The following is a 56582-nucleotide window of genomic DNA, read 5'->3' as shown; positions in this document are numbered from 1 at the left end:
CATGATCCGCCTCGGCGAGTAATCCGTATGCCATCTCCCGGAAAAGTCTACCTGATCGGCGCCGGCCCCGGCGCCCAGGACCTGATCACGCTGCGCGGCGCGCGCCTGCTGGCGCAAGCCGACGTGGTGCTGCACGACGCGCTCGTGACCGCGGAGATGCTGGAGCTGTGCCCTCAGGCCGAAAAAATCCTGGTCGGTAAACGCTACGGCCAGCTGTCGACCGCGCAGCAGTTCATCAACAAGCAGATGGTGGATTACGCGCACAAGTTCCCGCTGGTGGTGCGCCTCAAGGGCGGCGACCCGATGCTGTTCGGCCGCGCCGACGAGGAATTGCGCGCGCTGGAAGAAGCCGGCATCGAGGTCGAAGTCGTCCCCGGCATCACCACCGCGCTGGCTGCTGCTGCGGCCAGCAAGCAGCCGCTGACCAAGCGCGGCGTGGCGCGCAGCGTCGCCTTCTTCACCTCCTCCACCGCGCCGGAGCACTCCACGCACGACGCCATCCCGGACACCGACACGCTGGTGCAGTACATGGGCGGCCGCGAAGCCATCGCCACGGCGGAACGCCTGCTGGCGCAGGGCCGCCGTCCCGACACGCCGGTGGTCGTCATCGAAAACTGCAGCCGGCCGGACCAGCAAATCCGCCGCCTGACCATCGCCTCGCTGGCGCAGGGCCTGGGCGCCGCCCACGGTCCGGTGCTGGTGATGCTGGGCGAAGCGATGACACCCCGCTCCCATCAGAACATCGAACACCCCCAACTCCCTTCATCTGCAGAGCAACTGCGCGCCTGATCCGTAATAGAATGTCCATACAAACCAACCGAGGTAGCAATGGACACTGTTCAAGAAGTGCTGGAACGCGCGTGGAAAGCCCACTCCGAGGGCGCCTTCGATAGCGCGCTGGCCGACTATATCTGGCTGTTCGACGCCAGCGCGGCCGATGCCGACAGCGCGTCGCTGCGCCTTTCCTACATCCTGAGCGCCTGGGCCAAGCTGGCGGAAGAGCACCTGCCGGCGCGCCACGCGCTGGTCGAGCTGCGCGACCGCGACAGCCGGCGCCTGCTGGCGCAAGCCGGCGACGCCAACGCCGCAGTGCTGTTCAACGACATCCGCGCCATCAACGACAAACTGGGCGACCTGCAAAACACCTGGCACCTGTTCCAGCAGCTGCCGGAAGCGCTGGCCGCGCAATGCGCCCGCTCGGCGCTGCCGTCGTTGATGGTGTGCGGCGACTACGCGCTGGCCAGGCGCCACTTTCCGCACCCGGAGCAGCACCTGGCGCAGGCCGCCGCCCTGCTCAACGAACGGCGCGCCGGCCTGAATGTGCTCACCACCGCCGGCATGTCCGCGCTGCTGGCCGAGGTGTACAACTACGTCACCGAACTGGCGCTGGTACTGGACTTGCTGGCCGGCTGCGGCGATACTGCTGCGGCGGAAGCGGCGCGTGCACAGGCGGTGACGCTGGTGCAGTCGCCCGAAGCGCGCGCCTGCGTCCAGGCGGAACTCGACGCCCCAGGCACGACGCTCGACGCCATGATCGAACTCGAAAACTCCTCAGCGACCGAATAGTGAAAACAAACTGCGCCAAGACCCTGCTCCTCCTCGCACTGATGCCGGCCGCCGCCGGCGCCTTCGCAGCCATCCCGACCTACGACTTCAAGATCGTCCACACCTATCCGCACGATCCGCAAGCCTTCACCGAAGGCCTGCTGTACCGCGACGGCTTCCTGTACGAGAGCACCGGCCTGAATGGCAAATCGTCGATCCGCAAGGTGAACCTGGAGACCGGCAAGGTCCTGCAAACCAAGGATATCCCGCCGCAGTACTTCGGCGAGGGGCTGACGGTCTGGAAGGACACCCTGATCGGCCTGACCTGGCAAACGCAGACCGGCTTCGTGTTCGACCTCGCCACCTTCGAGATGCGCGGCCAGTTCGCCTACCCCGGCGAGGGCTGGGGCCTGACGCAGAACGGCAAGGAGCTGATCATGAGCGACGGCACGGCCACGCTGCGCTTCCTCGATCCCAAGACCTTTCTTGAAGTGCGCCGCGTGAAGGTGACGGCGGACGGCATCCCGGTCGACCAGGTCAACGAGCTGGAAGCGGTGGGCGACGAAATCTACGCCAACCTGTGGCACACCAACACCATCGCGCGCATCGACCCGGCCAACGGCAAGATCACCGGCTGGATAGACCTGGGCAAGCTGTATCCGGCCGCCGGCAAAGGCCTCAACGGCGAGAACGTCATGAACGGCATCGCCTGGGACGCGGAGAAAAAGCGCCTGTTCGTCACCGGCAAGCTGTGGCCCAAGCTGTACGAGATCAAAATCGTGCCTAGGAAGTAAACAGCGCAATCAGCTCGTCCGCCACGGCGCGCACCGGCGCAGCGCGGCGCACATCCTCGTGCATGACGATCCATAGCTTGCGTTTGACCGGACAGGCCGGCGAGTCGATGGCGACCAGGCCGCCGCGCGGCATCCCGGACAAATATTCAGGCAGCACCGCCACGCCGCAGCCGGCCAGCGTCGCCTGGTACAAGGCGCCCAGGTCGTTGGAACGCAAGCAGTAGCGGCGCCCGTTGCGTATCTTTTCCAGCCATTGCTGCTGCGGCGTGTCCTGCATCAGCTCATCATAGCCGGCGAACTCCCATTGTTCCGGGGCGCGCTCCGCCAGATAGTCCGGGCTCGCGTACAGGCGATAGGCCACCGTTGTCAGCGCCCGCACAGCCAGCCCCGGTGCTTCGGGGCGCCGGAAGCGCAGCGCGATGTCCGATTCGCGCCGCATCAGGTCCGTCTCGCGCGACTCGCCGCGCAAATCCAGCTCGATGCCCGGCAGGCGCACCGACGCAGGCTTCAGGCGCGGCGCCAGCAGGTAGGCCGCCAGCGCGGGCGGCGCCGATACCCGCACCTTGCCGTTCAACTGGGCGGCGCCGCTGGCCGCCCGCATCAGGCCATGCAGGCTCTCTTCCATCATGCGCGCGTGCGGCACCAGCGCCCTGCCGGCCGCCGTCAGCGACCAGCCCCTGGGAAAACGGTCGAACAGCGTCACCGCCAACGCCGCTTCCAGCGCGTCGATGCGCCGCGTGACGGTGGTGTGCTCGACGCCGGCCGCACGCGCGGCGCCGGTCAGCGTGCCGGCGTCGTGCAAAGCCAGGAAGTAGCGGAGGTGGTCCCAGTCTGGTTGGTTCATTGTGCAATTATGCACAGATATTGGGCTGAATTCGCCAATTTCGCTCAGGCGAATTTGCCGCTATCGTGACCGTATCGCCACCAGGGAGACCGCCATGAAACTGCTGAACCGATTATTTTGCCTCGTCATGTGGGTGCCGGCCACACAGGCCGCCGGCGCCGCGCCGGACTGTCCGCTGGCCGGCGCCTGGACGCTGGTCGCCGCCGACCAACTGCTGCCCGACGGCACGCGCGTGCGCGACTACGGCGAAGCGCCCGCCGGCCTGATGATGATCGACCGGCAGGGCCGCTACAGCGTGCAGATCTACCGCTCCGACCGGCCGCGCTTCGCCGGTGGCGACAAGAAGAGCGGCACGCCGGCCGAATTCGAGGCCGCCGTGTTCGGGTCGAGCACGCACTTCGGCACCGTCGCCGTCGACAGCGATGCGCGCACGCTGACCTTCAGTATCGCCAGCGCGGCCTTTTCGAATTGGGAGGGGACGCAGCAGAAACGCAGCTACGAATTGAACGGGGATGAACTCAGCTATCGCGTGCCGGCCAGGCCGGACGGGCATATTCCGCTGTCAGTCTGGCGCCGCCTGCGCTGACAGCGAGGCCACGCAATAATCGGCCAGCGCATTGAGCACGGCCGCGTTCTCGCCGGCCGCCTCCACCACGTCGATGCCGACTTGCGGATGATCGACGCGCAGCTGGTCGATCATCAGCGGCAGGTCGCGCAGCACATGGCCGCCCTGCCCCAGGAACACCGGCACCACGGTGATCTGCGTGACGCCGTCCGCGGTCAGCTCGGCCACCAGCGCCGGCAGCTGCGGCGTCATCAGCTCAAGAAAGGCCAGCGACACGCGTACCCCGGGCGTGCGCGCCTGCGTCAGCTCGCGCAGCCGCTCGAACGGCGCCGCCCAGGACGCGGCGCGGGCGCCGTGCGCGAAAAGGATCAGGGCTTGCTTGGTCATTGCTAATGCCGCTCCACCCACCACAAGGCCCCAAGGGCCAGCAGCAGGAATAATATACTTGGCGCGATCGCCGTGACGATCGCCGGGAAGGCGCTCAGCATGCCCAGGTGGGAGAACAGGGAGTTCACCAGCTGGAAGCTGACACCGATCATGATACCGACAAAGATCTTCAGGCTCACGCCACCGCTGCGCGTGTGCAGGTAGCCGAACGGCAGCGCCAGCGCCATCAGCACGAAGATGGCCAGCGGGTCGAACAGCTTTTTCCAGAACGCGATCTTGAAGCGCTCCGTCTCCTGCTTGTTCTCCTGCAGGTGGCGGGTGTAGACGGCCAGCTCGCTGGCCGACATGCGCTCCGGGTCCGAGCCGGCCACCGCCAGGATCTTCGGCGTGACCTCGGACAGCAAGTCCTTGGTGGCGCTATGGCGGGTTTCGATCAGGCTGGTGTCCTGCGCGAAGTTGTTGGCCAGGTTGGCCTCGCTGCCCGGCTTGAGCAGCGCCGGATTGGTAAAGATATTTTCCGTGACGTCCGACAGCTGCCAGCTGTTGTTGCCCTTGAAGGTACCCATCTTGGCCAGCGTGATGGAGCGCAGGCGGAAGCTGGTGTCGAATTCGTAGAGCTTGACGTCGACCAGCGTGCCGTCCGGCTGCACCTGCCGCACGTTGAAGAAGCGCGAGCCGGTCACGGTCCCGCTCATGCCGTCCGACTTGACGATATCCTTGGTCCACAGCCCGGAGCGGAACTCCGACGAGATCGCGGCGCCGCGCGCGCTCAACTTGATTTTCTCCGCCAGCGGCGCGGTGCGCGGCGACACCAGCTCACCGAAGATGAAGGTGACGATCACCAGCACGAAGCCGATCTTGGCCAGCATCCACCCAACCATCCCGGTCGACATGCTGGCAGCGCGCATGATGGTGAACTCGGACGTCGCCGCGAACTGCGCCATGGTGTAGATGGTGCCGATCAGCGCCGCCAGCGGCATCACCTCGTACACGTGGGCCGGCAGGCGCACCAGCACATACAGGAAGGCGTACTGGATGGTGTAGCCGTTCTTGCCGACCGACGGCAGCTCGCCCGTCAGGTCGAAGAACGCCTGCAGCGCCAGGAGGGCGACCACCAGGAATGCCACCGCCTGGAAAATCGTGACGGCGAAATAGCGTTGCAGGATCTTCATGGCGATACGGCTTTCTTGTCAGCGGCGCGCGAGCGCTTCAGCGCCGCCAGCAACGCCAGCGGATGGTAACGATGGTTGAGATTGAGGCGCCACGCGAACAACGCGACCACCAGCAGCATGACGATCAGGTGCAGCGGCCACCAGGACAGCGCGAACACCGATTTGCCCTGCTTGACGTTGGCCTCCACCAGCTTGACCAGATTGCTGTAGCTGAAGAAGATCAGCACCGCGATGATCAGGTTGGCCGAGCTGCCCGCGCGCGGATTGACAAAGCCCAGCGGAATCGCCAGCAATATCAGCACCAGGCAGGTAACCGGCGAGGCGATGCGCCACAACAGTTCCGCGCGGCCGGCCGGCGTGACGTCGTACAGCAGCTCCATGATCGGCACGGCGGCGACATTGCGCTCGGACTCCAGGTCCTGGGTCTGGTTGGTCACGCGCATGCTGTAGCTTTCGAACTCCATGGTCTGGAAGTCCGACTGGCCGGGCGTGCCCTGGTAGCGGCGGCCGTTCTTGAGCACCAGATAGCGTTCACCCTTGGCGCCGGTGTTGACCACGCCCTCGCGCGCGACGATGACGGCGGTGCCGTGTTCGTCGATCGTGTTGACGAACACGTTCTGCACCACGGCGCTCTTGCCGGCAACGCCTTCAACGAAGAAGATGCGGTTGGCCGACGCCGATTCCTTGAACTGGCCCGGCGAAACCTTCTGCAGGTCCTCGCGCTTTTCGAAGCGCTCCACGTACTCCGAGCTTTTCTGCTTGGCCCATGGCGTGGCGATGAAGCTCAGGGCCGCGGTGGCCAGCACCAGCGGCAGGCCGAAGACCAGCACCGGCGCGATCCACCGGGTCAGGCTCAGGCCGGAGGCGAACCACACCACCATCTCGGAATCGCGATAGGTGCGCGTGACGACCATCAGCACCGAAATAAAGCTGGTGAGGATCACAAGAGTTGGCAGATAATTCAAGGCTGCGAAAGCGATCAGCGCGAGCACGTCGCCGGAGGCCACCTTGCCGCCGGCGGCCATGCCGAGGACAGTGATCAGGGTCCAGGTGACGCAGATGCTGAACAATACGGTGAAGGTGGCGCCGGCGGCACTTGCCATTTCACGTCTCAAGGCGCGTTGAAAGATCATTCGAAAGTTATAATTCGGTAGTTAAGGGCCTCACTGGGCCACAAGTTTAAATAACAGCCTGACAAACAGGCTGGCAATTCGTACACGACACGGAGAATCAAATGGACTTTAGCATAAAAGCATTCGACACAAAAAACACCATCGCTTCGGCCAAAGCCGGCGTTGTCGCCGTCGCGGTCTTTGAGAACAAGAAGCTGTCGCAGGCCGCCAAGGCGCTGGACGGCTCAGGTGAAATCACGGCTGCGCTGAAGTCCGGCGACATCTCCGGCAAGGCCGGCACCACCCTGCTGCTGCGCGGCGCGAAAGGCGCGAGCGCCGAGCGCGTGCTGCTGGTGGGCCTGGGTAGCGACGATGCCGTCAGCGAGAAGAATTTCGCCAGCGGCGTGACCGCGGCGCTGAAGGCTTTCTCCGCGCTGGGCGCGAGCGACGCTATTATCGCACTGCCGATGACCGAAGTGAAAGAGCGCGATGTGAATTGGGCGATCCGCTGCGTGGTGCAAAGCGCGCACGAAAGCGTGTTCCGCACCGATGGCCAGAAGAGCAAGAAGGATCCTGCGCCGACCGGCGTGAAGAAAATCGCGCTGGCGGTCCCGAACACCGCCGCCACCAAGCTGGCGCTGGCCCAGGCCGTGGCGATCGCCAACGGCATGGACCTGACCAAGGAACTGGGCAACCTGTCGGCCAATGTCTGCACCCCGACCTACCTGGCCAACACCGCCAAAAAACTCGGCAAGGACTACAAGTTCGACATCGAAGTGCTGGACCGAAAACAGCTCGAAGCGCTGAAGATGAACAGCTTCCTGTCGGTGACCAACGGCAGCGAGCAGCCGCCGAAGTTCATCATCCTCAAGCACATGGGCGGCAAACCGAAGGATGCGCCGGTGGTGCTGGTCGGTAAAGGCATCACCTTCGACACCGGCGGCATCTCGCTGAAAGCCGGTCCGGGCATGGACGAGATGAAGTACGACATGGGCGGCGCCGCTTCGGTGCTGGGCACCTTCCGCGCCATCGGCGAGATGAACCTGAAGCTGAACGTGATCGGCGTGATCGCCGCCTGCGAGAACATGCCTTCCGGCCGCGCCACCAAGCCGGGCGACATCGTCACCTCGATGAACGGCCTGACCATCGAGATCCTCAACACCGACGCCGAAGGCCGCCTGGTGCTGTGCGACGCGCTGGCCTACGCCGAGCGCTTCAACCCGGCCGCGGTGATCGACATCGCCACGCTGACCGGCGCCTGCATCGTCGCCCTGGGCCACCACAAGAGCGGCCTGTTCACGCGCGACGACGAAGTGCACAACAAGCTGGCCGACGAGATCATGGCGGCCGGCAAAGCCGCAGGCGACACCGCATGGCGCCTGCCGATCGGCGAAGAGTACAACGAGCAGCTCAAGTCCAACTTCGCCGACCTGGCCAACATCGGCACGCCGGGCGGCGCCTCGTGCACCGCCGCGGCCTTCCTGGAGAACTTCACCCGCAAGTACACCTGGGCGCACCTGGACATCGCCGGCACCGCATGGAAATCGGGCGGCGCGAAAGGCGCCACCGGCCGCCCTGTGCCGCTGCTGTCGAACTTCCTGATCAACCGCGCGTAAGCACGGTTAGCACAGTCAGAACTCCTCCCACCCTTCGGCGCCGGCCGCCAATGCGGCCGCCGCGCCGACTAATCCCGGCGCCGGCAGCCTGGCCGGCACTTGGCCGGCTTGGCCCGCCTTGCGGACCAGGGGCAGCACCGCCGTCGGCGCGCCGGCGCGTCCGCCTTCCAGCTTGAACACACCGACCATCTGCACCAGTCCCGCCGCCTGATCCTGCAAGGACGCGGCGGCGGCGCTGGCCTCTTCCACCAGCGCGGCGTTTTGCTGCGTCACCTGATCCATCTGCGTAATGGCCTGGCTGACCTGGTCGATGCCGGCGCTCTGTTCCTGCGTGGCCGTGGTGATGCCGCCCATGATGTCGGTGACCCGGTGGATGCTGTCGACAATGTCGCCCATCGTGGCGCCGGCCTGGTCGACCAGCTTCGATCCCGCCTCCACCTTCTCCACCGAATCACCGATCAGCACTTTGATTTCCTGGGCGGCGGCCGCGCTGCGCTGCGCCAGGTTGCGCACCTCGGTGGCGACGACGGCGAAGCCGCGTCCCTGCTCGCCGGCGCGCGCCGCCTCCACCGCCGCGTTCAGCGCCAGGATGTTGGTCTGGAAGGCGATGCCGTCGATGACGCCGATGATGTTGCTAATCTTGCCGGCCGATTCGTTGATCGAGCCCATGGTGCCGACCACCTGCGCCACCACGCTGCCGCCCTTGAGCGCGATGGCCGACGCCGACATGGCCAGCTCATTGGCAAGGCGCGCGCTGTCGGCGTTCTGCTTGACGGTCGACGCCAATTCGTCCATCGATGACGCGGTTTCCTCCAGCGCGGCGGCCTGCTGCTCGGTGCGCGAAGACAGATCGAGGTTGCCGGCCGCGATCTGCACCGACGCCGATTCGATCGCGCCTGAACGGTCGTGCACCTGGCCGACGATGCCGGCCAGGCTGTCGCGCATGGTCTTCATCGCGAACACCAGGCTGGAACGGTCGTGCGGCGCGGTGTCGATGGCCACGCTCAGGTCGCCGGCCGCGATGCGCGTGGCGATACCGGCCGCGTAGGCCGGTTCGCCGCCCAGTTGCCGCAGCAGGCTGCGCGTGATCAGCACCGCCGCGACAACGCTGCACAGCAGCGCCAACGCGCCGAGCACCAGCATCAGCGAGCGGGTTTCCTGGTAGGCTTGCTTGATGGCGGCCGCGCCTTCGACGTTTTGCTTCTCCTCGATGACGGCCAGTTCGCGCAGCAATTCCCACCACTTCTTCTGCACCGGACGGAACTCGAAGCGCAGCAGATGATAGGCCTCGCTGTTTTTCTTTTCCTGGATCAGCTCCTTCGCCTTGGCGATGAAGGGTGCGGCCAGCAAGGCCTGCGCCCGGATCTTGGCGTACAGCGCGGCCTCCTCGGGCGTGGCGCTGTTATGGTCGGAGAACATCTCGCCCAGCTTGTTCTGGACTTCGTCGTATTTATCGCTCTGCGCCGCGATGCGCTTGAGTTCGATCTGGATCTCGTCGCGCTGATCCTCGGGCAGCAGGATCAGGTTGCGCAGCGCCAGCGCGCGCTCGGTCACCGTCAAATCCATTTTCGCCACCAGCTTGGACTCCACGCTGTTGACGTCGACGATCTCGTCCACCCGCTCCTGCATGCGCCCCATGCGCAGGATGCCGAACATCGTCACGATGACCAGCAACAGCGCCACCAAACCAAACCCCATGCCCAACCGTGTTACCACCCTCATGCCCGAATTACGCATACACCGCCTCATATCTGTAACAATTAATAATATTTACATATTCAACATTACTAATAGTAACAAATATTGCCGCTCGGCAAATATAGGAATTATCCTATTCAGGTGTAGGAATCGGATTAGCGTGGTAGGAATAATCCTACACGCAAGGCATGGCCGCTGCCTAGTACAGCGTCACCCCGGGGGCCGGCGGAGGCAAGCCATCGCGCTGGGCGTCCGCGTGCATCACCACCGTCAGCGTGGCCGGATAGTCGTAGCCGGCGCCGGTGTTCTTGTCGATGAAGTAGCCCACGCCGGCGGTCAGCACCACATTGCCCCACAGGTTGCCGTCCGCCTTGGAGTCGACCTTTTCGTAGGCCCAGCCGGCCCCCTCCTTCTGGCAATCGATGCGCAGCGGGCCGGAGCTCTTGCGCAGGGTGACGCGCGCGGGCGTGGTCACAAACCATTTGCCGACGTCGTTGTACAGCACGCAGCCGACGCCGGCGATTTCGCGGTGGTCGAGCACGGTTTGCACCAGCACGTTTTGTTGGGTGGATTCAGTCAGGGAAGCGCAGCCGGATAGCAAGGCCAGCAGCGCGGAGACGCCGGCAACGGGGCGGAAATACATGGTCTGCCTCAGGGTTAGTGGGTCAGACCAGTGTAGCAGCCCGCAAGCGGATCTATATGGTCAATCAAGGGGCGTAAAGCGTTGCACTTTTACGCCATCGACTTCCAGGATTTCAAAAAACACGTCTTTCGGCCGGGTCCAGATGGAACCGTCGGCGGCGCGATAAACGATCATGGTACTCAGATCGGATTCCAGGGTGGCCTCGCACACCAGCTCGTAGAGGCCCCCTTTGTAGTGCCTGAAACGCATCCGGGATCAGGCGTTATGCCGTTCCGGTGCGGCAGCCACAGTGCGAACATCCGCCTGTTCCTGCTGCTTCTTCTTCAGACCCTGTACCACTTTCAGGATATCGTCCATGCCGCGTTCGCCGCCCAGCGTGGAGAACGCATCCAGCACTTCGTTCAACACCTGGTTGCGCACCGCAGCCTCGTCGGAATTGATGACAGGCGGCCGTTGCACGGCGGCCTTGGCCTTTTCCAGCGCGGCGGCTTCCTTTTGCGCGGCGGTCTTGCGGCCGCCAGGCGTTTTGCCGTGCTCTAACGCTGCCTGCCAGATGACCCAGCGGCGTTGCGTTTCAAAAACCAGGTATTCTTCTGGTTTGTCTTCCCGGCGTCGGACGATGTGACCGTCTTTCTGCGCCCACGTCTCAAATGCAGCTCGCATTTTTTTATTCCTTTGTAAATGCGCTACGCGCAATTCACTGTTAAAACCACAAGTAATTTCCGTATAGTACCATTTATTGTTAAACCACAACACTAAAATGCACCCGGCCAGCTACTATTTTTAATTGCGTTGCGGAAATACAAGTTTTCCGCATTATTTGTATCAGTATATTTCTCTTTTGCTTACTTTGTCTTTGTTTACCGTTCTATTTTGACAACAATGAGACACCCCTAGCAATTATTTTTTGATTTCACACATTTTGCAACATTTTAGGCGCTGGTAGTGCGCGCACGAAAGAGTTTTTCATGTTTTTTTATAAAAATCGTCAACTTGACAATCTCATGTGTTAAATCAAGATGCTGTAAGATTCGTTCAAGTAGGCAACCGCCACCCCGAAAACCCGCAAGGATACTGACCCAGATGAAAATAGCCACATGGAATGTTAACTCACTCAACGTTCGGCTGACGCACGTCTTGAAATGGCTAGAGGAGAACCCTATCGATGTCCTCTGTATTCAAGAAACAAAATTGACTGACGACAAGTTTCCGGCCGCCGCCATCGAGGCCGCCGGCTACCATGTGGTCTACAGCGGGCAAAAAACCTACAACGGCGTGGCCATCCTGTCCAAGCTGCCGATCGCCGACGTGATCAAGAACAACCCACGCTACGAGGATGCGCAGCAGCGCATCCTGGCCGCCACCATCGACGGCGTGCGCGTGGTGTGCGCCTACGTGCCCAACGGCCAGAGCGTCGATTCCGACAAGTATGAATACAAGCTGGGCTGGCTGTCCGCCTTCCACGACTGGATCAAGGAAGAAGCCGCGCTGCACCCGCAACTGGCGGTGCTGGGCGACTACAACATCGCGCCGGAAGACCGCGACGTCCACGATCCGGCCGCGTGGGCGGGCCAGGTGCTGGTGTCCGACAAGGAGCGCGCCGCCCTCACCCGCCTGCTCGACATCGGCCTGACCGATTCCTACCGCCTGTTCGAACAGCCGGAAAAGTCGTTCAGCTGGTGGGACTACCGCGCGCTGGGTTTCCGCCTCAACAAGGGCCTGCGCATCGACCACATCCTGCTGTCGCCGGCGCTGGTGGCCCGCTGCAGCGCCTGCGTGATCGACCGCGCGCCGCGCAAATGGGAACAGCCGTCCGACCACGCGCCGGTGATCGCCACGCTCGATTAACTAGATTCGCGGCAGCAGCAGCTGGGCCGTCGCGTGCGGCACCGGCTGCGAAAATAAATATCCCTGCGCATACTGGCAACCGTTGCGCTGCAACAACGCATACTGTCCTTCAGTCTCCACGCCCTCCGCCACCACCGACAATTGCAGGCTGTCCGACAGCGCGATGATGGCCGCCACGATCGCGCGGTCCTCCGCGCTTTCCTCCAGCTCCTTGATGAAGGCGCGGTCGATCTTGATCTTCTTGACCGGGAAGCGCTTCAAATACGCCAGGCTCGAATAGCCGGTGCCGAAATCGTCGATCGACAAGCGGATGCCCATGGCGTTGATCTGGCCCAGGATGTCCAGCGTCTGCTCGCCGTGCTGCATCAGCGCCGTCTCGGTGATCTCGAATTCGATCAGCGACGGATCGATGCCGGTTTCGTCGAGGATGGCGCGGATCGATTCGATCAGCCCGCGATGCATGAACTGGCGCGGCGACAGGTTCACCGCCAGCGGCACCGGCGCCAGCCCGGCGCGCAGCCACGCCATGCTTTGCTGGCAGGCCTGGCGTATCACCCATTCGCCGATCGGCACGATCAGGCCGTTCTCCTCGATGATGGGAATGAAGTGGTCCGGCAGCACCAGCTGGCCGGTACCGCCGCCGCGCCGCCAGCGCAGCAGCACCTCCATCGTGTGCAGGCGGCGCGTGCCGATGTCCATGATCGGCTGGAAGTGCAGCTCGAACTCGTCCTGCGCCAGCGCGCCGCGCAGGCTGGACTCCAGCTCGAAGTGCTGCGCCGCCGTCTGGTTCATCGCCTCCTTGAAGTACTGGTAATTGTTCCTGCCGCTGGCCTTGGCGTGGTACATCGCGGCGTCGGCGTGGCGCATCAGCGTCTCGACGTCGCCGCCGTCGTCCGGGTACACGCAGATGCCGATCGACGGCGTGATGTGCAGGTTGCGGCCCTCCAGCGGGAAGCTCTCCGACAAGGCCTCGATGATCTTCTCGGCCACGTGGCTGGCCTCCTCGGACGAGCGGATGCCGGGCACCAGCACCACGAACTCGTCGCCACCCAGGCGGGCCACGGTGTCGCTGGCGCGCACCGCGCGGCACAAACGGCTCGCCACTTCCTTGAGCAGCTGGTCGCCGGTCATGTGGCCGAGCGAATCGTTGATGGTCTTGAAGCGGTCAAGGTCGATGAACATCACCGCCAGGCGGCGCTCCGAACGCTGCGCCGCCAGCATGGCGCGGTCCAGGCGGTCCGACAGCAACGCGCGGTTCGGCAGGCCGGTCAGGCTGTCGTGGTAGGCCATGTGGTGCACGCGCGCCTCGGCCTGGCGCCGCTCGACGATCTCGCCCTGCAGCAGCGCATTGGCGCCGGCCAGTTCGGCGGTGCGCTCCAGCACCCGCACTTCCAGCTCGTCGCGCGCGCGGCTCACCGCTTCCGCCGCCTCGCGCCGTTCGGTGATGTCGTCCACCAGCCACACCGAGCGCCCGGTGGCCTGCGCCAGGTCGAACGGCCGGCCCGACAGGCGGCCCCAGAACGTGCTGCCGTCCTTGCGCACCAGCTGGTATTCGGAGGCGTGCACGCGGCCGGCGTGGAAGTCCAGCGCGGTGGCGGCGCGCGCCTGTTCCCACGCGTCCTTGTCGGCGTAGAAGGCCTGTACGCTCAACTGGTTCATCCCACCCGGCGCGTAGCCGAACAGCTCTTCCATCTTGGTGTTGCAGCGCAGGTTGCGGCCGTGCTCCACCACCGAGATGCCCAGCACCGCGCTGTCCAGGATGGCCTGGTTTTCCAGCAGCGCGTTGCGCAGCGATTCCTCGGCGCGCTTTTGCTCGGTGCGGTCCTCGATCACCCAGATCGTGCCCTGGGTCGGATCGTCGGGATTGACCACGTAGCCGATCAGCTGCGCCCACAAGGTGGTGTCGTCGGCGCGGCGCAACTCCATCTCGATCTGGAACGGCTTGCCGATCGAGAGGAAGGGATAGGCCTGCTCGCCCAGCTTGTCGTACGATTCCTGCGAGACGTAAAGCGCGCGGCCGGGCAGGCCCAGGCCGGAGTCGCCCTCGTAGCGGAACATCTCCGCGAAGCCGCGGTTGTAGCGCGTGATGATGCGGTTCTTGGTAAACAGGATGCTCATCGAGGCGTTGGTCATGATGGCCTCGACCTCCATCTGGGTCTGGCGCGTGCTGGTCACGTCCTCCAGGATCCAGATGGTGCCGCCGTCGCTATGCTCGTCGTCCACCGCCTTGGCGCGCACGCGGCACCAGAACAGGCCACCGTCCCTGCGCTTGAACTGGCATTCCTTCTTCTCGAACGGCTGGCCCGCGCCCAGCAGCGGCGCCGCCTCGCGGCCGAATTCCTCGTAGTGCTCCGCCGACGGGAACACCATCGCCGACGGCTGCCCCAGCATCTCGTCGATGTCGTAGCCGAACATCTCGGCCATGCGCGGATTACAGCTCAACATGATCTGCGCCTTGCTGAACAGGATGCCGACCGAGGCGTTGTCCAGGATCGCCTTCTGCTCCAGCAGCAGTTGCCGGGTCTCTTCCTCGTGGCGCTTTTGCGCGCTGCGGTCGTCGAAGATCCAGATCGTGTCCTGCTGCGTGCGGCCCGGATTGATCACGTAGCCGAAGGCGTGCGCCCAGAAGGTCGAACCGTCCTGGCGTCGCATCTCCATCTCGGCCTGGTACGGTTTGCCGCGCGCCAGCAGCGGACGGGCTTTCCTCACCACCGCGTCGAACGCTTCCTGCGATGGATACAGCGTCGACGTCAGCTGGCCCACGCCGCTGTCGTCGTTGAAGCCGAAGAATTCGGCGAAGCGGCGGTTGTAGCGCAGGATGCGGTTGTCGCGCTGGAAGCCGATCGCCAGCGGCGCGCTGTCCATGATGGCCTGCATCTCCAGCAGCGCGCGGCGCAGCTTCTCGACGTCGATGCGGTGATCGTTGATGTCCTCCATGATCCACACCGTGCCCTCGGCGGTGTGGATAGGATCGATGGCGCGGCCGTACAGGCGGGCCCAGAACACCGAGCCGTCCTTGCGCCGCATCTGCGCGTCCTGCATGAAGGGCAGGCCTTGCGACAGCGGCGGACGGGCATTGCGGCTTAGTTCGAGAAACGCCGCCTCGTTCGGATACACGGTCACGCTGGACATGCCCTCCAACTCGTGGCGGCTGTAGCCCAGCATTTCGGCGCAGCGGATATTGCATTCCTGGATAACGCCGTCCTTGGTGAACAGGATGCCGACGGCGGCATTCTCCAGGATGGCCTGCTGCTCCAGCAGCGTCTTGCGCAGCGCGCGCTGGTCGCGCTCCGCCGCGCTGATGTCGTGGAAGACCACGGTGGCGCCCTGCACCGCCGCGCCGGCCGGCAACGGCTTGCTCCACGCCTGGACCGACAGGTATTGGCCGCTGGCGCAGGTCAGGCAGCTGTCCCAGCGCTGCGTGGTGTTGGCCGCGTTGGCCGCGTCCAATGTCGCGTCCAGCGCCTTCATACTGGCGCCGCGCACATGGCGCGCGAACAGGTCGGCCAGCGGCTTGCCGCATGGGTCGAAGCCCAGCAAGTCCGCCAGTTCCTGATTCGCGGCCAACACCATGCCATCGATGCCGTAGGCGCACGCGGGAACGCCGATCAGCGCCAGGGCGTCGGCTACGAAATCAGGATTGGTCGAAACTCGGTTCATGTACACCAAAGGCACCCATTCTAAGATGCCACCTTGCCAGTTACTTCTCGGCAGCATAGTTGGCAGATCATAAACCACAATGGGCGCATTAGCCATCGCCCATGCCGGCGGCGGCCCTAAAAACGACAATGCCCGGCGAACCGGGCATTGCTGTCTTCTGACTACTTGACAATTACATCAGTGCGCGCTGGCGCCGGCGGCGCCGATGCCGGTTTCGGAGCGCATTTCCTGCGCCTCGTAGCCGGCGCGGTCGATGCGTGCGCGCGGGCTGCGGTCCAGCACGGAGACCAGCCAGATGCTGACGAAGGCGATCGGCATCGAGAAGATGGCTGGCGACGCATAAGGGAACAGCGCGTCGGCATGGCCCAGCACATCGACCCACACCGATTTCGACACCACGGTCAGCACCACGGCGGTGATCAGGCCGACGAAGCCGCCGATGGTGGCGCCACGGGTGGTGCAATCCTTCCACAGCACCGACATGAACAGCACCGGGAAGTTGGCCGAGGCGGCGATGGCGAAGGCCAGCGACACCATGAACGCGATGTTCTGCTTCTCGAACACGATGCCCAGCACCACGGCGACGATGCCCAGTGCGACGGTGGTCAGGCGCGACACATACAGTTCCTTGGCGCTGGTGGCCTTGCCCTTTTTGATAACAGTGGCATACAGGTCATGCGACACCGCCGATGCGCCGGACAAGGTCAGGCCGGCCACCACCGCCAGGATGGTGGCGAAAGCCACGGCGGAGATAAAGCCCAGGAAGACGTTACCCCCCACTGCCTTGGCCAGGTGAATAGCGGCCATGTTATTCCCGCCCAGCAGTTTGCCGGCGGCGTCCTTGAACTCGGGATTGGTGCTCACCAAAACGATGGCGCCGAAGCCGATGATGAAGGTCAGGATGTAGAAGTACGCGATCCAGCTGGTGGCCCAGAACACCGACTTGCGCGCTTCCTTCGCGCTTGGCACGGTGAAGAAGCGCATCAGGATGTGCGGCAGGCCGGCGGTGCCGAACATCAGCGCCATGCCGAACGAGATCGCCGACACAGGATCTTTGATGAAGGTGCCGGGGCCCATGATGGCGTCCTTCTTGGCGTGGATTTCCACCGACTTGGCGAACAGCGCCTCGGGGCTGAAGTTGAACTGCGCCAGCACGACGACCGCCATGAAGGTGGCGCCGCCGAGCAGCATCACGGCCTTGATGATCTGCACCCAGGTGGTGGCGGTCATGCCGCCGAACAGCACGTAGACCATCATCAGCGTACCGACCAACACCACGGCGATCCAGTACTCAAGGCCGAACAACAGTTTGATCAGCTGCCCCGCGCCGACCATCTGCGCGATCAGGTAGAACGCCACCACCACCAGCGTGCCGGAGGCGGAGAAGATGCGGATCGGCGCCTGCTTGAAGCGGTAGGCGGCGACGTCGGCGAAGGTGAAGCGGCCCAGGTTGCGCAGGCGCTCCGCCATCAGGAAGGTGATCACCGGCCAGCCGACCAGGAAACCGATGGCGTAGATCAGGCCATCGTAACCGTTCAGGAACACGGCGGCGGAAATGCCGAGGAAGGATGCAGCCGACATGTAGTCGCCGGCGATGGCCAGACCGTTCTGGAAGCCGGTGATGCCGCCGCCGGCGGTGTAAAAGTCGGACGCGGACTTGGTCTTGGCCGCCGCCCACTTGGTGACGAACAGCGTGAAAATGACGAAGGCGCCGAACATGATGATCGCGGTCCAGTTGATCGGCTGCTTCACCGCCTGGCCGAGATCCGCACCAGCCGCCAGCGCCGCGCCGCTGGCGCCGAGCAGCGTCAGGGCACCAAGGCCGCACAGGCCACGCTTGGCGGCGCTCATGCTTTCACCCGGTCGTGGATGGCCTGGGTCAGGTCGTCGAACTGCTTGTTGGCGCGGCGGACGTAGGCGCCGGTGATCAGCACCGTGAACACGATCACGAACAACCCGATCGGCATCCCCCAGGTCATCACGCCGGCGCCGGTTTTCGACGCCAGCAGCTCCTTGTCGAAAGCGATGAGCAGGATGTAGCCGTAATAAACCAGCATCATTACCGCCGTCAGCGCCCAACCGAAACGGGAGCGCGTCCTGACCAGCTTGTGGTAGCTGGGGTCGCGCTTTATTTTTTGAACCAGATCGTCATGCATGACTTGTCTCCTATAGTTTATCTGCAGCCTATGCTCTTTTCTTTTCGAGCTTGACTCCACAATAAACCGCCATGCTTACCGGCCCCTTACGCGCACAACTACTTTTTCACATCGCCATACAGTGCGCGTTGTATCTGCTGCAGCGAAGCCGGATCTTCAATCGCCGTCAGGTCGCCCGGATTGCGGCCTTCGCAGATAGCCTGTATCGAGCGGCGCAGCAGTTTGCCGGAACGGGTCTTGGGCAGCTGCGGCACGAAGTACACGCGCGACGGCCGCGCCACAGCGCCCAGCTGGTGATCGACCACGCCGAGTATCTCGCGCTCCTGCGCGGCGCGGCCCGCGTCGTCGGCGGTGCGGGTCGCGTCCTTGACGATGACGAAGGCAACCGCCACCTGGCCTTTGAGCTTGTCCTCCACGCCGACCACCGCCACTTCCGACACGTTGGCGTGGCTGGAGATGGACTCCTCGATCTCGCGCGTGCCGAGACGATGGCCGGCGACGTTGATCACATCGTCGGTGCGGCCGAGGATGAAGTAGTAGCCGTCGGCGTCGCGCACGCCCCAGTCGAAGGTCGAGTAGACCTGCTGGCCGTCGAAGGTGGACCAGTAGGTGTCGACGAAGCGCTGGTCGTCGCCGTACACGGTCTGCATGCAGCCCGGTGGCAGCGGGCCGTCGATCACCACCACGCCCTTCTCGTTGGCGGCGCATTCCTCGCCGGTGGATTCGTTGAGCAGCTTGACCTTGTAGCCGTACATCGCCACGCCGGGGCTGCCCAGGCGCGTCGGCAGGTCCTCGACGCCCTTGGCGATCGACAGGATGGGCCAGCCGGTTTCGGTCTGCCAGTAGTTGTCGATGATGGGCACGCCCAGCTCGTCGTGTATCCATTGCGACGTGGTTTCGTCCAGCGGCTCGCCGGCCAGGTACAGCGCGCGCAGCGACGACAGGTCGTACTTGCGCATGAACTCCGGCGGCTGCTTGCGCAGCACGCGGATCGCCGTCGGCGCCGAGAACATGCGCGTGACCTTGTACTTCTCGACGATGCTCCACCAGATGCCGGCGTCCGGGCAGATCGGCAGGCCTTCGTACATGATGGTCGCCATGCCGGCGATCAGCGGGCCGTAGACGATGTAGGAATGGCCGACCACCCAGCCGATGTCGGAGGTGGCGAAGAAGGTCTCGCCGGCGTTGCCGCAGAAGTTGTACTTCATCGACGACGCCAGCGCCACCGCGTAGCCGCCGACGTCGCGCTGCACGCCTTTCGGCTTGCCGGTGGTGCCGGAGGTGTAGAGGATGTACGAAGGCTCGTTCGATTCCAGCCAGGTCACGGGCACGTGCGCGTCCATGTGGGCGGCGCGCAGGCTGGCCCAGTCCTCGTCGCGGCCGGCCACCACTTCCATCGGCGCCAGGTTGCGGTTCACCAGCAGCACCTTGGCCGGCTTGGCGGCCGACAGCGTGATCGCTTCGTCCAGCAGGTACTTGTAGGGGATGGCCTTGCCGTTGCGCGAACCCGCGTCGGCGGAGACAATCAGCGCCGGCTTGGCGTCGTCGATGCGGCTGGCCAGGCTGTTGGCGGCAAAGCCGCCGAACACCACCGAGTGGATGGCGCCGATGCGGGCGCAGGCTAGCATCGCGAACGCCGCCTCGGCGATCATCGGCATGTAGATCAGCACCCGGTCGCCACGGCCGACGCCCAGCGACTGCATCATCGCGGCGGTGCGTTCGACTTCGGTGCGCAGTTCGTTGAACGAGTAGCTGCGCTCCGTGTTGGTTTCGGTGGAGATGGCGATCAGCGCGGCGCGGTCGCCCTGCGTGGCGCACCATCGGTCCACCGCGTTGTGACACAGGTTGGTCTGCCCGCCGACGAACCACTTCGCGAACGGAGGATGGGAATAATCCAGCACCTTGGTGCATGGGGCGTTCCAGTCGATGAGCGCTGCTTCGTCCTGCCAGAATTGTTCAGGCGTGACGATAGAGCGCCGATAGAAATCAGCGTAATTCATGTCTCCTCCGTTATGTGTGTGTCGCTTAGAACGTATCGCCGGGGACTCGTACCCAGCCTTCCATCAGCACGCGGGCGCTGCGGCTCATGACCGCTTTTGTTACGCTCCACTCTCCATTTTGTTGGGTCGCCTGCGCCCCCACCCGCAACGTGCCGGACGGATGGCCGAAGCGCACCGCCTCGCGCGCGCCGCCGCCCGCCGCCAGGTTCACCAGCGTGCCCGGTATCGCAGCGGCGGTGCCGATGGCCACGGCGGCCGTGCCCATCATCGCGTGGTGCAGCTTACCCATCGACATGGCGCGCACCAGCAGGTCCACGTCGGTGGCGGCGACCTGCTTGCCGCTGGACGAGGTGTACGGCGCCGGTTTGGCGACGAAGGCCACCTTGGGCGTGTGCTGGCGCGTGGCCGCGTCGTCGATATGCTTGATGAGGCCCATGCGCAGCGCGCCGTGCGCGCGTATGAGCTCGAACCGCGCCAGCGCCTTGGGATCGCTGTTGATGGCGTCCTGCAGTTCGGTGCCGAGGTAGCCGATGTCTTCCGCGTTGACGAAGATGGTCGGAATGCCGGCGTTGATCATGGTCGCCTTCATGGTGCCGACGCCAGGCACTTCCAGCTCGTCGACCAGCTGGCCGGTCGGGAACATCGAGCCGCCAGCGCCCTCCTCTTCCGCCGCCGGGTCCATGAATTCCAGCTGCACTTCGGCCGCCGGGAAGGTGACGCCGTCGAGTTCAAAGTCACCGGTTTCCTGCACTTCGCCGTTGGTCATCGGTACGTGGGCGATGATGGTCTTGCCGATGTTGGCCTGCCATACGCGCACCACGGCCATGCCGTCGCGCGGAACGCGGGCAGCGTCCACCAGGCCGCCGCTGATGGCGAAGGCGCCGACGGCGGCGGACAGGTTGCCGCAGTTGCCGCTCCAGTCGACGAAGGCCTTGTCGATGGAGACCTGGCCGAACAGATAGTCGACGTCGTGGTCAGGCCTGGTGCTCTTGGCCAGGATCACCGTCTTGCTGGTGCTGGAGGTGGCGCCGCCCATGCCGTCGATCTGTTTGCCGTAGGGGTCCGGGCTGCCGATCACGCGCAGCAGCAAGGCGTCGCGCGCGGCGCCCGGTTGCTGCGCGGCTTCCGGCAGATCCTGCAGCCGGAAGAACACGCCCTTGCTGGTGCCGCCACGCATATACGTGGCGGGGATCTTGATTTGCGGTTGATGAGCCATGATCATGCAGCCTTCGCGGATTCAAGGAAGTCCTGCGCGAAGCGCTGCAACACGCCGCCCGCTTCGTAGATCGACACCTCTTCCGCCGTATCGAGGCGGCAGATCACCGGCACTTCGACGCGCTCGCCGTTGCGACGATTGACCACCAGCGTCAGCGTCGAACGCGGGGTGCGCTCGCCGATCACGTCGTAGCTTTCGGTGCCGTCCAGCGCCAGCGTCAGGCGGTTCACGCCCGGCTGGAACTCCAGCGGCAGCACGCCCATGCCCACCAGATTGGTGCGGTGGATGCGTTCGAAGCCTTCGGCCACGATGGCTTCCACGCCCGCCAGACGCACGCCCTTGGCCGCCCAGTCGCGCGACGAGCCTTGGCCGTAGTCGGCGCCGGCGATCACGATCAGCGGCTGCTTGCGTTCCATGTAGGTCTCGATGGCTTCCCACATGCGGGTGACTTTGCCCTCCGGCTCCACGCGCGCCAGCGAACCGGCTTTGACTTTGCCGTCGGCGTCGCGCACCATCTCGTTCTTCAGCGTCGGATTGGCGAAAGTGGCGCGTTGCGCGGTCAGGTGGTCGCCGCGGTGGGTGGCGTAGGAGTTGAAGTCCTCTTCCGGCAGGCCCATTTTCGCCAGGTACTCGCCGGCCGCGCTGTTCAACATGATCGCGTTCGACGGCGACAGGTGGTCGGTGGTGATGTTGTCGCCCAGGACCGCCAGCGGCAGCATGCCCTTCAGCGGACGAGCACCGGCCAGCGCGCCCTCCCAGTACGGCGGACGGCGGATGTAGGTGGTCTGCGGACGCCAGTCGTACAGCGGCTTCACTTTCACGCCGTCGTCTTCCTGCTTGGCGAACATCGGGATGTAGACCTTGTTGTACTGCGCCGGCTTGACGCTGGACGCGACCAGCGCGTCGATTTCTTCGTCGGTCGGCCAGATGTCCTTCAGCGTGACCGGCTGGCCGTTGGCGTCGAGGCCGAGGACATCCTTTTCGATATCGAAGCGGATCGTGCCGGCGATGGCGTAGGCCACCACCAGCGGCGGCGAAGCCAGGAAGGCCTGCTTGGCGTATGGGTGGATGCGGCCGTCGAAGTTGCGGTTACCCGACAATACAGCGGTGGCGTACAGGTCGCGGTCGATCACTTCCTTCTGGATCACCGGATCGAGCGCGCCGGACATGCCGTTGCAGGTGGTGCAGGCGTATGCGACCACGCCGAAGCCCAGCTGCTCCAGCTCGGGCATCAGGCCCGCTTCCTCCAGGTACAACGTCACGGTCTTGGAGCCGGGCGCCAGCGAGCTTTTCACCCATGGCTTGCGGGTCAGGCCGCGCGCGTTGGCGTTGCGGGCCAGCAGGCCGGCGGCGATCATGTTGCGCGGGTTGTTGGTGTTGGTGCAGCTGGTGATGGCGGCGATGATGACGGCGCCGTCAGGCATCAGGCCAGGCTCGTTCTCCACCACGCCGCTGATGCCGCGCGCGGCCAGCTCGGAGGTCGGCACGCGGTTGTGCGGATTCGACGGACCGGCGATGGTACGCACCACCGACGACAGGTCGAACTTCAGCACGCGCTCGTACTCGGCGGTCTTCAGGGCTTCGCCCCACAGCCCGGTCTCTTTGGCGTAGGTCTCCACCAGCTTGACCAGTTCATCATCGCGGCCGGTCAGCTTGAGGTACTTGATGGTCTGCTCGTCGATGTAGAACATCGCGGCGGTGGAGCCGTATTCCGGCGCCATGTTGGAGATGGTCGCGCGGTCGCCCAGCGTCAGGTGCGATGCGCCCTCGCCGAAGAACTCCAGGTAGGACGAGACGACCTTCTGTTTGCGCAGGAACTCGGTCAGCGCCAGCACGGTGTCGGTGGCGGTGATGCCGGCCTGCGGCTTGCCCGTCAGTTCAACGCCGATGATGTCCGGCAGCCGCATCCACGATGCGCGGCCCAGCATCACGCTCTCCGCTTCCAGGCCGCCGACGCCGATGGCGATCACGCCCAGCGCATCGACCATCGGCGTGTGCGAATCGGTGCCGACCAGCGTATCCGGGAAGGCCACGCCGTCCACGGCCTGAATGACCGGCGACATGCGTTCCAGATTGATCTGGTGCAGGATGCCGTTACCCGGCGGGATCACGTCGACGTTCTTGAACGCCTTCTTGGTCCAGTTGATGAAATCGAAGCGGTCCTCGTTGCGGCGGTCCTCGATGGCGCGGTTCTTGTCGACGGCGTCGGGATCGAAGCCGCCGCATTCGACGGCCAGCGAGTGGTCGACCACCAACTGGGTCGGCACCACAGGATTGACCAGCGCGGGATCGCCGCCTTGCAGCGCGATGGCGTCGCGCAGGCCGGCCAGGTCGACCAATGCGGTCTGGCCGAGGATGTCGTGGCAGACCACGCGCGCGGGGAACCATGGGAAGTCCAGGTCGCGTTTACGCTCGATCAGTTGCGACAGCGAGGCATTGAGCGTCGCAGGATCGCAGCGGCGCACCAGGTTCTCGGCCAGCACACGCGAGGTGTATGGCAGCTTGGCCCAGGCGCCCGGCTGGATCGCGTCGACCGCGGCGCGCGCGTCGAAGTAATCGAGCTTAGTACCCGGCAGGGATTTGCGGAATTGGGTGTTCATTATTTGCGGTCCTTGATCGGCACGAATTTCAGGTCTTCAGGACCGACGTAGTTCGCGCTTGGACGAATGATCTTGTTGTCGATGCGCTGTTCGATGATGTGCGCGGCCCAGCCGGACGTGCGCGAGATGACGAACAGCGGCGTGAACATCGCGGTCGGCACACCCATCATGTGGTAGGACACGGCCGAGAACCAGTCCAGGTTCGGGAACATCTTCTTGATGTCCCACATGACGGTTTCCAGGCGCTCGGCGATGTCGAACATCTTCATCGAGCCGGCTTCCTGCGACAGATTGCGCGCCACTTCCTTGATGACGACGTTGCGCGGGTCGGAGATGGTGTACACCGGATGGCCGAAGCCGATCACCACTTCCTTGTTGGCGACGCGGTTGCGGATGTCCGCTTCGGCTTCGTCGGCGTTTTCGTAGCGCTTCTGGATCTCGAAGGCGAATTCGTTGGCGCCGCCGTGTTTGGGGCCGCGCAGCGCGCCGATCGCGCCGGTGATGGCGGAGTGGATGTCCGAACCCGTGCCGGCGATGACGCGGCTGGTGAAGGTGGAGGCGTTGAACTCGTGTTCCGCGTACAGGATCAGCGAGGTGTGCATCGCCTGCACCCAGCTGTCGGATGGCTTCTCGCCGTGCAGCAGGTGCAGGAAGTGGCCGCCGATGGAGTCGTCGTCGGTTTCCACGTCGATGCGCTTGCCGTTGTGGCTGAAGTGGTACCAGTACAGCAGCATCGAGCCGAAGGAAGCCATCAGGCGGTCGGCGATGTCGCGCGCGCCCGGCACGTTGTGGTCATCCTTTTCCGGCAGCGTGCAGCCGAGTACCGAGACGCCGGTACGCATCACGTCCATCGGGTGCGCCGATGCGGGCAGTGCTTCCAGTGCGGCTTTCAGCGATGCCGGCAGGCCGCGCAGCGAACGCAGTTTGGCTTTGTAGCCTTTCAGTTCGGCTCTGGTCGGCAGTTTGCCGTGGACCAGCAGGTAGGCGATTTCTTCGAACTCGCAGGTGTTGGCGACGTCGAGGATGTCGTAGCCGCGGTAGTGCAGGTCATTGCCGGTTTTGCCGACGGAGCACAGTGCGGTGTTACCTGCGGTGACGCCGGACAGGGCGACGGATTTTTTTGGCTTGAAGGTAGCTTCGGTCATTTCAGGGTCTCCTCGAATCGATTATTTTTTCTGTGCGGCGAACAGTGCATCCAGCTTCTGCTCGAAGCTGTGGTAGTTGATGCGTTCATACAGTTCGGCGCGGGTTTGCATGGTGTCGACCACGTTCTGCTGGGTGCCGTCGCGGCGGATCGCGCCGTAGACGTTTTCCGCGGCCTTGTTCATGGCGCGGAAGGCGGACAGCGGATACAGCACCAGGCCCACGTCGGCGCCGCGCAATTCGTCCACGGTGAACAGCGGCGTCGAGCCGAATTCGGTGATGTTGGCCAGCACCGGCACTTTGACGGCGGCGGCGAATTTTTTGTACATATCGAGGCTGATCATCGCCTCCGGGAAGATCATGTCCGCGCCGGCTTCGACGCAGGCGACGGCGCGCTCGATGGCGGCGTCCAGTCCTTCGACGGCCAGCGCGTCGGTGCGGGCCATGATGACGAAGTTCTCGTCGGTGCGCGCATCGACGGCGGCGGCGATGCGGTCGACCATCTCCTGCTTGGTGACGATCTCCTTGCCCGGACGGTGGCCGCAGCGCTTGGCGCCGACCTGGTCTTCGATGTGCATGGCGGCGGCGCCGAACTTGATCATGGACTTGACGGTGCGCGCCACGTTGAAGGCGGAGGCGCCGAAGCCGGTGTCGACGTCGACCAGCAGCGGCAGGTCGCACACGTCGGTGATGCGGCGCACGTCGGTCAGCACGTCGTCCAGGTTGGAGATGCCCAGGTCCGGCAGTCCGAGCGAACCCGCCGCGACGCCGCCACCGGAAAGGTAGATCGCCTTGAAACCGGCGCGCTTGGCCAGCAGGGCGTGGTTGGCGTTGATCGCGCCGACCACCTGCAGTGGGGATTCTTCCTGGACGGCTTTGCGGAACGCGGCGCCTGCGGAGTATTGACTCATGTTCTGACCTTTCAATGTTGCAGTGAAGTTGGTCTATGCTTTGCAAGCGGCGTGCCAGATAGGCACACCATATAAATCAATGACTTACAAAATAGCGGCGTTACACTTATGTTTCAATTTGAAACATCGAAACAGATGAACTACAATTGAAACATGCGCCACTCCACGCCCCTGCCCTTCGACGCCAACGACAAACCGGTCATCTGGACGGTGTCGGTGTCGCGCCTGGCCGACCTGTTCCGCGACATCACGCTGGAATACGACGAGCTGGCGACCATCGAGCCGATCAACCTGGGCTTCGACGAGGCGGCGCGCCATATCCGCGAGCGCATGGCCACCGAGCGTTGCGACGCCGTCATCGCCGCCGGCTCCAACGCCGCGTATCTGAAGGGCCGCTTGTCGGTGCCGGTGGTGATCGCCAAATTCAGCGGCTTCGATGTGATGCAGGCGCTGGCGCGCGCGCGCCGTGTGTCGGACCGCATCGGCATCGTCACCTATCAGGACCGCTTGCCGGAGCTGGCCGAATTCGCCAACACCTTCGGCTTCGATGTCGAGCAGCGCACCTACGCCACCGAGGAGGACGCGCGCGCGCAGATCAACGACCTGAAGGCCGCCGGCATCAAGGCCATCGTCGGCGCCGGCCTGATCACCGACCTGGCCGAGGAAGCGGGACTGACCGGCGTATTCGTCTACTCCGCCGCCTCGATTCGCCACGCCTTCGACGACGCGCTGGAAATGGCGCGGTTGACGCAACTCGAAGCTAACCGTAGCCGCACGCGCGGCGCGGTGGTGGCGGACACGCTGCGCGCCAAGCATGGCATCAACGACCTGCGTGGCGACTCCGCCGCGATGGAGGCGCTGCGCCAGTCGGTGGTGCTGTATGCGAAGTCCCCGGCCACGGTGCTGATACAGGCGGAAACCGGCTGCGGCAAGGAGCTGGTGGCGCAGGCCATCCACCGCGAGAGCCCGCGCACGCTGGGCCAAAACCGACCCTTCGTCGCCGTCAATTGCGGCGCCATCGCGGAATCGCTGCTGGAGTCGGAACTGTTCGGCCACGAGGAAGGCGCCTTCACCGGCGCGCGGCGCGGTGGCCACGCTGGCCTGTTCGAGGCGGCCAATCGCGGCACGCTGTTCCTCGACGAGATAGGCGAAATGCCGCTGACGCTGCAAACCCGTTTGCTGCGCGTGCTGGAGGAACGGGAAGTGGTGCGCGTGGGCGGCACGCGGCCTATCGCCGTCAACGTACGCATCATCAGCGCCACCCACTGCGACCTGGAACAGCGCGTGCGCGAAGGCCGCTTCCGCGCCGACCTGTTCTACCGGCTGGCGGTGCTGCGCCTGACCATTCCACCGCTGCGCGCGCGGCTGGAGGACGTGATGACGCTGGCCGAATGGTCGCTGAAGAACGCACTGGCGTCGCTGGGCGCGCGGCCGCATCCGAACCTGCACGCTGAGATGACGGCCTGCGCGCCGCTGCTGCAGCACTACGACTGGCCAGGCAACGTGCGCGAACTGCGCAACCTGACCGAGCGCCTGGCGTTGTTCCTCGCCGCCGAGCCGCTGCAGGCGTTGACGCCGGCCTTCGTGCTGAGCGTGGCGCCGGAACTGGCTAACCGCACGGCCCCGCTGTCCGCCGGCGCAGGTCCTGTCAACGCCGCCGGCGCGCCGCCTCTTGCCCTGCCGGCCGCGCGGCCTTCCGCCGAAAGCGCGACCGCCGTGTTGGCCCGCTTCGGCGGCCGGCGCGACGCCGCCGCCGACTATCTCGGCATCAGCCGCACCACGCTCTGGCGCAAGCTGCGCGCAGAGGCCGGCGAATAACGCCTCGCGGAGCCGTGCCCCGGCGGGCACGGCGCAAGCGGTACTGGCGGCTACCGTTCATCCTTTTAAAAAAACCGCTCATCCAGTAGCCGTCGCCGGCGCGATGGCGGTTCGATAGCATGGCCTCACTTAATCACAACAACGGAGGTCAGCATGCCACGCTCGTTCATCAAACGTATCGCAACCATTGCCGCCAGCCTGGCGCTGGCCTACTCCGCCGGCGCTTCCGCCGCGGCCTCGCATCCGGCCTTCAAGGTGCAAGTCACCGGCCAAGGTGCTCCCGTGATCCTGATCCCCGGCCTGGCATCGTCCGGCGAAGTGTGGGACGGCACCGTCGCCCACTACTGCGGCAGCCGCCAGTGCCACGTCGTCACCCTGGCCGGGTTTGCCGGCGTGCCCGCCATCGAAGGCCCGCTGCTGCCGGCAGTGGAGCAGCAACTGAGCGACTACATCGCCGCCAATAAATTCGACCACCCCATCATCATCGGCCACAGCCTGGGCGGCTTCGTCGGCATGAAGCTGGCCGCCGACCATCCAGACCAGGTGGGCCGCCTGGTCATCGTCGACACCTTGCCAGCGCTGGCAGCGGTCCAGATGCCCAGCATAACAGGCGCGCAGATGAAGGAAATGGCGGCCGGCCTGCGGACCCGCATGGAGTCCATGGACGCGGAAGCCAAACGCGCCAACCAGATGAAAACCCTGCAATCCATGATCACCAAGCAGGAAGATATCGACCGCGCCGCCGCCTGGGGCAAGCAATCCGACCCAGCCACCGTCACCAACGCGATGGTCGAGATGATGAGCGAGGACATGCGCGCGGAAGTTGGCCGCATCAAGGCGCCCACGCTGGTGCTGGGCTCCTGGATCGCCTACAAGGACTATGGCAGCAAGCCGATGTTCGAGCAGATGTACAAGAGCCAGTACCAGCAACTGCCCAACGTGAAAGTGGAGCTTGCCGACAACGCCCGTCATTTCATCATGTACGACGATCCGGCTTGGATGTATGATCGCATCGATAACTTTTTGAAGTGATTCCATCATGACCGACGACCGTCCACTCATCGCGCGCCTGAACTGGTACTGGCTGTTCCAGCTGGCTGGATGGATGTTCCTGCCAGTGCTGCTGATCGCCATGACGCCGGGCGACAGCCACACGCCCCGCATGCTGGGCATATCCATGTGGGGCGTGGTGACCGGCCTGGTGATCTCGGACACCTGGCACCGGCTGCTCAAGCGCCAGATCCAGAACGGTGTGCGCGTCAGCTGGAAGGCGATGATGGCCGCCATCCTGGTGTTGGGGACCATTCACACCGCCGTGCAGACGGTCGGCTACCTGGTCATCAAGCCTTTCGGTGAAGTGCACGGCGTGGCCTGGGTACCGGGCGCGCTGATGTTCTGGTGGGGCGTCTATTTGGTGTGGAACACGTTCTACATGGCGGTGCAGTCGCTGCGCCGCGCCAACCGCCTGGAACAAGAGGCGCTGCGGCTGGAGATCAGCGCCAAGGACGCCGAACTGCGCGCCCTGCAGGCGCAGGTCAATCCGCATTTTTTTTTCAACAGTATGAACAGCGTGCGCGCGCTGGTTTATGAGGACAGGGATTCGGCCGCGCTGATGATCGACCAGCTGGCGAGCGTGATGCGCTATGCGCTGCAATCGGGCCAGCACGATACGGTCCCGCTGGCGGCGGAGATCGAAGCCGTGCAAGCCTATCTGGCGATTGAAAAAATCCGCTTCGAGGAACGCATGCGGGTCAGCGTGGAAATCGGACTGGGTCTGGATCAGGTGCGTATTCCACCGATGGCCTTGCAGACGCTGGTGGAGAACGCCGTCAAGTACGGCGTCGAGGCCAGCCCCACCGGCAGCGAGATCCGCATCCGCGCACAGCGCATGGACGACGGCAAAATCCACATCGAAATCGCCAACCTTGGCGCGATTCTGCCGTTCGCCAATTCCACCAAGGTGGGATTGGTGAATACCCGCAAACGCCTGGCGCTGGCATTGGGCTCCAATGCCAGCCTGGATCTGACTGAAAACAGTGGCTGGGTGCGCGCCACGATGACTTTACCGGAGGCCGCCTGATGCGCGCATTGCTGATCGACGACGAGCGCCTGGCGCGCGCGGAACTGCGCCGTTTGCTGGCGGCCCACCCCGAAGTGGAAATCGTCGGCGAGGCCGCCAACGCGGCCGACGGCATCCAGCAGATCAACGCGCTCAAGCCGGACCTGGTGTTCCTCGATGTGCAGATGCCGGGCGGTAGCGGCTTCGACATGCTGGCCGCGCTGGAGGAAGCGCCGGAGGTGATCTTCACAACGGCCTTCGACCAGTATGCGCTGCAGGCGTTCGAGGTCAATGCGCTGGACTATCTGCAGAAGCCGATCCAGGCGGCGCGGATGGCGGCGGCCTTGCAGCGCTGCGCTCTGCGCCATGGGCGCGCGCTGGCGTATGCGGCAGCCGGCGTGCCGGCCGTGGCGCCGACGGCGGCTAAGAAGCTGTTCATCAAGGATGGCGAGCGATGCTGGTTTGTCGGCTTGCAGGATGTGCGGCTGTTCGAGTCGGACGGCAACTACACGCGCGTCTATTTCGACCAGCACAAGCCGCTGATGCTGCGTTCCCTGAACCAGCTGGAGGAGCGGCTGGACCCGCAACGCTTCTTCCGCGCCAGCCGCCGTCACATCGTCAACCTGGACTACGTCGACCAGGTCACGCCGAACGACGCCGGCGGCCTCGATCTGCTGCTGCGCGACGACCTCGAAGTCGAAGTCTCCCGCCGCCGCGCCGCCCAGTTCAAGACCCTTGCCAGCCTCTGAGCCAAATTCGGCTCAGGTTCGCAACGCCTCGGCGGGCGCCATGCGCATGGCGAGCCAGGTGTGGCGGGCGATGGCGATGAGGGCGATGGCCAGCGTCAGCGACAGCGCGATCAGCAGCGTCCAATAGCCTATCGGCGCGTGTTCGACGTAGCCCGAGAGATAGCGGCGGATGGCGACCACCGCCAGCGGTGACGCTATCGCCGCCGCGGCCAGCACCAGCGAACCGATTTCGCGGACCACCAGCACGCCGATGTCGGCGCCGCGCGCGCCGTGCAGCTTGCGCATGACGATCTCCCTGGCGCGACGCTGCACCGTGTTGGCCGACAGCACGTAGGTGCCGAAGGCGGCGATCGCCAGGGCGATGCCGGTGGCGACGGACATCAGCTTGGCCAGTCTGGCATCGTCGGCGTAATTGCGCGCCAGGACGTCGCCGGCGCGCACCACCTTGGGAATCGCGTCCGGGAAAAAGCTCGGCCACAAGGCCTGCACGCTGCGCTCCACCGCCGCAGGATCGGTCGCGGCGCGCACGCTCAGCACCGTCCCCGCTGTCCACAGTTCGTAGGCGGTCGCGCGCGGCGCATCGCGCAGCGAATGGAATCGCAGATCGGGGGCGATGCCGACGATGCGCTTTGAAATCACCTTGTTGTCGAACCCCGTGAACAGCACGGTCTGGCCGATCGCCGCTTCGTCGCTGGCGAAACCCAGCTCACGCGCCGCAGCAGCGTTCAGCACCACCGGTACGCGATCGTCCTCCTTGTCCCACTCGGCCTGGAACAAGCGCCCGGCCAACGGCGCTATGCCATACAGCTCGAAGAAATTCGCGCTGACCGACTTCATCTCCATCGTCGCACCCTGGCCGCCAGGACGCTTCAGCTCACGGGACCAGATCCAATCGAGCCGGCCCACCGGGTCTTCCGATATCGCCACGCCGGCCACGCCCGGCTGCGCCGCCAGGGTCGAGTAGAAGCGACGCGCCTTCTCGCTGTCCCTCACCCGCTCCGGCATATCGACAATGACGAACGGCGCAGGATCGAAGCCGGGCGAGGCATGCATCGCATAGTAAGTCTGCCATGCCACCGCGATGGTCACGGCGGCGAAACCCATCGCCACCGACACCTGCAGCACCGTCAGCGCGCGCCGCCATTGCATGCTGCCCCGGGACTCCGTGTCGGGACGGCCGGCCAGCACCTGCGTCGGATGCACACGCAGCGCCACCCATGCCGGGTAGATGGCCGTCAGCACGCCCAGCAAACCGCCTATGCCAAACGCCGCGACGATATTCTGCAACGTGAACAGACCGTCCAACTGACGGTCGACCAGCTGCGAAAAAACGGGCAGCGCCAGCCACGCGAGCATCAATCCAAGCGCGGTGGCCGTCATCGCCACCAGCAGCGATTCGAGCAGGAACAGCAACATGAGCTGCCCGACGCCGGCGCCCAGCACCTTGCGCATCGCCACCTCGCGCTGGCGCCGCAGCACGCGCACCATGCTCAGGTTGACGTAGTTGATCGCGGCCATGAGCAGGATCAGCAACGCAAGCGCTGCCAGCCCGGCCACCAACACCGGATTGGCGCGGTCGCCCGGCATCGATATGAAACTGTTCTGCATCTTGTAGTCGAAGTAGGCGTCGCGCAGCGGCGACATGATCAGCTCTATCGCCTTGCGCGTGCCGAGGCGCGCACGCGTCTCCGGTGGGTATTGATGCAGGCTCGGGGCGGCGTCCACCACTTTCTGCAAGCGGTCGATGATGGCCGGCAGCGAGGCGCCTGGCTGCACGCGTATCAGCATCTTGCCCATCCAGCCATGTTCACCGGTGAGCATCTCGTGCCGTATATCCGGCCCCGCCACCACCGAATTGACGCCGAAGATCACTTCGAACGGAATCGTCGTATTGGCCGGCGGCGTCGGCACCACGGCGCCCACTTGCACGGCATTCCCTTCCGCCAGCATCGTGCGGCCCAACGCATTGGTCGTACCGAACAGGCGAAGCGCGCCGGCCTCGGTGATGACAAAACGGTCCGGCTTTTCCAGCGCGTCCGCCAAGTCGCCCTGCACTGCCCGCATTCCCAGCATCTCGGTAAAGCCGGGCATCACCGTCAGACCGCGCACCGCGAACATGCTCCGGTTGACGCGCACCGTGAGCGGCGTGATCTCCGGACGCGCCGGAATAAAGAGCGCGGCGCCAGTTACGCCCGGCGTCTTCAGCGCGGGCTCGCGCAGCAGCATCGGCACCACCTCGTGCAGCGGCGAGTCGGGGTCGATATTGAAATGCTGCTTGGCGACGTAGATCCTGTCCACGCCCGGCAGGTGCGCGTCGTACTCCATCGAATAGCGCACAAAGCCAAGCAGCAGCAGGCACGCGGCCAAGCCCACGCCCAACCCCAGCACCACGGCCAGCGTGTAGGCCGGCTCCTGTATCAGCGCGCGCCAGCCGATGCGAAAGTCTCTTAGCTTCATCGATCGAAAATCCGTGTATGGAAAACCTCTGGCGTTTGCAACATCCATGCCACGGTTGATATTGCGGCCAGGCGGCCGCCTATGCGGGGTCGGTGTCCGGAAGTGAACGTTATGGCTGTTCACTTCCGAACACTTACTTCACCTTGATCGGAAAGGCCGGATGCACCGGCCGCACCGGCGGGTTCTTCGCCAGTTCGGCCTTGATGACTTCAATCGCCTTTTCCAGCTGTGGATCGCGGCCCGCGATCACGTCGGCCGGATTCTGGTCGACTTCGATGTCGGGTGCGACGCCTTCGTTCTCCACACCCCAGCCACCGTCGCGGGTCCAGAACGCCAGGTTGGGCGCCGTGATGCCGCCGCCGTCCATCAACACGGGGAAGCCGAGGATGCCAACCAGCCCACCCCACGTGCGCTTGCCGATCAACGGGCCCATTTGATTTTTGCGGAACATCCATGGCAGCAGGTCGCCGCCGGAACCCGCCGTCTCGTCGATCAGCATCGCGCGCGGTCCCTGGATCGAGGCCGACGGAGTCTTCATGTCGGCGCCGTAGCGCATGGTCCACCAGGCGATTTCCTTCTTCTGCAAAATCTCCAGGTAATAGTCGGCCACGCTGCCGCCGCCGTTGAAGCGCTCGTCGATGATGACGGCGTCCTTGTCGGCCTGCGGGAAGAAGTAGCGCTTGAAGTAGGTGTGGCCCAGCGTGGCGGTGTTGGGCACGTACACATAGGCGACCCTGCCGCCGGTGGCCGCGTTCACCTTGCGGATATTCCCTTCGATCCAGTCTCGGTTGCGCAACGCGTCCTCGGTCGCCACCGGCACCACGGTGATAGTGCGCGATTTGCTGCCGTCCGCGTTCGGGCCGACGGTGATGTCGATGGCCTTGTTGGCGGTGTTTTCAAAAGCGCTGTAGAGATTCGTCGGCGCCAGCAACGGACGGCCTTCCACCGCCAGCAGGTACTCGCCGGCCTTGACGTTCAGGCCAGGCTCGGTCAATGGCGCGCGCAGCGCCGGGTTCCAGTTCAAGCCACCGTAGACTTTCTTGAAGCGATAGTGGCCGTCGCTGACTTCATAGTCCGCGCCCAGCAGGCCACCCGGCACCGGCTTGGCGTCGTTGAAGAAGTCACCGCCGCCGCCGCGATGGTGGCCGACGCCGATCTCGCTGCACAGCCACTGGATCACGCGATTCAGGTCGCCACGGCTGGACAGCTCGGGCAGGAACTGCGCGTATTTGGCGCGCATCTTGTTCCAGTCGGCGCCGTGCATGCCGGGGTCGTAGAAGTAGTCGCGGTTGATGCGCCAGGCTTCGTTGAAGATCTGCGTCCACTCGGCGCGCGGCTCGGCGTGGACCTCGATCGCTTCGACCTTGATCTTGCCTTCGCCCGGCGTCAGCGTCTTGGCGGTGGCGCTGCCCATGGCCCAGGCTTCCTTCAAACGGTACAGGATCTTCTTGCCGTCGGAGGATACTTCGTAGTCGTCGGCTTCGGCCAGCAGCGTTTCGGCCTTGCGGTCCTTCAGATCGAAGCGCTGGATGGCTTTCTTGCCGTCGTTCTCGCGCAGGAAGAAGATCTGCCCTGCTTCGCCGGTTCCCAAATCGGACAGCGCGGCAGCCGGCACCGGCAGGTCGACGATGCGGGTTTCGATGCCGTCGAAATCGATCGAGATCGGCGCCACAGGCGCGACCGTCACCTTCGGATCGTCGCGGCCCGTCTTCGGATCGACCTTGGGTGCTTCCGGCTTGGCCGCTTCCTTCGTGGCCGCAGGCGCGGGCGGCACCGCGCTCTTCTCTTCGTCGCTCTCCTTGATCAGCGGCGACGGCAGGTCGCGCCGCAGCACGGCCATCCAGATGGTGCGCGTGACGCGGTTGTCTTCGTTCTGCTGGGAGAACCAGTTGTTGCTAGGCCCCGCGTTGGTCGATGCGAAGAAGTACAGGTACTTGCCGCTCTTGTCGAACACCGGATCGACGACGTCGGACAAGCCATCCGTCACCGGCCACGATTTGTTCTGCTCCAGCGAGTAGATGTAGGCGCTGCGGGTGTAGGTCATCGAATTGAGCGCGTAGGCGATCCAGCGCGAATCCGGCGCCCATGCGGCGCGCAACGTCTTGTTCACACCGTACAGCGGCTCGCTGGCGATCTTCTTGATCGTGCCGGTGGCGACGTCCATCACATACAACGTCCAGGCGTTGTCTGTGTAGGCGATCTTTTTGCTGTCCGGCGACCAGACCGCGTTGTCGTAGAAGCCTGCTCCGGTGAGCTTGAACTTGCGCGGCTCGCCCTTGCCGTCCTGTGCGCGGATGTGCAGCGCGTATTCGCCCGATTCGTCCGAGAAGTAGGCGACGGAGCGGCCGTCCGGCGACCAGGCCGGCGAGCGCTCATGCGCGGCCGGCGTATGCGTCAGGTTGCGCACATCGCCTTTGTCCGCAGGGATGGTGACGATCTCGCCACGGAACTCGTACGCCACTCGCGCGCCGGACGGCGAGATCGAGGCACCGCGAATGTACTTGGCGCCGCTGACCCAGCGCGGGCGCGATGCGCCCAGATCGCTGTTCACGCCGATGGTGAGTTTGTGCGACTGTCCGCTGGCCGGGTCCAGTGCATGCAGGTAGCCCGCCTGCTCGTAGACGATGCCGCCACCGCCGGCAGCGATGTTCAGCACCGGGAAGTCGGCATGCCGGGTCAGCGCGCGCACGGCCTTGCTCTTGACGTCGTAGGCGTACAGATTGAATTCGCCGTCGCGGTCGGAGCGGAAGTAGACGGTGTCGCCGATCCACACCGGATCGACGTCGTTCGAATGCGTGGCCGGCTGCGGGATCTGCTGCACCGATTTGTCGGCGCGGTTGAACAGCCACAGGATGGAGTTGGTGCCGCCGCGATAGTGCTTCCACTGCATGAAGGCCGGCGAGAACGGATTGTAGACGATCTGTTTGCCGTCGGGCGACCAGCCGGCGCGGGCGGCGTTCGGCACTTCCAGTTCGGTCTCCACGCCGCCGGCCACCGGCACCGTGAACAGCTTGCGATAGCGGTTGTTGAACGCCGCGCGCGGGGATGTGAACATCACCGCCTTGCCGTCCGGTGTGAAGCTTTGCACCACGTCCGCGCCGGGATGGTAGGTCAGGCGTTTAGGCACGCCGCCTTCTACCGGCAGCAGGTAGACGTCGATATTGCCGTCTACCTGTGCGCTGTAGGCGATCGATTTGCCGTCGGGCGAAAACACCGGGTTCGATTTCTCGCCCGGATCGGAGGTCAACCGGCGCGGCGACGAGCCGTCGCGGTTGGCCAGCCAGACGTCGCCCACGTAGATGAAGGCCAGGTGCTGCGCCGACAGCGCGGGCTCGGTCAGCATGCGCGTGTCGGTGGTGCTGGGCAGCGCCAGCGTGCCGTGGCTCATCGTCAGCAGCGCGGCGGCGACGGCGGCGGATAGCATGTGCTTCATCGTGTCTCCTTATTTGAGCGCGGGGATGGCTTGCGGCTGATAGGGCTTGACCGGCTGCTCCTTCAGCTTCTTGTCCAGCAGTTCCAGCGCCACCTCCAGCTGGCGGTCCTGGCCTTGATACGTGGCGTGCGGCAGGTTGTCCACTTCCACGTCCGGCGACACGCCCACGCCTTCGATCAGCCATTGGCCGTCGGCGGTGTTGAACTGCCCGTTCTCGGCGACGCGCGCCATGCCGTTGTCGCTCAGGCGGTTGTTATCGCTGAGCCAGACGCCGGCGCCCGCCGTGCGCTTGCCCACCAGCGGCGCCAGTCCCAGCGCCTTGATGCCGGCCGCGAAGGTCTCGCCGTCCGAGTAGGTGTATTCGTCGACCAGCACCACCAGGTGGCCGCGGAAGGTGTTCTGCATGTTCGGCGCCGGCAGCGCACCCGGCGACGACCAGAAGGCCCAGGCTTTGCGCAGCAGCTTCTCGATCACCCAGCTGTCGATGTTGCCGCCGTTGTTGCGGCGCACGTCGATGATCAGGCCTTCGCGGTTGACGTTGGCGTAGAAGTCGCGCGCGAACGAGGCGATGTCGCGCGCTCCCATGGCGCGCAGGTGCAGGTAGCCGATGCGGCCCTTGGACGCGTCGTCCACCTGGCGCGCGCGGCTCTGTTCCCAGTCGCTGTAGCGCAGGCCTGCCTGTTTGCCCATGTTGATCGGCGTGACGATGACCGAGCGCGTGCCGCCCTCCTTGCGCTTCACCTGCAGCAGCATCTGCTTGTCGGCCTGGTTCAGCAGCAGGTCGGCGATGTCGCGCGCTTCCAGCACCGGCTTGCCGTTGACGGCAGTGATGACGTCGCCCTCCTTCACGTCCACGTCCGGCTGCAGCAGCGGGCCGCGTTCGGACGGCAGCTCCGGTTCGCTGCGGTAGATGTGGTCGACGCGGTAGCCGTCGGCGCTGCGCGTGAGCAGCGCGCCCAGGCCGGCCGGCGCGCCCTCCGGCGCGGGACGGCGCACGTCGCCGGGTGCGATCTGCGAGTGCAGCGCGCCCACTTCGCTGATCATCATGCCCAGCACGTCGTTCAGTTCCGCGCGGTCGGTCACGCGCTCGACCAGCGGCGCGTACTTGGCGCGCACGCCGGCCCAGTTCACGCCGCGCATCTTGGCGTCGTACAGGAAGTCGCGGTGCATGCGCCAGGCGTCGTTGAACATCTGCGTCCACTCCAGGCGCGGGTTGGAGGTGAAGGTCCAGTCGTCCACCTTGACCTTGGCCTTGGAGACGTCGGCCGGCACCTTGGCGCCCGCCTCCACCACCAGCATGTCGCCAGGGCCGCCGGCGGCGAAGGTGCGGTAGTACAGGTGCTTCTTGTCGAAGGCCAGGTCGTATTCGCGCACGCCGCCGACGAAGACCTCCGGCTGCGGGCCGTTGGCGGCGATCGCCAGCGTTTTCAGGTTGGCCTTGCCGTCGTTGCCGTCGGCGTCGAGGAAGTACAGGCGCTTCTCGTCGAGCTCCAGGTTGCGGTAGTTACCGGCGGCGAGCGGCACTTCGTACAACCGGTCCGCCAGGCCCGCGTAGACGATGGCCGGCAGCGCCTTGCCGGTTTTCTTTTCCGGCACGGCCTTGGCCACGGCTTTTTCCACCGCCTTCTCGGCTGCCTGCTCGACGGCCTTTTCCGCCGCGCCCTCGGCCGGCTTGTCGCCCGGCTTGTTCAGCTCATCGTCCGGCTTGAAGGGGAAGCGGTTGCCCGGCTGGAGCGCCAGCGCGTACACGCCGGTGCGCTTGTCGAACACCGGTCCCATGTTGCGGTCGCCCCAAGGCGAGCCGTTCGCCAGCTGGAAGTTGCGGGCCGAGAGGAAGTACAGCCATTTGCCATCCGGCGAAAACGCCGGCGAGACCGAGTTGTAACGGTCGCCGGTGACGAAGGCCAGCTGCTTCGATTCGAGGTTGTACAGGCCGATCTGGTTGCGCTGCTCGATGCTGGCGGCGCGCACCAGCGCCAGGTTCTTGCTGTCGCCGGACCACTGGACATCCTCGTGCCGGTCGTTGCCGGCCTTGCTGCCGTCGTCGATGACGGTGTTGGCCTTGGTCGCCAGGTCCAGCATCCACAGGCGGCCTTTCTTGTCGGTGTGGGCCAGCCAGCGCCCGTCCGGCGACGGGTACAGCTGCCAGCGGTGGCTGTTGCCGTCCTTGGTCAGCTGCTCGCCCTTGCCGGAACCGTCGGCGGCGAATTTCCAGATTTCGTTTTCACCGGTGCTGTCGACGATGGCGTACACCCATTTGTCGTCGTGGCTGAAGACGGCCTCGCGAGCGCGCGCGCCAGGCGGCACGGCGATCTCGACCCGGCGCAGCGAGCCGGTGCCGGCCACGCTCACGCGGCCGCGCGCGGTCAGCACCAGGCGCTCGTCCTTACCGGAGATCTGGACGTTGGTCAGGTTCTCCAGCGGCGAGCGGATCTGGCGGGCGCGCTGCTGGTCGAAGTCCGAGACCAGGTTGATGGCCAGCTGCTCGTCCTTCGCGGCGGCCAGGTCCAGCACGTGCAGGTCGGCGCCCAGTTGATAGGCGATGCGGCCGTCGCCCAGCGCGGCGTTGCGCACATCCCAGCCGGTGTGGTTGGTCAGCTGGCGCGGATCGCTGCCGTCCGGCGCCATCGACCACAGGTTGTCGGAGCCGCCACGATCGCTGATGAAATACAGGCGGCCCTGCCACCACATGGGCCGCTTGTTGTTGCCGGCGTCGGAGGCCAGCAGCGGCACCGCTTCCGCGCCGCCGGCCAGGTCGTAGCGCCACAGCCGCGCATGGGCGCCGCCCCGGTAGTTCTTGACGTTGTCGTTGGTCAGGGCCAGGCCGTTGCGGGTGAAGTACAGCGTCTTGCCGGCATCGTCCAGCACGGCGTCGTTGGCGTCCGCCACGGGGAACACGCGGCGCTGCAGGTCGCCCGGTTTGACCGCCGCGATAACGTTGTTGCGCGACGGCCCCTTGGTGTCGAGCGTGGTCACCAGCACCTCGCCCTGCGCGGTCCAGCCCAGCACATTCACCGCGCTGTTTTCAAACGTGATGCGCTTGGGCAGGCCGCCCTCCAGCGGCATGACGTAGGCTTCCTGCCCGCCTTCGTAGGATGCCGAGAAGGCGATCCATTTGCCGTCGTGCGAGATGGCGGCGTTGGTCTCGGCCGCCGGGTGGGTGGTCAGGCGCTGGGCGGCGCCGCCGTGCGGGCCGGTCTTCCACAGGTCGCCCTCGGCTGTGAAGACCACGGCTTCGCCACGGATGGCGGGATAGCGGTAATACGCGTCGGCGGCGGAGGCGGCGCCGGACAGCAGGCCGGCGGACATCAACATCAGGCAGAGCGGGCGGGACAGGGTCATGGGACAGTTTCAATGTTTGTCAAATGGAACGGCAATTCTGGCACAGCTTTGTGTAAAGAGAATAACGTTTCTTTCACCCCGTATGCTTTTTGCGATATGGCAATGGACGTAAAAAAACCCGCGCCACTTGCGTGGGCGGGTTTCTTGTCGAGCCTGGGCGGCTTATTCGACTTCGACGGTCTCCGGCGGGAGCGTCGGCGCGGCGTCCGGCGGTTCCGGGAACTCCAGCTTGACCAGGTCCTTGTCGTCCAGGTCGACCGTCACGCGGCCACCGGTGACCAGGCGGCCGAACAGCAACTCGTCGGCCAGCGCCTTGCGGATCATGTCCTGGATCAGGCGCGCCATCGGGCGAGCGCCCATCAGCGGATCGAAGCCCTTCTTCGCCAGGAACTTGCGCAGCTTCTCGCTGAAGATCGCTTCGACTTTCTTCTCGTGCAGCTGCTCTTCCAGCTGCATCAGGAACTTGTCGACCACGCGCAGGATGATTTCCTCGTCCAGTGCGCGGAAGCTGATGGTGGCGTCGATACGGTTGCGGAACTCCGGCGTGAACATGCGCTTGATGTCGGCCATCTCGTCGCCTGCCTGCTTGGAATTCGTGAAGCCGATCGAGGTCTTCTGCAAGCTCTCGGCGCCCGCGTTGGTGGTCATGATGATGATCACGTTGCGGAAGTCGGCCTTGCGTCCGTTGTTGTCGGTCAGCGTGCCGTGGTCCATCACCTGCAGCAGGATGTTGAAAATGTCCGGATGGGCTTTTTCAATCTCGTCCAGCAGCAGCACCGCGTGCGGCTTCTTGGTGATGGCTTCGGTCAACAGGCCGCCCTGGTCGAAACCGACGTAGCCCGGCGGCGCGCCGATCAGGCGCGACACGGCGTGGCGCTCCATGTACTCGGACATGTCGAAGCGGATCAGCTCGATGCCGAGGATGAAGGCCAGCTGCTTGGCCACCTCGGTCTTGCCGACGCCGGTCGGACCGGAGAACAGGAAGGAGCCGATCGGCTTGTCGGTCTTGCCCAGGCCGGCGCGCGCCATCTTGATCGCCGAGGCCAGCGCTTCGATCGCGGGATCCTGGCCGAACACCACGTTGCGCAGGTCGCGGTCGATGGTCTGCAGCTTGCTGCGGTCGTCCTGGTTGACGGTCTGCGGCGGGATGCGCGCGATCTTGGCGATGATGTCCTCGATCTCGGTCTTGCCGATGGTTTTCTTCTGCTTCGACTTCGGCAGGATGCGTTGTGCCGCACCGGCTTCGTCGATGACGTCGATGGCCTTGTCCGGCAGGTGGCGGTCGTTGATGAAGCGCGCAGCCAGTTCGGCGGCGGTCGACAGCGCCGACGACGAGTATTTCACGCCGTGGTGTTCCTCGAAGCGCGACTTGAGGCCGCGCAGGATCTGCACGGTTTGCTCGACGGTCGGCTCGTTGACGTCCACTTTCTGGAAGCGGCGGCTCAGGGCGTGGTCTTTTTCAAACACGCCGCGGAACTCGGTGTAGGTGGTCGCGCCGACGCACTTCAGCTGGCCGTTGGCCAGGGCTGGCTTGAGCAGGTTGGACGCGTCCAGCGTGCCGCCCGAGGCCGAGCCGGCACCGATGATGGTGTGGATCTCGTCGATGAACAGGATGCCGTTCGGATTGTCCTTCAACTGCTTCAAAACGGCCTTCAGGCGCTGTTCGAAGTCGCCACGGTACTTGGTGCCGGCCAGCAGCGCGCCCATGTCCAGCGAGTAGACAACGGCGTTCTGCAGGATTTCCGGCACGTCGTTCTGGGTGATGCGGTAGGCCAGGCCTTCGGCGATGGCGGTCTTGCCCACGCCGGCTTCGCCCACCAGCAGCGGATTGTTCTTGCGGCGGCGGCACAGAATCTGGATCACGCGGTCGACCTCGTCCTCGCGGCCGATCAGCGGATCGATCTTGCCTTCGGCGGCGGCCTTGTTCAGGTTTTGCGTGAACTGGTCGAGCGGCGACTCCTTGGTCTGGCCTTCGCCGCCAGGTGCGCCCTCCTCCACGCCTTCCGAAGCCTTGGCGGCATCGGACTGCTGGTCCTTGCGCACGCCGTGCGAAATGAAGTTGACCACGTCCAGGCGCGTCACGCCCTGCTGGTGCAGGTAGTAGACCGCGTGCGAATCCTTCTCGCCGAAGATCGCCACCAGCACGTTGGCGCCGGTGACTTCCTTCTTGCCGTTGGACGCCGACTGCACGTGCATGATGGCGCGCTGGATCACGCGCTGGAAGCCGAGCGTAGGCTGCGTGTCCACTTCGCCCGTGCCGGGCACGGTCGGCGTGTTGTCGCCGATGAAGTTGGTCAGCGTTTTGCGCAGGTCTTCAATGTTGACGGCGCAAGCGCGCAACACTTCGGCAGCCGAAGGATTGTCAAGCAGGGCCAGCAGCAAGTGCTCCACCGTGATGAATTCGTGCCGTGCCTGCCGAGCTTCGACAAACGCCATGTGCAAACTTACTTCTAATTCCTGCGCAATCATACTTCCTCCATCACACATTGCAGGGGATGCCCCGCCTTGCGTGCATGCGTTAAAACGAACTCCACTTTGGTACAGGCTATATCTTTTGAGAACACGCCGCACACTCCTTTGCCGTAGCGATGAACACTGAGCATTATCTGCGTGGCCGTTTCACGGTCTTTGTTGAAATACTCCTGGATGATGGCCACGACGAATTCCATCGGGGTGTAGTCATCATTGAGCAACGCCACCTGGTACAGAGGTGGCGGCTTCAGCGCTTGCCGCTCCAAAAGGGTTTCGGTGTCATGCTTGGTTGCCATACGCTTATATTCTAATGCTTTCGGGGTTGATGCAATGGGCATTTCACACTGCCCATCCAATTGTTTTCCATCTTACGCGTTTTCTGAACTTGACGCAGATGGCGACCCATTAGCCAAAATCAAGAGTTGCTTTTTCGCCAATTGAGTTAAAAGTAGCAAAATGCATACAAATCTGCTTGACTTTAGAATTTGGTCCGCTAACAATGCGTTATCGACTGCGTGCAGAAATGTACAAGGTGATAAGAAGTGAGGCGTGAGGAGGGGGCAAGAAGCTTCTTGCTTTTATGGCTCGTGTGATCCGTTTTAATTTTGAAAGTTCTTTTTATGGCAACAGGTACAGTTAAGTGGTTCAATGATTCCAAAGGTTTTGGCTTCATCACTCCAGATGACGGCGGCGAGGATTTGTTCGCTCACTTCTCCGCAATCAACATGAACGGTTTCAAGACCCTCAAAGAAGGTCAAAAAGTTCAATTCGAAGTCACGCAAGGCCCTAAAGGCAAGCAAGCTTCCAACATCCAGTCCGCTTAATTCTTTAAGCAACAGATGTGAAAAACCTCGCCCTGCGGGGTTTTTTTTCGTCCCTACCTTCCGGCAAGTGTTGCAGAACCCCGACACCCGCGCCGCCGCGTGACAATTGAATAGAATCGTCCAAGTTGAAGAATGCATAATCTTATTCGTTAAGGTAATAGTGTCTATCGGGCACTATCCGCGTCGCCGTCCGTCTCTTACCAAGGGTCGCATGAATAACGTACACCTCAAGAAGATCAAAACCGGCCTGGCCTATGCCGCCATCCTCGCGCTGGGCCTGGGTGTGGGCCGCGTGGCCTCCAAGGTGCCTCAATGGATGGCGCCGTCCTACGTCGAGGGCAACTACCAGGCCTACTATCCCGACGCCTCCACCAGGGTGGTGGTGTACGGCACCAAGAGCTGCCCCTACTGCGCCCAGACACGCGCCTACCTGAACGGGCACCACATCCCCTACGCCGATATCGACATCAACCAAGGCGGCAAGGGCCAGCAGGACTACCAGAGCTTCGGCGAGACCTCCGTGCCGGTGATCCTGATCGGCAACCGCCGCATCACCGGCTACAAGGTGCCTGTCATCGAAGCCGCGCTCGCGCAACTGAAGCCAGCGGCCGGCGGCTGAGCGTCACCCGATTCGGGGACCGTGTGCGTGGACAACACGGTTGCAGGCATCATCCACGTCCAGCCAATTGGGAGAGAGCTACATGAATAAGAAATTGAAGCTGTTTTTGTTTGCAATCGGTATCGGCGCGGCATCGGCGCCTGTCATGGCCAGCTGCACCTACTACTGCGTTGTCGCATATAAGGCCTGCCTGAATTCCGGCGAGCCCGCCGCCGATTGCATCGCCGAACGCGACGCCTGCGAAGAATCCTGCTAGGCTGGCCTGCATTGACGGGCCGGCGCCGACGGCGCCGCCCGTCAATCAGAGCGCCGGCACCAGCAGCTTGAACAGCAAGCCCGCCACCGCGCACGCGGCGATCACACGTGGCACCTTTTGCCGGTAGCGCAGCAAGGCCACAGCAGCCCCCACCCCGATCAATGCCGCCGCCCAGTCGGGCGCGCCGCCGAAGCCCGCCGGCCACAGTACGTGGTACGCAAAGAACAACGCCAGGTTCAGGATCACGCCGACCACCGCCGCCGTGATGCCGGTCAGTGGCGCGGTGAAGCTGATGTCGTCGCGCGTGGCCTCGACCAGCGGACCGCCGGCCAGGATGAACACGAACGACGGCAGGAAGGTGAACCACGTCACCAGCACCGCCGCCACCGCGCCCGCCAGCGGCAACAGCGCCGCGCCGAACGGCGCCTGGGCATAGCCGCCCACAAAGCCCACGAACGCCACCACCATGATCAGCGGCCCGGGCGTGGTTTCGCCCAGGGCCAGGCCGTCTATCATTTGGGGCGCGCTCAGCCAGCCGTATTGCACGACCGCGCCCTGGTACACATACGGCAGCACCGCGTAGGCACCACCGAAGGTCAGCATGGCGGCCTTGGTGAAGAACCACGCCATCTGCGTGTAGGTGTGCTGCCAGCCCACCGTGGCCAACAACAGCGCCATCGGCGCCAGCCACAGCAGCGCGCCGCAGCCGGCCACCAGCGCCAGCCTGCTCCAGCGGAATTGCGCGTGCGGCGGCGGCGCCGTGTCGTCGTCGATGACGGCCGCGCCGTACGAGGCCTGGGCCGCGCCATGGCCGCCGCCGGCCGTGAACGCCTGCGGCAGGAAACGGCCGCCCGCATAACCGGCCAGCGCGGCGCCGGCGACGATCAGCGGGAACGGCAGCTGCAGCGCGAAGATCGCCACGAAGGCGGCGCCGGCGATGCCCCACAGCCAGCCGTTGCGCAGGGCGCGCGTGCCGATGCGGTGCGCGGCCTGCAGCACGATCGCGGTCACGGCCGGCTTGATGCCATAGAACAGCCCCGCCACCAGCGGCTGCTGGCCGAACGCCATGTACAGCCACGACAGCAGCACCAGCAACAGCAGCGACGGCAGCACGAACAGGCCGCCGGCGATGATGCCGCCGCGCGTGCGGTGCAGCAGCCAGCCGATGTAGGTGGCCAGCTGTTGCGCCTCGGGGCCGGGCAGCAGCATGCAGTAATTGAGCGCGTGCAGGAAGCGGCGCTCGGAGATCCAGCGCCGGCGCTCGACCAGCTCCTGATGCATGATGGCGATCTGCCCGGCAGGCCCGCCAAAGCTGATACAGCCGAGCTTGAGCCAGAATCGGAAGGCTTGCCACAGGGTCGGCGCCGGCGGCGCGGTGGTGGGCGTCATCGTGGTTCCCCTCAAAAAAAAGCCCCACTCCATTGCAGGAACGGGGCTGTTGCGCGGCGGTGGCTGGCTTACATCTGTTCGATCATCACGTCGCCGAAGCCGGAGCACGAGACCTGGGTCGCGCCCTCCATCAGGCGGGCGAAGTCGTAGGTGACCTTCTTCGAATCGATGGCCTTTTCCATCGACTTGATGATCAGGTCGGCCGCCTCAACCCAGCCCATGTGGCGCAGCATCATTTCGGCGGACAGGATCAGCGAGCCAGGGTTCACGTAGTCCTTGCCGGCGTACTTCGGCGCGGTGCCGTGGGTGGCTTCGAACATCGCGACCGAATCCGACATGTTGGCGCCCGGCGCGATGCCGATGCCGCCCACCTGGGCCGCCAGCGCGTCCGAGATGTAGTCGCCGTTCAGGTTCAGGGTGGCGATCACGCTGTACTCGATCGGGCGCAGCAGGATCTGCTGCAGGAAGGCGTCGGCGATCGAATCCTTGATGATGATGTCGCGGCCGGTCTTCGGGTTCTTGAACTTGCACCACGGGCCGCCGTCGATCAGCTCGGCGCCGAATTCCTTTTGCGCCAGCTCGTAGGCCCAATCGCGGAAGCCACCCTCGGTGTACTTCATGATGTTGCCCTTGTGGACGATGGTCACCGACGGCTTGTCGTTGTCGATGGCGTACTGGATCGCCTTGCGCACCAGGCGCTGCGTGCCTTCGATCGACACCGGCTTGATGCCCAGGCCGGAGGTGGCCGGGAAGCGGATCTTGGTGACGCCCATTTCCTTGATCAGGAAGTCCATCAGCTTCTTGGCGCCTTCCGAGCCCTGCTGGTACTCGATGCCGGCGTAGATGTCTTCCGAGTTCTCGCGGAAGATGACCATGTCGGTCTTCTCCGGTTCCTTGACCGGCGACGGCACGCCGGTGAAGTAGCGCACCGGGCGCAGGCAGACGTACAGGTCCAGCTGCTGGCGCAGCGCCACGTTGAGCGAGCGGATGCCGCCGCCGACCGGGGTGGTCAGCGGGCCCTTGATCGAGACCACGTAATCCTTCAGCACCTGCAGGGTCTCCTCCGGCAGCCACACGTCCGGGCCGTACACGGTGGTCGATTTTTCGCCGGCGAAGATCTCCATCCAGCTGATCTTGCGCTTGCCGCCGTAGGACTTGGCCACCGCCGCGTCGATCACCTTGATCATCACCGGGCTGATGTCCACGCCGGTGCCATCGCCCTCGATGTAGGGAATGATCGGGTTATCTGGTACATTCAGGGAAAAATCGGCGTTGACGGTGATTTTCTGGCCGTCGGCAGGTACTTTGATATGCTGATACATCGTGTTCTCCGAAGTGGACGCTCGGCGGGCAGCGGGCTGCTCCCGCCAAGTCTTCTATAAGACATAAGACAGGTGTGTGGCATTATGCACCAGTATTTTCACAGGCGCCATGGTTTTCATTACAACCTTCAAGCCTACACCAAAATCATCCGAAGAGAAGTATGTCACTCATTCTATTTAACAAACCTTTCCAGGTGCTGTGCCAGTTCTCCCCGCAGGACGGCCGCGCCACGCTGGCCGACCACCTGAAGATCCCCAACATCTACCCCGCCGGCCGGCTCGACGCCGACAGCGAGGGCTTGATGCTGCTCACCGACGACGGCAAGCTGCAGCACACCATCGCCCATCCCGACCACAAGGAAGCCAAGGTCTACTTGGTGCAGGTGGACGGCGTGCCGGACGCGGCCAGCCTGGCCCGGCTGCAGGCGCCGCTGGACCTGGGCGACTTCGTCACCAAGCCGTGCAAGGCGGTGCGGATCGCCGAGCCGGAGTGGCTGTGGCCGCGCAATCCGCCGATCCGCAGCCGCGCCGAACACCCGACCAGCTGGCTGGCGATCACGCTTCAGGAAGGAAAAAACCGCCAGGTGCGGCGCATGACGGCGGCGGTCGGCCTGCCGACGCTGCGGCTGGTGCGCAGCGCCATCGGCGCCATCTCGCTGGCGACCCACCCGCTGATGCCGGGCGAGTGGATGGAAGTGTCGGCCAAGGACCTGGCCGGCTAGATTGATGCGTTGCAGCACATAAAATTCTGTTTTTCGAGCATTTTTGTGTCAACTGGAAATTTTGGGCGGCGTTAATGAGATAGATTCATATGAATCTTCGTTTTTTTTAGCTGGTTCAATCAACTGCCAAAGGAACTCATCATGTCCAAGATCATCGCTGCCCTGGTTGCCTCCCTGTTTGCTGCTTCCGCTTTCGCCGCCGCTCCGTCGGCTTCGGCATCCGCCTCGGCCGCTGCTTCGGCCCCGATGGCATCGGCCCCTTCCGCATCGGCCTCCGCCTCCGCATCGGCACCAAAAGCTAAGAAAGCCAAGCACAAGAAAGCCTCCGCATCGGCAGAAGCTTCCGCCTCGATGCCAGCCAAGTAATCGCTGCCACCCCAGCAAGCCGGCCCCGGGCCGGCTTTTTTACGTCCACGCACGCGAAAAAACCCGCACTGGCCGAAGCCAGGCGGGTTCTTGCTTTAAATCCCAGCGAGGGGAATTAAGCGGACAGTGCCTTCAGGGCAGCTGCCAGACGGCTCTTATGACGAGCTGCCTTGTTTTTGTGGATGATCTTCTTGTCCGCGATGCTGTCGATGGTCGACACGGACGATTGGAAGATTGCCGTCGCAGCAGCTTTGTCGCCGCCTTGGATCGCTTTGCGAACTGCCTTGATAGCGGTGCGCAGGGTCGAACGCTGGGACGAGTTGTGAGCGTTTTGCTTAACTGCTTGACGAGCGCGTTTGCGCGCTTGTGCGGTATTTGCCATGGAATTTCCTAAAACAGGGTAAAGGTGCGTTTGCAAACATTATTGTTTGCCAAACAGGTGCGTTCAGTGCGTCTGCCGAACCATGTGAGTCAAACTACTGCCTGCCAAACATTAGTGTCTGCGTAACAGAATTCTGTACAGCCTGCGATTATAGCGATGTTTTCTGTCAGGAGCAACTATAATCACGTCCCATGAACTTGCTTAAAACTCTAGCCGCCATCTCCAGCATGACCATGCTGTCCCGCGTAACCGGATTATTGCGTGAAACCTTGTTTGCCCGGGCCTTCGGCGCCGGCGCCTACACGGACGCTTTCATCGTCGCGTTCCGCATTCCCAACCTGTTGCGCCGCCTGTTCGCCGAGGGGGCCTTCTCCCAGGCGTTTGTGCCGATCTTGTCGGAATACAAGAACCAGCACGGCCAGGAGGCCAGCAAGACGCTGGCCGACCATGTGGCCAACACCCTGGTGTGGTCCACGCTGTTCGTCAGCGCGCTCGGCATCATCGGCGCGCCGTTGTTTGTTTACCTCATCGCCACCGGCCTGGACAAGCAACCGGGCGCCTTCGACGCCGCCGTCTGGATGACGCGGCTGATGTTCCCTTATATTAGCTTCATGGCCTTCGTGGCGCTGGCCGGCGGCATCTTGAACACCTGGCGCCAGTTCAAGATCCCGGCTTTCACGCCGGTGCTGCTGAACCTGTCCTTCATCGCCGCCTCGCTGTTCCTGCAATCGCACCTGGAGCAGCCGATCTACGCGATGGCCATCGCCGTGTTCGTCGGCGGCATCCTGCAGGTGGCGATCCAGGTGCCGGCGCTGATCAAGATCGGCATGCTGCCCAGCCTGTCGTGGAATCCGGCGGCCGGCCTCGGCGATCCGGGCGTGCGCCGCGTGCTGAAAAAGATGGGACCGGCCGTGTTCGCCGTGTCGGCCGCGCAGATCAGCCTGATGATCAACACCAGCATCGCCTCGCGCCTGGCCGAGGGCAGCATTTCCTGGCTGTCCTATGCCGACCGCCTGATGGAGTTCCCGACCGCGCTGCTGGGCGTGGCGCTGGGCACGATCCTGCTGCCCAGCCTGTCGAAGGCGCAGTCGGACGGCGATCCGCAGGAATATTCCGACCTGCTGGACTGGGGCCTGCGCCTGACCTTCCTGCTGGCGCTGCCGGCGGCGGTGGGCATGGCCGCGCTGGCCAAGCCGCTGATCGCCACCCTCTTCCACTACGGCAAATTCACCGACGAGGCGGCCACGCAGTCGTCCTATCCGCTGATCGCCTACAGCGCCGGGCTGCTGGGCATCATCCTGGTCAAGACGCTGGCGCCGGCGTTTTACGCGCGCCAGGACATCCGCACGCCGGTCAAGATCGCCACCGGCGTGCTGGTGGCGACCCAGTTGATGAACTGGATATTCGTGCCGTATCTGAAGGTGTCGGGCCTGGCGCTGTCGATCGGACTGGGCGCTTGCATCAACGCCAGCTTCCTGTACGCGGGTTTGCGCAAGCGCGGAATTTACCGGCCCAAGCCGGGCTGGACGATGTTCTGCGCCAAACTGGCCGTGGCCTGCGTGCTGATGGGCGCGGCCGCGTGGTTCGGCGGACAGCAGGTGGACTGGCTGGGCTTGCAGCACCACACGCTGCTGCGGATCGGCGCGCTGATGTTGCTGATCGGTGTGTGTGGGGCTGTGTACTTCGCGGCGCTGTTCGCCATGGGCTTCCGGCTGCGGGATATCAAGCGCACCGCGCGATGACCTCAAAATGCCGGACGTAAAAAAACCCGCCGAAGCGGGTTTTTTTACATTCAGCGGCTAGAACTTAAGCTGCTTTTTTTGCTTTGCGACGAGCAACAACGCCCATCAGTGCCAGGCCGCCCAGCAGCATGCCGTAGGTTTCTGGTTCTGGTACGGCGGTCACGGTGATCGAACCGTTGTAGAACGCCGACGAGGCGCTGGTTGGCGTGCCGTTCAGGGTCAGGGTGAACGGCGAGTTGGTGCCAATGTTGAACGAACCCAGGCTAGCGAACGAGCTGCCGAAGATGAACACAGGGGACTGGCCGTTCAGGCTGGCGGATTGGATGTTCACGTTGGTCGCGCTGTAGTTCAGCAGAACGTTGTAGCTGCCAGCTGCCAGACCGGTGAAGGTCAGGACGTCGGAACCGCCGGACAGCAGGCCATCGCCTGGCAGCGACAGACCGGAGAAGCCCGTGGCAACGCCCAGGGTCACAGGGATGTTCAGTTGATCAGCAGCAAATGCGCTAACCGAAGCGGCAGCCAGCAGAGCGCCAGCAACGAAAGATTTCAATTTCATGTGATTTCCTTAATCAAACGAATTGTGGCTGCGCTTTCGCCAACCACCGAATAGTTAATAGGAGTACTTCGGGAAGAATCATAACATAAGAATATTAATTCCAATTGTTATTTTTCCACTTTTAGTTTCCTTTAAATAACTTTTCCCATGTTATGAAAATATCAGGGTAAATGTCGGGGGGTAAACTTAAAAACTGTGACAATTCGATAGAAAATTTTTTAAGAATGTGGCTTCCAAGCCGCTATTCCTGTGGCTTTTCGTGCGTTTCGGGGACGGGCGGCTCGGCCGGATCGGGCCGAACTTCCGGCGGCTCCGGCGGGCTGACCGGCGCCTCCACCGGCGGTGGCGGCGGGGCCGGAATCGATGGCGGAGCGGCTTGCTGCTTTCCAGGCGCGGGCGCCGTGACGCGCGGCGACGGCCCCGTCATTTCGGTCGGCACCGCCCCGGCCAAGGCCATGGAAAACTTCCAGTCGGAAATATGCGCCTTGCCTTCAAAACCAGTGTAGCGGGCCGGGAAATTCCCCACTTTCACAGGCTTGGCGTCGGACAGGCTGTAGACCGCCAGCACGCCGACCTTGTCGCCGAGATACAGGATGCCCCACTCGGCCTTGCCGGTCATCGGATCGACAAACAGTTTGCGCAGGTGCCGGCGGGTGCCGGGAAAGCGCGGATCCTTCAGCAGCTCCTTCAGCGACGGCGGCTGCGGCGGCATGCCGGCCGGCGTGGCGTCGGCGTAGCTTTTCAGGGCGTCGCTGAACGCAGCGCCGATATCGAGCAACTCCATCTCCGCCCGGCTGCGCTGCACCACCGAACCCAGCTTCAGCGCCGTGGCCGTCACCAGGCCGATGATAGCCAGCAGGATCAACAGGCTCAGGTAGGTGAAGCCGCCGAAGCGGCGCAGGCGCTGCGCCCTCATCACCAGTCGGAGTAAGGCTTGCCGCTGCGGTCGTTGCCGGGCGCGCCGCTCTTGATGTTGTAGACCCCGCCCTTGCCCGTGTCCTCCGGCGGCACGATGATCCACGTGGTGTCGCTGTCGGTGATCGGATCGACCGGCAGCGCGCGCAGGTACTTCTTCTCCACCAGCTGCTCCAGCGAATCGGGATAGCGGCCGGTGTCGCCGTAGTATTGGTCGAGCACCTGCCGCACATTGCGCAGGTTATCGGCCAGCACCACCTCCTTCGACTTGTCGATGCTGGGGAAGTAGCGCGGCACGGCCAGCGTCAGCATCAGCGCGACGATGCCCAGCACCACCAGCAGTTCGATCAGCGTGAATCCTTTGGTCTTCATGGTCACCATTTTCTGTAGGGCACGCCGTTCAGGCCGGTCTTGTCGCTCAGGCTGTAGACGTCGTAGACATCCTCGCCCTCCTTCGGCTGGTCGGCGTCGCTGGCGTAGCTGCGCTTGCCCCAGGTCTGGCCGTCGCCCAGCGCGGCGTCCGGGTTGAACGGATCGCGCGGCACCCGGCGCAGGAAGTAGATCTTGGTGTGCTTGGGGTTCTGCGCGTCCGGCACGCCCTCCACCAACAACTCCAGCGTCTTCGGATAGCCGGTGGCGCCCATCGCCTTGGCGACACGGCCCTGGTCGTAGGCCAGCTTGTAGGCGTCCAGCGCGCCGCGAATCTGGTGCAGCGCCTCGCGCAGCTCCTGCTCCTGGCGGCGCTGCACCACCACTTGGGCGGTCGGCACCACCAGGGCGCTGAGCAGGCCGAGGATGGCCAGCGACACCAGCAGTTCGATCAGCGTGAAGCCACGGACGCGCTTCATCACGCGCCTACTGCTGCACCGGCGGAATCGGCGCCGGCTCCGGTTCAGGCGGCGGCAGCACCGGCTGCGGCTGCTGTCCCTGGCTGGGCGGCAGCGGCGCCGGCTGGCCCTGCGACAGCGGCATCGCCTGCACCGGCGGACGCGGCGGCGAAGGCTGCGCGCCGGCCGGCGGCGGCAAGGCGCCCGGCGACGGCGGCATCGCCACGGCGGGACGCGCGCTCAGGTCCGGGCGGCGGCGGAAACTCGCCTCGGTGCCGGCCGAGAATTCCGACGCCGACGCCTCCGGCCGCTGCACGTTGCGGATCAGGTGCGGCGTGATCGACAGCACGATCTCGGTCTTCTGGTTGTCATCGCGCTTGCTGCCGAACAGGCGGCCGACGATGGGCAGGTCGCCGGCGCCCGGCACGTGGTTGGCGGTGCCGCGCTCCTCGTTGTTGATCAGGCCCGCCAGCACCTGGTTCTCGCCATCCTTCAGCTGCAGCATGGTGGTGGCCTGGCGCGTGCCGATCTGGTAGGCGGTGCCGCCGCTCTTGGTGGTGATGGTGCCGGTCAGGTTGCTCACCTCCAGCTGCACGCGGATCGCCACCTCGTCGTTCAGGTACACCGTGGGTTCGACGTTGAGCGTCAGGCCGACGTCGACGTAGGTCACGTTGTCGCTGGCGAAGCCGCCCACGCCGGACGACACGGTGGTGGTGATCACCGGCAGCTTGTCGCCGATGACGATCTTGGCCTTCTCCTTGTTGCGCACGCGGATGCGCGGATTGGCCAGCAGGTTGGAATCCGTGTCGTTCTTGTTGGCGTTGATGCCGGCCGTGACGCCGGTTACGCCGATGGTGCGCTGGTTCAGGTTATTCAGGTCGCGGATGGTGATGCCGGTGCCGCCCGACGTGGACAGCGGCGTCAGGCCGATGCCGGTCGGCCAGACCACGCCCAGGTCCATCACGCTGCCCTTCTTCACCTCCAGGATCTCCACCTCCAGCATCACCTCCGCTTCCGGCGCGTCCTGCAGGGCCACCAGCTTCTCGGCCAGGCGGATCGCCTCGGGGCTGTCGCGCACGATCAGCAGGTTGAGTTTTTCATCGACCACCACGTCGCGCGATTTGAGGATGGTCTTGAGCGTATTGGCCACCAGCTTGGCCTCGGCGTTCGCCAGGAAGAAGGTCTTGACCGTCATCTCCTGGTATTCCTTCAGCTTGGCCGCCACGTTCGGGTAGATCAGGATGGTGTTCGCGTCCATCACCTGCTGCTCCAGCTGGTTGGTCAGCAGCAGAAAGTAGATCGCCGATTCGACGGTGCTGTTCTTCAGCAGCACGGTGGTGCGCTGGTCGGTCTTGACGTCCTTGTCGAACACGAAGTTCAGGCCGGAGCGGCGCGAGATCACTTCGAACACCTGCTTGAGCGGCGCGTCGCGGAACTCGATCGAGATCGGCTGCTTGTAGGCCTTCGACAGGCCCGGCTCGGCGGCGGGCGGCGCGATCTTTTCGCTCACCTCGGCCAGCATCAGGCGCGCCTTCTCGTTGGCCGGGTTCTCGACCAGCATCGCGTTGAGCTTTTGTTTGGCCAGTTCGTACTCGCCCTTGTTGACGTGCGCGCTGGCGACTGCGAGCAGCTTGGTCTGGCGGGCGTCGCGCTCCAGCGCGCGCAGGCCGGCGCGGGCGCGCTCGTTGAGCGGGTCCAATGCCTGCACGCGGCGGAAGCCCTGCTCCGCCAGGTCCAGCTGGCCCTCGGCCTGCTGGCGCTCGGACTGGTCGAGCAGGCGCAGTGTGGCGCGGTCGCGTTCCAGCAGATAGGCCGAGCGGTACTGCGCGTTGCCCGGATCGGCCCTGACGGCTTCCTGGAACTTGAGCAGGCCGGCCTCGATCTGGTCCTTGGCGATCAGGTCGCGGCCGTCGCGATAGGCCATTTGTCCGGCGCAGCCGCCCAGGGCGATCGCCAGCATGGCAGGCAGCGCGGCGCGGCGGCCCAAATTCTTCAGATGACTAGCCATCAGTCGAGGACTCCAATATTGATCTGTTGTACCTGATTCAAAGGCAGATAGGTGACCGACATCAGCGGCGGCGCGATCTTCTCGACGCGGTAGGTGCCGTCGATGACGGTTTGATTTTTTACGACGTAGGTCTTGTCGCCGCGCGCCAGGTAGACTTCCCAGGCGCCGTCGGCGACGGCCTTGCCCAGCACCGTGAACGGCATCGGCGGCGCCACCGGCGCAGGCGGCGGCGCGTTCGACACGGGCGGCGGCGGTGGCGGCGGCGGATTCCAGTTCTGTCCCTGGAACACGCCCTCGCCCGCCGCGAAGGTGGCCTCGCCGGATTCGCCGACCAGCGTGGCGCGCGGCGTCAGGCGCAGGATCGCCACCTCGGGCTGCGGCTTGCCGTCCTTGCCGGCGCGCGGCGCGGGCGCTTGCACGCTTTGCGCCGTCGTACGGTTGCGCGCCACCGGCTCGGCGATGTCGCCGGACGACGACTTATCGCCAAACAGCACCAGGCCCGCAGCGGCGGCCAGCGCCACGCCCATCGCGATCTGATAAGGCTTCATGGCTCGCCATCCTTCAGGTACAGCGTGAAGCGCAGGCGCGCCTCCACCGTGGTTTCGGCGATGGCTTCGCGGCGGAAGCCGATTTCGTCCAGCGACGCGAACGGCATGTCGCGCAGGCTTTGCATGGCGAACTGCCAGATGGACTGGTACGGCCCCTTCACCGGCAGGATGATCTGGTAGGTGCTGACGCGGCTGGCCTTGTCGTAGCCGGCCTTGTACTCGCCCTGGCTCAGCGTCAGGTTGTTCTTGGCCGCCAGGTCGAACAGCACCTTGACCTGCTGCTCGGCGTAGCGCTTCTCGCCCAGCACCTCGTAGAAACCCGCCAGGTTCTGGTTGGCCGATGGCGGCGGCGGAGCGGTGACGAGCGACGCGGGCGTCGGCAAGGGCCGCGCCATCAACTGCGCCTGCGCCGCGCGTTGCGGCAGCAGCCAGGCCCACGCGGCGGCGGCGGCCACGCACAGCGCGATGGCGATGCAGGCCGGCGCGCCGGCGCGCGTCAACACCAGGCGCGCGCGCAGCGCCAAGGCGGCGAGGTTGACGTTGTTCATCGGGCTACCCATGTGGCCTCCAGCTGGAAGCGCAACGGCCGGTTGGGATCCTGTTCATTGATTTCGTGGCGCGTCAGGACCACGCCGGAGAACAGCTCCTGCTGCTTGAGCTCCGCCACGTAGGCCACCATGTCGTCGCTGGTCTTGGTTTCGGCGGTGATCTTCAGCACCTGCTTGCGCGGATCCGGCTCCATCGCCACCAGCGCCACGCTGCGCGGCGTGGCCGCGGCCACCGCGTCCTGCAGGTCGCGCCACGGCAGGTTCAGTTGCATGATGGCGCCGTTGACGAAGACGGCCTGCCCTTCCGGTATCGCCACCTGCGCCACTTCCACCGGCCGCGCCGAGATGGCCGCCGCGCGCTCGCGCACGTGGCGCAGCTCGTGCTCGCGCAGCCGCTGCTGCTCCACCAGCTTCCAGCCGCCGAACGCGGCGGCCGCGCACAGCAGCAGGCCGGCGCCGCCCAGCGCCAACAGCGCCGGATGCGTGTGGAACAAGGTGCGGCGCAGGCTGCGCGGGGCGAAATCGATACGCATGTTCTTCATGCCGCGCTCCCGCCGCGCGCCATCAGCGCCATGGTCGACAGGCCACCGCTGGACGCTTGCTGCGCCTGGTCCAGCACCGCGCATGCGATATGGGCCGGATTGGCCACCGGCTTGCTCCACGCGGCAGGCGCGGCGCCGCAGACCTGCAGCAGCTCCGGCGCTTCCATGTCCAGCAGCAGCGCCTCGCGCTTGAGCGTCTGGCCCAGCCAGTATTGGTCGGCGCCCTGCCCGGTCGGCATCGGCAGCGTGCGGATGGCGCGAATGCTCTTGCCGTCGGCTTCGATGGCGGCCAATGTCAGCAGGTGGTCGTGTACGAGGCCGAACCACGCGCCGGGTTTCAGTCCGCGCCGCCAGCGGTTGTAGGCGGTGATGAAGTGCGGTTCGATGCCGACGATGTGCAGTTTGAATTCCTCCGCCACCTTGCCCAGCACGGCCAGCAAGGCGCGCGGCACGGCGGCGGCGAAGAACGGCTGGGTGGCGCTCCAGTCGCCCGATATCTGCCAGGCCGACGGCGACTCGCCGTACAACGACTGGAAGCGGAAGCCCGCCGCCGCTTCGATGTCGGCCAGGCGCGCGGCGTCCGGCGGCGGCACGACGCGCCACAGGCGCGTCAGATCGTCGGCCAGCACGATGCTGACCGGCCAGCCGCCGACTTCCTGTTCGCCCAACAGCGCGCGCAGGGCGTTGGCGATGGCGTCGAACGGGTGCTCGCCCGACGGCGCGAACGCATGTTCGGCCAGCACGGTGACCGGATCGCCGCGCCAGCGGCTCACGCG

General features: G+C 64.5%; 50 protein-coding genes (2 of these 50 running past the window's edge). 17 read left to right on the top strand and 33 right to left on the bottom strand.

The window, feature by feature from the left end; translation table 11 throughout:
• The 4 genes in view from HUX88_RS26290 to HUX88_RS26275 are tightly spaced (at most 39 nt apart) and all read left to right on the top strand, a layout consistent with a single transcriptional unit that may run on beyond the window.
• Positions 1-22: the end of a sulfate adenylyltransferase subunit 1 gene (locus tag HUX88_RS26290; protein ID WP_117014595.1), read on the top strand. It extends 1286 nt beyond the left edge of the window; only the last 22 of its 1308 coding nucleotides appear in the window; its start codon lies beyond the left edge, outside the window; its stop codon occupies positions 20-22.
• Between the two features lie 5 nt (positions 23-27).
• Complete coding sequence (gene cobA, locus HUX88_RS26285) at positions 28-789, top strand: uroporphyrinogen-III C-methyltransferase (protein ID WP_176363671.1); 762 nt, start codon at positions 28-30, stop codon at positions 787-789.
• A gap of 39 nt (positions 790-828) precedes the next feature.
• Positions 829-1566, top strand: coding sequence for a hypothetical protein (locus HUX88_RS26280; RefSeq protein ID WP_117014597.1), 738 nt, complete (start codon positions 829-831; stop codon positions 1564-1566).
• Positions 1566-2339, top strand: a complete 774-nt coding sequence (locus HUX88_RS26275; RefSeq protein WP_176363670.1) for a glutaminyl-peptide cyclotransferase — start codon at positions 1566-1568, stop codon at positions 2337-2339. The genes HUX88_RS26280 and HUX88_RS26275 overlap by 1 nt, the downstream gene beginning before the upstream one ends.
• Here HUX88_RS26275 and HUX88_RS26270 read toward each other — a convergent pair.
• The gene (locus HUX88_RS26270) at positions 2329-3183 is read right to left on the bottom strand and encodes a LysR family transcriptional regulator (RefSeq protein ID WP_176363669.1); all 855 of its coding nucleotides are present in this window, start codon (positions 3181-3183) and stop codon (positions 2329-2331) included. The genes HUX88_RS26275 and HUX88_RS26270 overlap by 11 nt on opposite strands.
• 94 nt (positions 3184-3277) lie before the next feature.
• Between HUX88_RS26270 and HUX88_RS26265 the strand changes: the two genes are divergently transcribed.
• Positions 3278-3769 carry a lipocalin-like domain-containing protein gene (locus HUX88_RS26265; protein ID WP_176363668.1) on the top strand — a complete coding sequence of 164 codons (492 nt, stop codon included), beginning with the start codon at positions 3278-3280 and terminating at the stop codon, positions 3767-3769.
• Here HUX88_RS26265 and HUX88_RS26260 read toward each other — a convergent pair.
• The 3 genes from HUX88_RS26260 to lptF are packed head-to-tail and all read right to left on the bottom strand — an operon-like array spanning position 3746 to position 6410.
• A complete protein-coding gene (locus HUX88_RS26260) occupies positions 3746-4135 on the bottom strand; it encodes a sirohydrochlorin chelatase (RefSeq protein ID WP_176363667.1) in 390 nt (129 codons plus the stop codon). The genes HUX88_RS26265 and HUX88_RS26260 overlap by 24 nt on opposite strands.
• A gap of 2 nt (positions 4136-4137) precedes the next feature.
• The gene (gene lptG / locus HUX88_RS26255; RefSeq protein ID WP_117014601.1) at positions 4138-5307 is read right to left on the bottom strand and encodes an LPS export ABC transporter permease LptG; all 1170 of its coding nucleotides are present in this window, start codon (positions 5305-5307) and stop codon (positions 4138-4140) included.
• The gene (lptF, locus tag HUX88_RS26250) at positions 5304-6410 is read right to left on the bottom strand and encodes an LPS export ABC transporter permease LptF (RefSeq protein WP_229213361.1); all 1107 of its coding nucleotides are present in this window, start codon (positions 6408-6410) and stop codon (positions 5304-5306) included. The genes lptG and lptF overlap by 4 nt, the downstream gene beginning before the upstream one ends.
• A gap of 131 nt (positions 6411-6541) precedes the next feature.
• Here lptF and HUX88_RS26245 point away from each other — a divergent pair, with 131 nt between their 5' ends.
• Positions 6542-8035, top strand: a complete 1494-nt coding sequence (locus HUX88_RS26245; protein WP_117014603.1) for a leucyl aminopeptidase — start codon at positions 6542-6544, stop codon at positions 8033-8035.
• Positions 8036-8050: 15 nt separating this feature from the next.
• Here the strand turns inward: HUX88_RS26245 and HUX88_RS26240 are convergent, their stop codons facing one another.
• From HUX88_RS26240 to HUX88_RS26225, 4 genes are all read right to left on the bottom strand, one after another.
• On the bottom strand, positions 8051-9757 hold the full coding sequence (locus HUX88_RS26240) for a methyl-accepting chemotaxis protein (protein WP_373886844.1): 1707 nt from the start codon (positions 9755-9757) through the stop codon (positions 8051-8053).
• Between the two features lie 175 nt (positions 9758-9932).
• The gene (locus HUX88_RS26235) at positions 9933-10376 is read right to left on the bottom strand and encodes a hypothetical protein (RefSeq protein ID WP_161096782.1); all 444 of its coding nucleotides are present in this window, start codon (positions 10374-10376) and stop codon (positions 9933-9935) included.
• Positions 10377-10436: 60 nt separating this feature from the next.
• The gene (locus HUX88_RS26230) at positions 10437-10625 is read right to left on the bottom strand and encodes a DUF1653 domain-containing protein (RefSeq protein ID WP_117014606.1); all 189 of its coding nucleotides are present in this window, start codon (positions 10623-10625) and stop codon (positions 10437-10439) included.
• A gap of 6 nt (positions 10626-10631) precedes the next feature.
• A complete protein-coding gene (locus HUX88_RS26225; RefSeq protein ID WP_117014607.1) occupies positions 10632-11039 on the bottom strand; it encodes a hypothetical protein in 408 nt (135 codons plus the stop codon).
• Between the two features lie 420 nt (positions 11040-11459).
• On the opposite strand from HUX88_RS26225, the gene xth reads away from it, so the two are divergent.
• A complete protein-coding gene (gene xth / locus HUX88_RS26220; RefSeq protein WP_117014608.1) occupies positions 11460-12224 on the top strand; it encodes an exodeoxyribonuclease III in 765 nt (254 codons plus the stop codon).
• Here xth and HUX88_RS26215 read toward each other — a convergent pair whose 3' ends face one another.
• The 8 genes from HUX88_RS26215 to prpB form a co-directional block, all read right to left on the bottom strand.
• Complete coding sequence (locus HUX88_RS26215) at positions 12225-15884, bottom strand: EAL domain-containing protein (RefSeq protein ID WP_176363665.1); 3660 nt, start codon at positions 15882-15884, stop codon at positions 12225-12227. It abuts the gene before it with no gap.
• 177 nt (positions 15885-16061) lie between these two features.
• A complete protein-coding gene (locus tag HUX88_RS26210; protein WP_176363664.1) occupies positions 16062-17735 on the bottom strand; it encodes a cation acetate symporter in 1674 nt (557 codons plus the stop codon).
• Positions 17732-18040, bottom strand: coding sequence for a DUF485 domain-containing protein (locus tag HUX88_RS26205; protein WP_117014610.1), 309 nt, complete (start codon positions 18038-18040; stop codon positions 17732-17734). Before HUX88_RS26205 ends, HUX88_RS26210 begins: the two co-directional genes overlap by 4 nt.
• A gap of 98 nt (positions 18041-18138) precedes the next feature.
• Positions 18139-20040, bottom strand: coding sequence for a propionate--CoA ligase (locus HUX88_RS26200; protein WP_176363663.1), 1902 nt, complete (start codon positions 20038-20040; stop codon positions 18139-18141).
• A 25-nt stretch (positions 20041-20065) separates the two neighbouring features.
• Complete coding sequence (gene prpF, locus HUX88_RS26195) at positions 20066-21256, bottom strand: 2-methylaconitate cis-trans isomerase PrpF (RefSeq protein ID WP_117014764.1); 1191 nt, start codon at positions 21254-21256, stop codon at positions 20066-20068.
• Between the two features lie 2 nt (positions 21257-21258).
• Positions 21259-23856, bottom strand: a complete 2598-nt coding sequence (gene acnD / locus HUX88_RS26190; RefSeq protein ID WP_176363662.1) for a Fe/S-dependent 2-methylisocitrate dehydratase AcnD — start codon at positions 23854-23856, stop codon at positions 21259-21261.
• On the bottom strand, positions 23856-25001 hold the full coding sequence (prpC, locus tag HUX88_RS26185) for a 2-methylcitrate synthase (RefSeq protein ID WP_176363661.1): 1146 nt from the start codon (positions 24999-25001) through the stop codon (positions 23856-23858). Before prpC ends, acnD begins: the two co-directional genes overlap by 1 nt.
• A gap of 21 nt (positions 25002-25022) precedes the next feature.
• Positions 25023-25910: a methylisocitrate lyase gene (gene prpB, locus HUX88_RS26180; protein WP_117014614.1), complete on the bottom strand. Its 888-nt coding sequence runs from the start codon at positions 25908-25910 to the stop codon at positions 25023-25025.
• 153 nt (positions 25911-26063) lie between these two features.
• Here prpB and prpR point away from each other — a divergent pair, with 153 nt between their 5' ends.
• From prpR to HUX88_RS26160, 4 genes are all read left to right on the top strand, one after another.
• A complete protein-coding gene (gene prpR / locus HUX88_RS26175; protein ID WP_176363660.1) occupies positions 26064-27728 on the top strand; it encodes a propionate catabolism operon regulatory protein PrpR in 1665 nt (554 codons plus the stop codon).
• A gap of 153 nt (positions 27729-27881) precedes the next feature.
• The gene (locus tag HUX88_RS26170) at positions 27882-28760 is read left to right on the top strand and encodes an alpha/beta fold hydrolase (RefSeq protein WP_176363659.1); all 879 of its coding nucleotides are present in this window, start codon (positions 27882-27884) and stop codon (positions 28758-28760) included.
• A gap of 7 nt (positions 28761-28767) precedes the next feature.
• Positions 28768-29808: a sensor histidine kinase gene (locus HUX88_RS26165; protein ID WP_117014617.1), complete on the top strand. Its 1041-nt coding sequence runs from the start codon at positions 28768-28770 to the stop codon at positions 29806-29808.
• Entirely contained in the window at positions 29808-30536 is a 729-nt protein-coding gene (locus tag HUX88_RS26160) for a LytTR family DNA-binding domain-containing protein (RefSeq protein WP_117014618.1), read from the top strand. The genes HUX88_RS26165 and HUX88_RS26160 overlap by 1 nt, the downstream gene beginning before the upstream one ends.
• A 12-nt stretch (positions 30537-30548) precedes the next feature.
• Here the strand turns inward: HUX88_RS26160 and HUX88_RS26155 are convergent, their stop codons facing one another.
• The 5 genes from HUX88_RS26155 to clpS form a co-directional block, all read right to left on the bottom strand.
• Positions 30549-32993 (bottom strand): ABC transporter permease, encoded by a 2445-nt coding sequence (locus HUX88_RS26155; RefSeq protein WP_176363658.1) that lies wholly within the window; start codon positions 32991-32993, stop codon positions 30549-30551.
• A 133-nt stretch (positions 32994-33126) separates the two neighbouring features.
• Positions 33127-36426: a S41 family peptidase gene (locus tag HUX88_RS26150; RefSeq protein WP_176363657.1), complete on the bottom strand. Its 3300-nt coding sequence runs from the start codon at positions 36424-36426 to the stop codon at positions 33127-33129.
• A 9-nt stretch (positions 36427-36435) separates the two neighbouring features.
• Positions 36436-39768 carry a S41 family peptidase gene (locus HUX88_RS26145; RefSeq protein ID WP_176363656.1) on the bottom strand — a complete coding sequence of 1111 codons (3333 nt, stop codon included), beginning with the start codon at positions 39766-39768 and terminating at the stop codon, positions 36436-36438.
• Positions 39769-39930: 162 nt separating this feature from the next.
• Positions 39931-42237, bottom strand: coding sequence for an ATP-dependent Clp protease ATP-binding subunit ClpA (clpA, locus tag HUX88_RS26140; RefSeq protein ID WP_176363655.1), 2307 nt, complete (start codon positions 42235-42237; stop codon positions 39931-39933).
• Positions 42234-42536 (bottom strand): ATP-dependent Clp protease adapter ClpS, encoded by a 303-nt coding sequence (gene clpS / locus HUX88_RS26135; protein ID WP_090315375.1) that lies wholly within the window; start codon positions 42534-42536, stop codon positions 42234-42236. The genes clpA and clpS overlap by 4 nt, the downstream gene beginning before the upstream one ends.
• A gap of 324 nt (positions 42537-42860) precedes the next feature.
• Here clpS and HUX88_RS26130 point away from each other — a divergent pair, with 324 nt between their 5' ends.
• From HUX88_RS26130 to HUX88_RS26120, 3 genes are all read left to right on the top strand, one after another.
• Positions 42861-43064 carry a cold-shock protein gene (locus tag HUX88_RS26130; protein ID WP_008446468.1) on the top strand — a complete coding sequence of 68 codons (204 nt, stop codon included), beginning with the start codon at positions 42861-42863 and terminating at the stop codon, positions 43062-43064.
• Positions 43065-43275: 211 nt separating this feature from the next.
• Positions 43276-43683 carry a glutaredoxin family protein gene (locus HUX88_RS26125; protein ID WP_176363654.1) on the top strand — a complete coding sequence of 136 codons (408 nt, stop codon included), beginning with the start codon at positions 43276-43278 and terminating at the stop codon, positions 43681-43683.
• 82 nt (positions 43684-43765) lie between these two features.
• Positions 43766-43939, top strand: a complete 174-nt coding sequence (locus HUX88_RS26120; protein WP_158568943.1) for a hypothetical protein — start codon at positions 43766-43768, stop codon at positions 43937-43939.
• A gap of 45 nt (positions 43940-43984) precedes the next feature.
• Here the strand turns inward: HUX88_RS26120 and chrA are convergent, their stop codons facing one another.
• Positions 43985-45328 carry a chromate efflux transporter gene (chrA, locus tag HUX88_RS26115; RefSeq protein ID WP_176363653.1) on the bottom strand — a complete coding sequence of 448 codons (1344 nt, stop codon included), beginning with the start codon at positions 45326-45328 and terminating at the stop codon, positions 43985-43987.
• A 68-nt stretch (positions 45329-45396) separates the two neighbouring features.
• Positions 45397-46650 (bottom strand): NADP-dependent isocitrate dehydrogenase, encoded by a 1254-nt coding sequence (gene icd, locus HUX88_RS26110; RefSeq protein WP_117014627.1) that lies wholly within the window; start codon positions 46648-46650, stop codon positions 45397-45399.
• A 161-nt stretch (positions 46651-46811) separates the two neighbouring features.
• Here icd and HUX88_RS26105 point away from each other — a divergent pair, with 161 nt between their 5' ends.
• Both HUX88_RS26105 and HUX88_RS26100 read left to right on the top strand, forming a co-directional pair.
• Positions 46812-47372, top strand: coding sequence for a pseudouridine synthase (locus tag HUX88_RS26105; RefSeq protein WP_161091591.1), 561 nt, complete (start codon positions 46812-46814; stop codon positions 47370-47372).
• A gap of 141 nt (positions 47373-47513) precedes the next feature.
• Complete coding sequence (locus tag HUX88_RS26100; protein WP_158568941.1) at positions 47514-47738, top strand: hypothetical protein; 225 nt, start codon at positions 47514-47516, stop codon at positions 47736-47738.
• A gap of 115 nt (positions 47739-47853) precedes the next feature.
• On the opposite strand, the gene rpsT is transcribed toward HUX88_RS26100, so the two are convergent.
• Complete coding sequence (gene rpsT / locus HUX88_RS26095) at positions 47854-48120, bottom strand: 30S ribosomal protein S20 (protein ID WP_008446456.1); 267 nt, start codon at positions 48118-48120, stop codon at positions 47854-47856.
• Positions 48121-48311: 191 nt separating this feature from the next.
• On the opposite strand from rpsT, the gene murJ reads away from it, so the two are divergent.
• Complete coding sequence (gene murJ, locus HUX88_RS26090) at positions 48312-49862, top strand: murein biosynthesis integral membrane protein MurJ (RefSeq protein ID WP_176363652.1); 1551 nt, start codon at positions 48312-48314, stop codon at positions 49860-49862.
• A gap of 64 nt (positions 49863-49926) precedes the next feature.
• On the opposite strand, the gene HUX88_RS26085 is transcribed toward murJ, so the two are convergent.
• From HUX88_RS26085 to HUX88_RS26045, 9 genes are all read right to left on the bottom strand, one after another.
• Positions 49927-50418 (bottom strand): FxDxF family PEP-CTERM protein, encoded by a 492-nt coding sequence (locus tag HUX88_RS26085; RefSeq protein ID WP_117014631.1) that lies wholly within the window; start codon positions 50416-50418, stop codon positions 49927-49929.
• A gap of 241 nt (positions 50419-50659) precedes the next feature.
• Complete coding sequence (locus tag HUX88_RS26080; protein WP_176363651.1) at positions 50660-51334, bottom strand: type II secretion system protein; 675 nt, start codon at positions 51332-51334, stop codon at positions 50660-50662.
• The gene (locus HUX88_RS26075) at positions 51334-51714 is read right to left on the bottom strand and encodes a type II secretion system protein (RefSeq protein WP_176363650.1); all 381 of its coding nucleotides are present in this window, start codon (positions 51712-51714) and stop codon (positions 51334-51336) included. The genes HUX88_RS26080 and HUX88_RS26075 overlap by 1 nt, the downstream gene beginning before the upstream one ends.
• Positions 51708-52181 carry a type II secretion system protein gene (locus HUX88_RS26070; protein ID WP_176363649.1) on the bottom strand — a complete coding sequence of 158 codons (474 nt, stop codon included), beginning with the start codon at positions 52179-52181 and terminating at the stop codon, positions 51708-51710. The genes HUX88_RS26075 and HUX88_RS26070 overlap by 7 nt, the downstream gene beginning before the upstream one ends.
• A 7-nt stretch (positions 52182-52188) precedes the next feature.
• Positions 52189-54168 carry a secretin N-terminal domain-containing protein gene (locus tag HUX88_RS26065; protein WP_176363648.1) on the bottom strand — a complete coding sequence of 660 codons (1980 nt, stop codon included), beginning with the start codon at positions 54166-54168 and terminating at the stop codon, positions 52189-52191.
• A complete protein-coding gene (locus HUX88_RS26060) occupies positions 54168-54716 on the bottom strand; it encodes a hypothetical protein (RefSeq protein ID WP_176363647.1) in 549 nt (182 codons plus the stop codon). The genes HUX88_RS26065 and HUX88_RS26060 overlap by 1 nt, the downstream gene beginning before the upstream one ends.
• Complete coding sequence (locus tag HUX88_RS26055; protein WP_229219557.1) at positions 54713-55276, bottom strand: hypothetical protein; 564 nt, start codon at positions 55274-55276, stop codon at positions 54713-54715. The genes HUX88_RS26060 and HUX88_RS26055 overlap by 4 nt, the downstream gene beginning before the upstream one ends.
• Entirely contained in the window at positions 55261-55806 is a 546-nt protein-coding gene (locus tag HUX88_RS26050) for a PilN domain-containing protein (RefSeq protein WP_176363646.1), read from the bottom strand. The genes HUX88_RS26055 and HUX88_RS26050 overlap by 16 nt, the downstream gene beginning before the upstream one ends.
• Positions 55803-56582, bottom strand: partial view of a hypothetical protein gene (locus HUX88_RS26045; RefSeq protein ID WP_176363645.1) — the 3' portion only. The gene runs 63 nt beyond the window's last position; the window shows 780 of its 843 coding nt (coding positions 64-843); the start codon falls outside the window, past its right edge; it ends in the stop codon at positions 55803-55805. Before HUX88_RS26045 ends, HUX88_RS26050 begins: the two co-directional genes overlap by 4 nt.

Origin of the sequence: Duganella sp. BJB1802, assembly GCF_013369445.1 — a bacterium.
In the GTDB taxonomy this organism is placed as follows: domain Bacteria; phylum Pseudomonadota; class Gammaproteobacteria; order Burkholderiales; family Burkholderiaceae_D; genus Rugamonas; species Rugamonas vulcania_A.
Note: the sequence above shows the minus strand (reverse complement) of the source record. Positions and strands in the feature narration are given on the sequence as shown.

What these genes read in the sequence shown, in the direction of transcription:
- cobA (WP_176363671.1), top strand. Translation starts at nt 28, where the DNA reads ATGCCATCTCCCGGAAAAGTCTACCTGATCGGCGCCGGCCCCGGCGCC.
- HUX88_RS26280 (WP_117014597.1), top strand. Translation starts at nt 829, where the DNA reads ATGGACACTGTTCAAGAAGTGCTGGAACGCGCGTGGAAAGCCCACTCC.
- HUX88_RS26270 (WP_176363669.1), bottom strand. Translation starts at nt 3,183, where the DNA reads ATGAACCAACCAGACTGGGACCACCTCCGCTACTTCCTGGCTTTGCAC.
- HUX88_RS26265 (WP_176363668.1), top strand. Translation starts at nt 3,278, where the DNA reads ATGAAACTGCTGAACCGATTATTTTGCCTCGTCATGTGGGTGCCGGCC.
- HUX88_RS26260 (WP_176363667.1), bottom strand. Translation starts at nt 4,135, where the DNA reads ATGACCAAGCAAGCCCTGATCCTTTTCGCGCACGGCGCCCGCGCCGCG.
- lptG (WP_117014601.1), bottom strand. Translation starts at nt 5,307, where the DNA reads ATGAAGATCCTGCAACGCTATTTCGCCGTCACGATTTTCCAGGCGGTG.
- lptF (WP_229213361.1), bottom strand. Translation starts at nt 6,410, where the DNA reads ATGGCAAGTGCCGCCGGCGCCACCTTCACCGTATTGTTCAGCATCTGC.
- HUX88_RS26245 (WP_117014603.1), top strand. Translation starts at nt 6,542, where the DNA reads ATGGACTTTAGCATAAAAGCATTCGACACAAAAAACACCATCGCTTCG.
- HUX88_RS26240 (WP_373886844.1), bottom strand. Translation starts at nt 9,757, where the DNA reads ATGAGGGTGGTAACACGGTTGGGCATGGGGTTTGGTTTGGTGGCGCTG.
- HUX88_RS26235 (WP_161096782.1), bottom strand. Translation starts at nt 10,376, where the DNA reads ATGTATTTCCGCCCCGTTGCCGGCGTCTCCGCGCTGCTGGCCTTGCTA.
- HUX88_RS26230 (WP_117014606.1), bottom strand. Translation starts at nt 10,625, where the DNA reads ATGCGTTTCAGGCACTACAAAGGGGGCCTCTACGAGCTGGTGTGCGAG.
- HUX88_RS26225 (WP_117014607.1), bottom strand. Translation starts at nt 11,039, where the DNA reads ATGCGAGCTGCATTTGAGACGTGGGCGCAGAAAGACGGTCACATCGTC.
- xth (WP_117014608.1), top strand. Translation starts at nt 11,460, where the DNA reads ATGAAAATAGCCACATGGAATGTTAACTCACTCAACGTTCGGCTGACG.
- HUX88_RS26215 (WP_176363665.1), bottom strand. Translation starts at nt 15,884, where the DNA reads ATGAACCGAGTTTCGACCAATCCTGATTTCGTAGCCGACGCCCTGGCG.
- HUX88_RS26210 (WP_176363664.1), bottom strand. Translation starts at nt 17,735, where the DNA reads ATGAGCGCCGCCAAGCGTGGCCTGTGCGGCCTTGGTGCCCTGACGCTG.
- HUX88_RS26205 (WP_117014610.1), bottom strand. Translation starts at nt 18,040, where the DNA reads ATGCATGACGATCTGGTTCAAAAAATAAAGCGCGACCCCAGCTACCAC.
- HUX88_RS26200 (WP_176363663.1), bottom strand. Translation starts at nt 20,040, where the DNA reads ATGAATTACGCTGATTTCTATCGGCGCTCTATCGTCACGCCTGAACAA.
- prpF (WP_117014764.1), bottom strand. Translation starts at nt 21,256, where the DNA reads ATGGCTCATCAACCGCAAATCAAGATCCCCGCCACGTATATGCGTGGC.
- acnD (WP_176363662.1), bottom strand. Translation starts at nt 23,856, where the DNA reads ATGAACACCCAATTCCGCAAATCCCTGCCGGGTACTAAGCTCGATTAC.
- prpC (WP_176363661.1), bottom strand. Translation starts at nt 25,001, where the DNA reads ATGACCGAAGCTACCTTCAAGCCAAAAAAATCCGTCGCCCTGTCCGGC.
- prpB (WP_117014614.1), bottom strand. Translation starts at nt 25,910, where the DNA reads ATGAGTCAATACTCCGCAGGCGCCGCGTTCCGCAAAGCCGTCCAGGAA.
- prpR (WP_176363660.1), top strand. Translation starts at nt 26,064, where the DNA reads ATGCGCCACTCCACGCCCCTGCCCTTCGACGCCAACGACAAACCGGTC.
- HUX88_RS26170 (WP_176363659.1), top strand. Translation starts at nt 27,882, where the DNA reads ATGCCACGCTCGTTCATCAAACGTATCGCAACCATTGCCGCCAGCCTG.
- HUX88_RS26165 (WP_117014617.1), top strand. Translation starts at nt 28,768, where the DNA reads ATGACCGACGACCGTCCACTCATCGCGCGCCTGAACTGGTACTGGCTG.
- HUX88_RS26160 (WP_117014618.1), top strand. Translation starts at nt 29,808, where the DNA reads ATGCGCGCATTGCTGATCGACGACGAGCGCCTGGCGCGCGCGGAACTG.
- HUX88_RS26155 (WP_176363658.1), bottom strand. Translation starts at nt 32,993, where the DNA reads ATGAAGCTAAGAGACTTTCGCATCGGCTGGCGCGCGCTGATACAGGAG.
- HUX88_RS26150 (WP_176363657.1), bottom strand. Translation starts at nt 36,426, where the DNA reads ATGAAGCACATGCTATCCGCCGCCGTCGCCGCCGCGCTGCTGACGATG.
- HUX88_RS26145 (WP_176363656.1), bottom strand. Translation starts at nt 39,768, where the DNA reads ATGACCCTGTCCCGCCCGCTCTGCCTGATGTTGATGTCCGCCGGCCTG.
- clpA (WP_176363655.1), bottom strand. Translation starts at nt 42,237, where the DNA reads ATGATTGCGCAGGAATTAGAAGTAAGTTTGCACATGGCGTTTGTCGAA.
- clpS (WP_090315375.1), bottom strand. Translation starts at nt 42,536, where the DNA reads ATGGCAACCAAGCATGACACCGAAACCCTTTTGGAGCGGCAAGCGCTG.
- HUX88_RS26130 (WP_008446468.1), top strand. Translation starts at nt 42,861, where the DNA reads ATGGCAACAGGTACAGTTAAGTGGTTCAATGATTCCAAAGGTTTTGGC.
- HUX88_RS26125 (WP_176363654.1), top strand. Translation starts at nt 43,276, where the DNA reads ATGAATAACGTACACCTCAAGAAGATCAAAACCGGCCTGGCCTATGCC.
- HUX88_RS26120 (WP_158568943.1), top strand. Translation starts at nt 43,766, where the DNA reads ATGAATAAGAAATTGAAGCTGTTTTTGTTTGCAATCGGTATCGGCGCG.
- chrA (WP_176363653.1), bottom strand. Translation starts at nt 45,328, where the DNA reads ATGACGCCCACCACCGCGCCGCCGGCGCCGACCCTGTGGCAAGCCTTC.
- icd (WP_117014627.1), bottom strand. Translation starts at nt 46,650, where the DNA reads ATGTATCAGCATATCAAAGTACCTGCCGACGGCCAGAAAATCACCGTC.
- HUX88_RS26105 (WP_161091591.1), top strand. Translation starts at nt 46,812, where the DNA reads ATGTCACTCATTCTATTTAACAAACCTTTCCAGGTGCTGTGCCAGTTC.
- HUX88_RS26100 (WP_158568941.1), top strand. Translation starts at nt 47,514, where the DNA reads ATGTCCAAGATCATCGCTGCCCTGGTTGCCTCCCTGTTTGCTGCTTCC.
- rpsT (WP_008446456.1), bottom strand. Translation starts at nt 48,120, where the DNA reads ATGGCAAATACCGCACAAGCGCGCAAACGCGCTCGTCAAGCAGTTAAG.
- murJ (WP_176363652.1), top strand. Translation starts at nt 48,312, where the DNA reads ATGAACTTGCTTAAAACTCTAGCCGCCATCTCCAGCATGACCATGCTG.
- HUX88_RS26085 (WP_117014631.1), bottom strand. Translation starts at nt 50,418, where the DNA reads ATGAAATTGAAATCTTTCGTTGCTGGCGCTCTGCTGGCTGCCGCTTCG.
- HUX88_RS26080 (WP_176363651.1), bottom strand. Translation starts at nt 51,334, where the DNA reads ATGAGGGCGCAGCGCCTGCGCCGCTTCGGCGGCTTCACCTACCTGAGC.
- HUX88_RS26075 (WP_176363650.1), bottom strand. Translation starts at nt 51,714, where the DNA reads ATGGTGACCATGAAGACCAAAGGATTCACGCTGATCGAACTGCTGGTG.
- HUX88_RS26070 (WP_176363649.1), bottom strand. Translation starts at nt 52,181, where the DNA reads ATGAAGCGCGTCCGTGGCTTCACGCTGATCGAACTGCTGGTGTCGCTG.
- HUX88_RS26065 (WP_176363648.1), bottom strand. Translation starts at nt 54,168, where the DNA reads ATGGCTAGTCATCTGAAGAATTTGGGCCGCCGCGCCGCGCTGCCTGCC.
- HUX88_RS26060 (WP_176363647.1), bottom strand. Translation starts at nt 54,716, where the DNA reads ATGAAGCCTTATCAGATCGCGATGGGCGTGGCGCTGGCCGCCGCTGCG.
- HUX88_RS26055 (WP_229219557.1), bottom strand. Translation starts at nt 55,276, where the DNA reads ATGGGTAGCCCGATGAACAACGTCAACCTCGCCGCCTTGGCGCTGCGC.
- HUX88_RS26050 (WP_176363646.1), bottom strand. Translation starts at nt 55,806, where the DNA reads ATGAAGAACATGCGTATCGATTTCGCCCCGCGCAGCCTGCGCCGCACC.